75 protein-coding genes, 2 tRNA genes and 1 pseudogene (2 of these 78 running past the window's edge) are annotated in these 53,266 nt (G+C 58.0%); 19 read left to right on the top strand and 59 right to left on the bottom strand.

Going from position 1 to position 53,266, the window contains the following annotated elements:
- Both FF098_RS15080 and FF098_RS15075 read right to left on the bottom strand, forming a co-directional pair.
- Positions 1–732: pseudogene (locus tag FF098_RS15080) on the bottom strand (hypothetical protein) (its annotated part extends 2,837 nt beyond the left edge of the window); the annotation flags it as partial.
- 130 nt (positions 733–862) lie between these two features.
- Positions 863–938: transfer RNA gene (locus FF098_RS15075), tRNA-Phe, on the bottom strand.
- 202 nt (positions 939–1,140) lie between these two features.
- Between FF098_RS15075 and FF098_RS15070 the strand changes: the two genes are divergently transcribed.
- From FF098_RS15070 to fghA, 3 genes are all read left to right on the top strand, one after another.
- On the top strand, positions 1,141–2,244 hold the full coding sequence (locus tag FF098_RS15070) for a hypothetical protein (protein WP_155142055.1): 1,104 nt from the start codon (positions 1,141–1,143) through the stop codon (positions 2,242–2,244).
- A gap of 119 nt (positions 2,245–2,363) precedes the next feature.
- Positions 2,364–3,473 carry an S-(hydroxymethyl)glutathione dehydrogenase/class III alcohol dehydrogenase gene (locus FF098_RS15065; RefSeq protein WP_155142053.1) on the top strand — a complete coding sequence of 370 codons (1,110 nt, stop codon included), beginning with the start codon at positions 2,364–2,366 and terminating at the stop codon, positions 3,471–3,473.
- The gene (fghA, locus tag FF098_RS15060; RefSeq protein ID WP_155142050.1) at positions 3,473–4,315 is read left to right on the top strand and encodes an S-formylglutathione hydrolase; all 843 of its coding nucleotides are present in this window, start codon (positions 3,473–3,475) and stop codon (positions 4,313–4,315) included. Before FF098_RS15065 ends, fghA begins: the two co-directional genes overlap by 1 nt.
- Positions 4,316–4,338: 23 nt before the next feature.
- On the opposite strand, the gene FF098_RS15055 is transcribed toward fghA, so the two are convergent.
- The 13 genes from FF098_RS15055 to FF098_RS14995 form a co-directional block, all read right to left on the bottom strand.
- Entirely contained in the window at positions 4,339–5,475 is a 1,137-nt protein-coding gene (locus tag FF098_RS15055) for a response regulator (RefSeq protein ID WP_155142048.1), read from the bottom strand.
- A 106-nt stretch (positions 5,476–5,581) separates the two neighbouring features.
- Positions 5,582–6,553: a dipeptide epimerase gene (locus FF098_RS15050; RefSeq protein WP_155142046.1), complete on the bottom strand. Its 972-nt coding sequence runs from the start codon at positions 6,551–6,553 to the stop codon at positions 5,582–5,584.
- On the bottom strand, positions 6,550–6,732 hold the full coding sequence (locus FF098_RS15045) for a DNA gyrase inhibitor YacG (RefSeq protein ID WP_155142045.1): 183 nt from the start codon (positions 6,730–6,732) through the stop codon (positions 6,550–6,552). Before FF098_RS15045 ends, FF098_RS15050 begins: the two co-directional genes overlap by 4 nt.
- On the bottom strand, positions 6,722–7,843 hold the full coding sequence (locus tag FF098_RS15040; protein ID WP_155142043.1) for a ribonuclease E/G: 1,122 nt from the start codon (positions 7,841–7,843) through the stop codon (positions 6,722–6,724). The genes FF098_RS15045 and FF098_RS15040 overlap by 11 nt, the downstream gene beginning before the upstream one ends.
- Positions 7,840–8,427 (bottom strand): Maf family protein, encoded by a 588-nt coding sequence (locus FF098_RS15035; RefSeq protein ID WP_166426568.1) that lies wholly within the window; start codon positions 8,425–8,427, stop codon positions 7,840–7,842. Before FF098_RS15035 ends, FF098_RS15040 begins: the two co-directional genes overlap by 4 nt.
- Before the next feature lie 12 nt (positions 8,428–8,439).
- Complete coding sequence (infA, locus tag FF098_RS15030) at positions 8,440–8,658, bottom strand: translation initiation factor IF-1 (protein WP_031550659.1); 219 nt, start codon at positions 8,656–8,658, stop codon at positions 8,440–8,442.
- Positions 8,659–8,761: 103 nt separating this feature from the next.
- Entirely contained in the window at positions 8,762–9,217 is a 456-nt protein-coding gene (locus FF098_RS15025; protein WP_155142041.1) for an arsenate-mycothiol transferase ArsC, read from the bottom strand.
- A 2-nt stretch (positions 9,218–9,219) separates the two neighbouring features.
- Complete coding sequence (locus tag FF098_RS15020) at positions 9,220–9,726, bottom strand: UPF0262 family protein (RefSeq protein ID WP_155142039.1); 507 nt, start codon at positions 9,724–9,726, stop codon at positions 9,220–9,222.
- A gap of 94 nt (positions 9,727–9,820) precedes the next feature.
- Complete coding sequence (hisD, locus tag FF098_RS15015; protein ID WP_155142037.1) at positions 9,821–11,119, bottom strand: histidinol dehydrogenase; 1,299 nt, start codon at positions 11,117–11,119, stop codon at positions 9,821–9,823.
- Between the two features lie 5 nt (positions 11,120–11,124).
- Complete coding sequence (locus FF098_RS15010) at positions 11,125–11,577, bottom strand: DUF2948 family protein (protein WP_155142035.1); 453 nt, start codon at positions 11,575–11,577, stop codon at positions 11,125–11,127.
- A gap of 24 nt (positions 11,578–11,601) precedes the next feature.
- Positions 11,602–12,867 carry a UDP-N-acetylglucosamine 1-carboxyvinyltransferase gene (gene murA / locus FF098_RS15005; RefSeq protein WP_155142032.1) on the bottom strand — a complete coding sequence of 422 codons (1,266 nt, stop codon included), beginning with the start codon at positions 12,865–12,867 and terminating at the stop codon, positions 11,602–11,604.
- 3 nt (positions 12,868–12,870) lie between these two features.
- A complete protein-coding gene (locus tag FF098_RS15000) occupies positions 12,871–13,068 on the bottom strand; it encodes a hypothetical protein (protein WP_155142030.1) in 198 nt (65 codons plus the stop codon).
- A 38-nt stretch (positions 13,069–13,106) separates the two neighbouring features.
- Positions 13,107–13,181, bottom strand: a tRNA-Thr gene (locus FF098_RS14995).
- A gap of 274 nt (positions 13,182–13,455) precedes the next feature.
- Here FF098_RS14995 and FF098_RS14990 point away from each other — a divergent pair.
- The 12 genes from FF098_RS14990 (at position 13,456) to FF098_RS14935 (ending at position 18,101) form a co-directional block, all read left to right on the top strand.
- Entirely contained in the window at positions 13,456–13,677 is a 222-nt protein-coding gene (locus FF098_RS14990) for a hypothetical protein (RefSeq protein ID WP_155142028.1), read from the top strand.
- Positions 13,674–13,817 (top strand): hypothetical protein, encoded by a 144-nt coding sequence (locus FF098_RS14985; protein WP_155142026.1) that lies wholly within the window; start codon positions 13,674–13,676, stop codon positions 13,815–13,817. The genes FF098_RS14990 and FF098_RS14985 overlap by 4 nt, the downstream gene beginning before the upstream one ends.
- Positions 13,814–14,524, top strand: coding sequence for a hypothetical protein (locus FF098_RS14980; RefSeq protein WP_155142024.1), 711 nt, complete (start codon positions 13,814–13,816; stop codon positions 14,522–14,524). The genes FF098_RS14985 and FF098_RS14980 overlap by 4 nt, the downstream gene beginning before the upstream one ends.
- Positions 14,521–14,922, top strand: coding sequence for a hypothetical protein (locus FF098_RS14975; RefSeq protein ID WP_155142022.1), 402 nt, complete (start codon positions 14,521–14,523; stop codon positions 14,920–14,922). The genes FF098_RS14980 and FF098_RS14975 overlap by 4 nt, the downstream gene beginning before the upstream one ends.
- Positions 14,923–14,961: 39 nt before the next feature.
- Complete coding sequence (locus FF098_RS14970) at positions 14,962–15,330, top strand: hypothetical protein (RefSeq protein WP_155142020.1); 369 nt, start codon at positions 14,962–14,964, stop codon at positions 15,328–15,330.
- A 35-nt stretch (positions 15,331–15,365) separates the two neighbouring features.
- Positions 15,366–15,560 carry a hypothetical protein gene (locus FF098_RS14965; protein ID WP_155142018.1) on the top strand — a complete coding sequence of 65 codons (195 nt, stop codon included), beginning with the start codon at positions 15,366–15,368 and terminating at the stop codon, positions 15,558–15,560.
- A gap of 56 nt (positions 15,561–15,616) precedes the next feature.
- The gene (locus tag FF098_RS14960) at positions 15,617–16,126 is read left to right on the top strand and encodes a hypothetical protein (protein WP_155142016.1); all 510 of its coding nucleotides are present in this window, start codon (positions 15,617–15,619) and stop codon (positions 16,124–16,126) included.
- Between the two features lie 181 nt (positions 16,127–16,307).
- The gene (locus FF098_RS14955) at positions 16,308–16,673 is read left to right on the top strand and encodes a hypothetical protein (protein ID WP_155142014.1); all 366 of its coding nucleotides are present in this window, start codon (positions 16,308–16,310) and stop codon (positions 16,671–16,673) included.
- Positions 16,666–16,827: a hypothetical protein gene (locus FF098_RS14950; protein WP_155142013.1), complete on the top strand. Its 162-nt coding sequence runs from the start codon at positions 16,666–16,668 to the stop codon at positions 16,825–16,827. The genes FF098_RS14955 and FF098_RS14950 overlap by 8 nt, the downstream gene beginning before the upstream one ends.
- Complete coding sequence (locus FF098_RS14945) at positions 16,814–16,960, top strand: hypothetical protein (RefSeq protein ID WP_155142011.1); 147 nt, start codon at positions 16,814–16,816, stop codon at positions 16,958–16,960. The genes FF098_RS14950 and FF098_RS14945 overlap by 14 nt, the downstream gene beginning before the upstream one ends.
- Before the next feature lie 358 nt (positions 16,961–17,318).
- Complete coding sequence (locus FF098_RS14940) at positions 17,319–17,570, top strand: hypothetical protein (protein WP_155142009.1); 252 nt, start codon at positions 17,319–17,321, stop codon at positions 17,568–17,570.
- A gap of 6 nt (positions 17,571–17,576) precedes the next feature.
- Complete coding sequence (locus FF098_RS14935; RefSeq protein ID WP_188544127.1) at positions 17,577–18,101, top strand: ASCH domain-containing protein; 525 nt, start codon at positions 17,577–17,579, stop codon at positions 18,099–18,101.
- A gap of 97 nt (positions 18,102–18,198) precedes the next feature.
- Here FF098_RS14935 and FF098_RS14930 read toward each other — a convergent pair whose 3' ends face one another.
- The 20 genes from FF098_RS14930 to FF098_RS14830 form a co-directional block, all read right to left on the bottom strand.
- Positions 18,199–18,426: a hypothetical protein gene (locus FF098_RS14930; RefSeq protein WP_155142007.1), complete on the bottom strand. Its 228-nt coding sequence runs from the start codon at positions 18,424–18,426 to the stop codon at positions 18,199–18,201.
- Positions 18,427–18,594 carry a hypothetical protein gene (locus tag FF098_RS14925; RefSeq protein WP_155142004.1) on the bottom strand — a complete coding sequence of 56 codons (168 nt, stop codon included), beginning with the start codon at positions 18,592–18,594 and terminating at the stop codon, positions 18,427–18,429.
- A complete protein-coding gene (locus FF098_RS14920) occupies positions 18,591–19,631 on the bottom strand; it encodes a helix-turn-helix domain-containing protein (protein WP_155142002.1) in 1,041 nt (346 codons plus the stop codon). Before FF098_RS14920 ends, FF098_RS14925 begins: the two co-directional genes overlap by 4 nt.
- Before the next feature lie 18 nt (positions 19,632–19,649).
- A complete protein-coding gene (locus FF098_RS14915; protein WP_155141999.1) occupies positions 19,650–19,961 on the bottom strand; it encodes a hypothetical protein in 312 nt (103 codons plus the stop codon).
- Complete coding sequence (locus tag FF098_RS14910; RefSeq protein ID WP_155141997.1) at positions 19,951–20,247, bottom strand: hypothetical protein; 297 nt, start codon at positions 20,245–20,247, stop codon at positions 19,951–19,953. Before FF098_RS14910 ends, FF098_RS14915 begins: the two co-directional genes overlap by 11 nt.
- The gene (locus FF098_RS14905; RefSeq protein WP_155141995.1) at positions 20,244–20,408 is read right to left on the bottom strand and encodes a hypothetical protein; all 165 of its coding nucleotides are present in this window, start codon (positions 20,406–20,408) and stop codon (positions 20,244–20,246) included. The genes FF098_RS14910 and FF098_RS14905 overlap by 4 nt, the downstream gene beginning before the upstream one ends.
- Positions 20,409–20,430: 22 nt before the next feature.
- The gene (locus FF098_RS14900; protein ID WP_155141993.1) at positions 20,431–20,832 is read right to left on the bottom strand and encodes a hypothetical protein; all 402 of its coding nucleotides are present in this window, start codon (positions 20,830–20,832) and stop codon (positions 20,431–20,433) included.
- A gap of 911 nt (positions 20,833–21,743) precedes the next feature.
- Positions 21,744–22,265: a lysozyme gene (locus tag FF098_RS14890; RefSeq protein WP_155141991.1), complete on the bottom strand. Its 522-nt coding sequence runs from the start codon at positions 22,263–22,265 to the stop codon at positions 21,744–21,746.
- Positions 22,262–26,665 (bottom strand): hypothetical protein, encoded by a 4,404-nt coding sequence (locus FF098_RS14885; RefSeq protein WP_155141990.1) that lies wholly within the window; start codon positions 26,663–26,665, stop codon positions 22,262–22,264. The genes FF098_RS14890 and FF098_RS14885 overlap by 4 nt, the downstream gene beginning before the upstream one ends.
- A 76-nt stretch (positions 26,666–26,741) precedes the next feature.
- On the bottom strand, positions 26,742–27,419 hold the full coding sequence (locus FF098_RS14880) for a hypothetical protein (RefSeq protein ID WP_155141988.1): 678 nt from the start codon (positions 27,417–27,419) through the stop codon (positions 26,742–26,744).
- 8 nt (positions 27,420–27,427) lie between these two features.
- Positions 27,428–28,315, bottom strand: coding sequence for a hypothetical protein (locus tag FF098_RS14875; RefSeq protein ID WP_373291498.1), 888 nt, complete (start codon positions 28,313–28,315; stop codon positions 27,428–27,430).
- 38 nt (positions 28,316–28,353) lie between these two features.
- Positions 28,354–30,060 (bottom strand): phage tail protein, encoded by a 1,707-nt coding sequence (locus FF098_RS14870; protein ID WP_155141984.1) that lies wholly within the window; start codon positions 30,058–30,060, stop codon positions 28,354–28,356.
- Complete coding sequence (locus FF098_RS14865; protein ID WP_155141982.1) at positions 30,036–30,455, bottom strand: DUF6950 family protein; 420 nt, start codon at positions 30,453–30,455, stop codon at positions 30,036–30,038. The genes FF098_RS14870 and FF098_RS14865 overlap by 25 nt, the downstream gene beginning before the upstream one ends.
- Entirely contained in the window at positions 30,452–31,057 is a 606-nt protein-coding gene (locus FF098_RS14860) for a hypothetical protein (RefSeq protein ID WP_155141980.1), read from the bottom strand. Before FF098_RS14860 ends, FF098_RS14865 begins: the two co-directional genes overlap by 4 nt.
- Positions 31,054–33,075, bottom strand: coding sequence for a hypothetical protein (locus FF098_RS14855; protein WP_155141978.1), 2,022 nt, complete (start codon positions 33,073–33,075; stop codon positions 31,054–31,056). Before FF098_RS14855 ends, FF098_RS14860 begins: the two co-directional genes overlap by 4 nt.
- Positions 33,075–33,341 carry a phage tail assembly chaperone gene (locus tag FF098_RS14850; protein WP_155141975.1) on the bottom strand — a complete coding sequence of 89 codons (267 nt, stop codon included), beginning with the start codon at positions 33,339–33,341 and terminating at the stop codon, positions 33,075–33,077. Before FF098_RS14850 ends, FF098_RS14855 begins: the two co-directional genes overlap by 1 nt.
- Before the next feature lie 47 nt (positions 33,342–33,388).
- Positions 33,389–33,829: a hypothetical protein gene (locus tag FF098_RS14845; protein ID WP_155141973.1), complete on the bottom strand. Its 441-nt coding sequence runs from the start codon at positions 33,827–33,829 to the stop codon at positions 33,389–33,391.
- A complete protein-coding gene (locus FF098_RS14840) occupies positions 33,829–34,323 on the bottom strand; it encodes a hypothetical protein (RefSeq protein WP_155141971.1) in 495 nt (164 codons plus the stop codon). The genes FF098_RS14845 and FF098_RS14840 overlap by 1 nt, the downstream gene beginning before the upstream one ends.
- Before the next feature lie 2 nt (positions 34,324–34,325).
- Positions 34,326–34,748, bottom strand: coding sequence for a phage tail terminator-like protein (locus FF098_RS14835; protein WP_155141969.1), 423 nt, complete (start codon positions 34,746–34,748; stop codon positions 34,326–34,328).
- Between the two features lie 170 nt (positions 34,749–34,918).
- The gene (locus tag FF098_RS14830) at positions 34,919–35,356 is read right to left on the bottom strand and encodes an HK97 gp10 family phage protein (protein ID WP_155141967.1); all 438 of its coding nucleotides are present in this window, start codon (positions 35,354–35,356) and stop codon (positions 34,919–34,921) included.
- A 169-nt stretch (positions 35,357–35,525) separates the two neighbouring features.
- Between FF098_RS14830 and FF098_RS14825 the strand changes: the two genes are divergently transcribed.
- Positions 35,526–35,888: a helix-turn-helix transcriptional regulator gene (locus FF098_RS14825; protein ID WP_155141965.1), complete on the top strand. Its 363-nt coding sequence runs from the start codon at positions 35,526–35,528 to the stop codon at positions 35,886–35,888.
- Here FF098_RS14825 and FF098_RS14820 read toward each other — a convergent pair.
- The 24 genes from FF098_RS14820 to FF098_RS14705 all read right to left on the bottom strand — a co-directional run bounded on the left by FF098_RS14820 (position 35,885) and on the right by FF098_RS14705 (position 51,759).
- Positions 35,885–36,937, bottom strand: coding sequence for a phage minor head protein (locus FF098_RS14820; RefSeq protein WP_155141963.1), 1,053 nt, complete (start codon positions 36,935–36,937; stop codon positions 35,885–35,887). The genes FF098_RS14825 and FF098_RS14820 overlap by 4 nt on opposite strands.
- Positions 36,934–37,305 (bottom strand): hypothetical protein, encoded by a 372-nt coding sequence (locus FF098_RS14815; RefSeq protein ID WP_155141961.1) that lies wholly within the window; start codon positions 37,303–37,305, stop codon positions 36,934–36,936. Before FF098_RS14815 ends, FF098_RS14820 begins: the two co-directional genes overlap by 4 nt.
- Entirely contained in the window at positions 37,295–37,738 is a 444-nt protein-coding gene (locus FF098_RS14810) for a hypothetical protein (protein WP_155141959.1), read from the bottom strand. The genes FF098_RS14815 and FF098_RS14810 overlap by 11 nt, the downstream gene beginning before the upstream one ends.
- A complete protein-coding gene (locus FF098_RS14805; protein WP_155141957.1) occupies positions 37,739–38,086 on the bottom strand; it encodes a hypothetical protein in 348 nt (115 codons plus the stop codon).
- Between the two features lie 51 nt (positions 38,087–38,137).
- Entirely contained in the window at positions 38,138–39,190 is a 1,053-nt protein-coding gene (locus tag FF098_RS14800; RefSeq protein ID WP_155141955.1) for a major capsid protein, read from the bottom strand.
- Between the two features lie 12 nt (positions 39,191–39,202).
- Positions 39,203–39,664, bottom strand: coding sequence for a hypothetical protein (locus FF098_RS14795; protein ID WP_155141953.1), 462 nt, complete (start codon positions 39,662–39,664; stop codon positions 39,203–39,205).
- A gap of 3 nt (positions 39,665–39,667) precedes the next feature.
- Positions 39,668–40,819 carry a hypothetical protein gene (locus FF098_RS14790; RefSeq protein ID WP_155141951.1) on the bottom strand — a complete coding sequence of 384 codons (1,152 nt, stop codon included), beginning with the start codon at positions 40,817–40,819 and terminating at the stop codon, positions 39,668–39,670.
- Positions 40,809–42,161, bottom strand: a complete 1,353-nt coding sequence (locus FF098_RS14785) for an anti-CBASS protein Acb1 family protein (RefSeq protein ID WP_155141949.1) — start codon at positions 42,159–42,161, stop codon at positions 40,809–40,811. Before FF098_RS14785 ends, FF098_RS14790 begins: the two co-directional genes overlap by 11 nt.
- Complete coding sequence (locus FF098_RS14780) at positions 42,158–43,624, bottom strand: PBSX family phage terminase large subunit (protein WP_155141946.1); 1,467 nt, start codon at positions 43,622–43,624, stop codon at positions 42,158–42,160. Before FF098_RS14780 ends, FF098_RS14785 begins: the two co-directional genes overlap by 4 nt.
- Positions 43,554–44,012 carry a DUF2280 domain-containing protein gene (locus FF098_RS14775; protein WP_155141945.1) on the bottom strand — a complete coding sequence of 153 codons (459 nt, stop codon included), beginning with the start codon at positions 44,010–44,012 and terminating at the stop codon, positions 43,554–43,556. Before FF098_RS14775 ends, FF098_RS14780 begins: the two co-directional genes overlap by 71 nt.
- A 26-nt stretch (positions 44,013–44,038) precedes the next feature.
- The gene (locus FF098_RS14770; RefSeq protein ID WP_188544132.1) at positions 44,039–44,674 is read right to left on the bottom strand and encodes a putative metallopeptidase; all 636 of its coding nucleotides are present in this window, start codon (positions 44,672–44,674) and stop codon (positions 44,039–44,041) included.
- Between the two features lie 351 nt (positions 44,675–45,025).
- On the bottom strand, positions 45,026–46,102 hold the full coding sequence (locus FF098_RS17750; RefSeq protein WP_155141943.1) for an RNA-guided endonuclease InsQ/TnpB family protein: 1,077 nt from the start codon (positions 46,100–46,102) through the stop codon (positions 45,026–45,028).
- A gap of 29 nt (positions 46,103–46,131) precedes the next feature.
- Positions 46,132–46,329, bottom strand: coding sequence for a hypothetical protein (locus FF098_RS14760; RefSeq protein ID WP_155141939.1), 198 nt, complete (start codon positions 46,327–46,329; stop codon positions 46,132–46,134).
- Between the two features lie 444 nt (positions 46,330–46,773).
- Positions 46,774–47,313, bottom strand: coding sequence for a hypothetical protein (locus FF098_RS14755; protein ID WP_155141937.1), 540 nt, complete (start codon positions 47,311–47,313; stop codon positions 46,774–46,776).
- Positions 47,310–47,507 carry a hypothetical protein gene (locus tag FF098_RS14750; protein WP_155141935.1) on the bottom strand — a complete coding sequence of 66 codons (198 nt, stop codon included), beginning with the start codon at positions 47,505–47,507 and terminating at the stop codon, positions 47,310–47,312. Before FF098_RS14750 ends, FF098_RS14755 begins: the two co-directional genes overlap by 4 nt.
- A 3-nt stretch (positions 47,508–47,510) precedes the next feature.
- Positions 47,511–48,026, bottom strand: coding sequence for a hypothetical protein (locus FF098_RS14745; protein ID WP_155141933.1), 516 nt, complete (start codon positions 48,024–48,026; stop codon positions 47,511–47,513).
- A gap of 22 nt (positions 48,027–48,048) precedes the next feature.
- Complete coding sequence (locus tag FF098_RS14740) at positions 48,049–48,858, bottom strand: YdaU family protein (protein ID WP_155141930.1); 810 nt, start codon at positions 48,856–48,858, stop codon at positions 48,049–48,051.
- Positions 48,858–49,721, bottom strand: coding sequence for a DNA-methyltransferase (locus tag FF098_RS14735; RefSeq protein ID WP_166426567.1), 864 nt, complete (start codon positions 49,719–49,721; stop codon positions 48,858–48,860). Before FF098_RS14735 ends, FF098_RS14740 begins: the two co-directional genes overlap by 1 nt.
- Complete coding sequence (locus FF098_RS14730) at positions 49,718–49,951, bottom strand: helix-turn-helix domain-containing protein (protein ID WP_155141928.1); 234 nt, start codon at positions 49,949–49,951, stop codon at positions 49,718–49,720. Before FF098_RS14730 ends, FF098_RS14735 begins: the two co-directional genes overlap by 4 nt.
- Positions 49,948–50,433: a helix-turn-helix domain-containing protein gene (locus FF098_RS14725; protein WP_155141926.1), complete on the bottom strand. Its 486-nt coding sequence runs from the start codon at positions 50,431–50,433 to the stop codon at positions 49,948–49,950. The genes FF098_RS14730 and FF098_RS14725 overlap by 4 nt, the downstream gene beginning before the upstream one ends.
- Entirely contained in the window at positions 50,430–50,816 is a 387-nt protein-coding gene (locus FF098_RS14720) for a GcrA family cell cycle regulator (protein ID WP_166426566.1), read from the bottom strand. Before FF098_RS14720 ends, FF098_RS14725 begins: the two co-directional genes overlap by 4 nt.
- Entirely contained in the window at positions 50,813–51,136 is a 324-nt protein-coding gene (locus FF098_RS14715) for a hypothetical protein (protein ID WP_155141922.1), read from the bottom strand. Before FF098_RS14715 ends, FF098_RS14720 begins: the two co-directional genes overlap by 4 nt.
- Positions 51,137–51,367: 231 nt before the next feature.
- The gene (locus FF098_RS14710; RefSeq protein WP_155141920.1) at positions 51,368–51,514 is read right to left on the bottom strand and encodes a hypothetical protein; all 147 of its coding nucleotides are present in this window, start codon (positions 51,512–51,514) and stop codon (positions 51,368–51,370) included.
- Positions 51,515–51,531: 17 nt separating this feature from the next.
- Positions 51,532–51,759, bottom strand: a complete 228-nt coding sequence (locus tag FF098_RS14705; protein ID WP_155141917.1) for a hypothetical protein — start codon at positions 51,757–51,759, stop codon at positions 51,532–51,534.
- 91 nt (positions 51,760–51,850) lie between these two features.
- Between FF098_RS14705 and FF098_RS14700 the strand changes: the two genes are divergently transcribed.
- The 3 genes from FF098_RS14700 to FF098_RS14690 form a co-directional block, all read left to right on the top strand.
- Positions 51,851–52,330, top strand: coding sequence for a hypothetical protein (locus FF098_RS14700; protein WP_155141915.1), 480 nt, complete (start codon positions 51,851–51,853; stop codon positions 52,328–52,330).
- 220 nt (positions 52,331–52,550) lie between these two features.
- Positions 52,551–52,928 carry a hypothetical protein gene (locus tag FF098_RS14695; RefSeq protein WP_155141914.1) on the top strand — a complete coding sequence of 126 codons (378 nt, stop codon included), beginning with the start codon at positions 52,551–52,553 and terminating at the stop codon, positions 52,926–52,928.
- 39 nt (positions 52,929–52,967) lie between these two features.
- On the top strand, positions 52,968–53,266 hold the 5' portion of the coding sequence (locus FF098_RS14690; protein ID WP_155141912.1) for a hypothetical protein. The gene runs 280 nt beyond the window's last position; only the first 299 of its 579 coding nucleotides appear in the window; the start codon lies at positions 52,968–52,970; its stop codon lies off the right edge, out of view.

Raw genomic sequence — 53,266 nt, 5'->3', positions numbered from 1 at the left:
GCTTTCAACGAATGGAACGACATCATTATAGCTCATGACCGTCGTCTCGGTATCATCTATCGCCGGGTTCAGCGTGATGTCACCCTCAAACGGGTGCTTCAACCCGAGGGCATGGCCGATTTCGTGCAGCACGACAGTGTATTCGAATGTCCCGACACCAAAATTCGTGAACTGCCCACCGCTGATGTAAATGCCATATCCCGGTCCACGGTCGAGCGAGGGGTAATAAGCATAGCCCGCGACATCATCGGACCCGGAAATGCCGATAAAGTTCAGCATGCCTGCTTCCTCGACCTCGATGAACACGAGACCGGAGGCATCCGCGAACTCGGCAAGCGCAAGGCGCGTTGCTGCCTGTTGCGCTTCGGTGAACTGGAATGATGAGGTAGCGCCATTCTGCAGCGCTATATCGTAAGGCAGGTTGCCACCATCCCAGAAAGAATAGGTCACAAAAGTCACACCAGTCTGGGTGTCTTCGCCATTCCAGTTCCAGCGATAATAGTCATCGCCGAGCGGGGCCAGGAGCGACGTAAAGTCGTCCACAGCCACTGCGCTATGCTGGGGATCGATATCGGTCGCGGCCCGGTCCTGCGCTTCCTTGCAGCTGGCGCAACCACACGCATATTGATGCACAGGAACGATGAAGATGTCCTCGTTGGCAAATCCCCGGGAAATCAACCCCGCATTGTCCTCGAGAAAAAAGCCTGCCGCTACATCACGGATACCAACCATACCTATCTCCTGTGTACTGGCCACCGGAAGCAGGCAACCCAATACAATCATAGCTAGATTTTTCCATGACCGGAAGGGTTGGATTAATCAAAGAGCGACAATCGAGAGTGAAATTAGTCGCGGGAGTAAATGGTGCCCAGGGCCGGAATCGAACCAGCGACACGCGGATTTTCAATCCGCTGCTCTACCAACTGAGCTACCTGGGCAGGATTACCGTCATTACGGCTATCCAATGGCGGTTATTGCCGCCGGAGCGAGGTGTATAAGGCAAGATTTGCGGCCTTGTCCATGCCGTTTAACGATCAATAGGCGATTTTTTTGTCCTTTCCACCGCCTCTGTCCCCCGGACCGGGGATTGATCGGACCTTGCGCCGGTGCAAGCGTAGGCACAGGACATGGGAGAGACTAATGACATCACGCAGAGCCTCGGCCCTACGCAGCGTTGTTGGCGGCTTGTTCGGCGCCGTAACCGCCGCCGCCGCTCTGGTAGCACTGATTGCGACAGCTCCCCTTGCAATACCGCAGGGATTGGCCGCTCAAGAGCCTGCGCCGAATAGATGCGAGGAGTTCGTGCAACTCTACGGGCCAAACATAGATGGCTATCAGAAAGACAAAACGCCGGACAGGAGCTTTGCCAATGCCTATCAGGCGGCCTTCCGGCTATACATGATAGAGACAGCCTGCACTACAACACCGGCTGAGAACACCTATGCCGACCGGATTGCCGGCGGCACAACAACTCTGGAAACCGAGCTGACGTCCAACACAGCTGACAAATGCAAGGTGATCGGCAATGATCTGTACAGCCAGCTGAACAAGGCCAGCGCATGGCTGGAAAGTGCCCCTGACCGGCTGGTCATTTATCTGAATGCCCTGCGCCGGATAAACGCCCTGCTTGACCAAAATTGCCCGGCTGAGCTGAAGCCGGCGATCAAGCAGCTCAACGCGGACATAGACGGGTTTGAAACGGCAGCGAAGGCATGGCCAGCCTGCAACCCGGCCATGCAGGCTTTGGGTTCTGCCCTTGACGACGTGTCGGCAAACCTGACGGACGTGGGGAACGATCCACAAGCCCTATGGCATGAGAAGGTTGCCTCCGCTCTTGAGACATACCGCACTGCCTGCGCCCCGGCCAGCAACTGGACCAGGGACTTCGACCAAACGATCGAGGACACGCAGGCCGCCGTTGAAAAGCGCACGCAGGAAAGCCGCGCGGCATGCAACTCAGCGATCCAGCACGCCACTTCAATGAGCGTCGATATGCGCAATCGCAGCGAAGCCTACCGTCCGGGCTGTGACGACGCTTTCGATCTGGAACGCACCTTGAACCGGGAAAAGGTCGAGATAGAAAACAGTATCAACAATGCCTGTGCTCTCTATCCGGACAGTATCGCAGAAATACAGGGCAGACTTGCGCGAGAGAAACGGCTGGTAGACGAATTGAAGGCCGAGGACAGTGTGATGCGCTATCGGCTGGACAGCGGCGAGACTGATGCCGTGAGCTGTAATTGACGGCAAGAATGCCGAAGCGGCCCGCCTCCCCGGCCGTGATATTGTAGGTATCACTATCATTGCCTTCCGGGGCAACGCCTTACATTGTGCACAGGACAATCAAACCTGAGGGACAAGCCATGAAAACTCGTGCCGCCGTGGCATTCGAAGCCAAGAAGCCGTTGGAAATCGTCGAACTGGACCTGGAAGGCCCGAAAGAAGGCGAAGTACTGGTCGAGATCATGGCGACCGGCATCTGTCACACCGACGCCTACACGCTGGACGGTCTCGATTCCGAAGGCCTGTTTCCGTCGGTCCTCGGCCATGAGGGCGCCGGCATCGTGCGTGAGGTTGGCCCCGGTGTGACCAGCGTGAAGCCTGACGACCACGTTATTCCGCTTTACACGCCGGAATGCCGCCAGTGCAAAACCTGCCTGTCGCAGAAATCAAACCTTTGCACGTCGATCCGTGCAACGCAGGGCAAGGGCGTGATGCCGGACGGCACCTCTCGCTTCTCCTACAAGGGCGAGACGATCTATCACTATATGGGCTGCTCGACCTTTTCGAACTTCACCGTGCTACCGGAAATTGCGGTTGCGAAGATCCGCGATGACGCGCCCTTCGACAAGGCTTGTTATATCGGCTGCGGCGTGACGACCGGTGTCGGTGCGGTGACCAATACGGCGAAGGTCACCCCGGGATCGAACGTCATTGTCTTCGGGCTCGGTGGTATTGGCCTGAACGTGATCCAGGGCGCGAAGATGGTCGGTGCCGACAAGATCATTGGCGTCGATCTCAATGACGACAAGGAGGAATGGGGCCGCCGGTTCGGCATGACCCATTTCGTCAACCCGAAAAAGGTCGATGGCGACATCGTCCAGCATCTCGTTGCGCTGACCGATGGCGGCGGCGACTTCACCTTCGACTGCACCGGTAACACCACCGTCATGCGACAGGCGCTGGAAAGTGCCCATCGCGGCTGGGGCGAGTCGATCGTCATCGGCGTTGCCGAGGCCGGCAAGGAGATCGCGACGCGGCCGTTCCAGCTGGTCACGGGCCGGGTGTGGAAAGGCACGGCCTTTGGTGGCGCACGCGGGCGCACCGATGTGCCGAAGATCGTCGACTGGTACATGGACAAGAAGATCGAGATCGACCCGATGATCACCCACACCCTGTCGCTGGAAGAGATCAACAAGGGCTTCGACCTGATGCATGAGGGCAAGTCGATCCGCTCCGTGGTGGTGTACTGATGGCTTTGGAGACAGTTTCGACCAACACCGCCTTTGGCGGCACTCAGGGCGTCTACCGGCACAAGTCAAAAGAGACCCGCACGGACATGACCTTTGCGGTCTACCTGCCGCCGCAGGCAGGTAATGGCCACAAGCTGCCGGTGCTGTGGTATTTGTCCGGCCTGACCTGCACCCATGCCAATGTCATGGAAAAGGGCGAGTACCGCCGGGCCTGCGCCGAGCACGGAATCATCTTCGTAGCGCCTGACACCTCGCCGCGCGGCGAAGGCGTAGCCGACGACGAGGCCTATGACATGGGCCAGGGTGCAGGCTTTTATCTCGACGCGACAGAAGAGCCGTGGGCAGAGCATTTCCGCATGGAAAGCTATATCATGAAGGAGTTGCCCGGTATCATCGAGGAAAACTTCACCGCCGACATGACGCGCCAGTCCATTACCGGCCATTCAATGGGTGGCCACGGCGCCCTGACACTTGCCCTGAAAAATCCGGGGACGTTCAGGAGCGTTTCTGCCTTTGCGCCTATCGCCTCGCCACTGAGCTGCCAGTGGGGCCAGAAAGCGCTTGGCGGCTATCTCGGTGGCGATCAGTCAAGCTGGCGTCGTCATGACACCGTCGCGCTGATCGAGGATGGCGCGCATATGCGCGAGATCCTCGTCGACCAGGGCGATGCGGATGGATTCCTGAAGGATCAGCTAAAACCGGATTTGCTGAAAGTGGCTTGCGAGAAGGCGGATATCTCGCTGAACTTCCGCCTGCAGCCAGGCTATGACCATAGCTATTACTTTATCTCGACCTTCATGGCCGAGCATATCGACTGGCATGCGAACAAGCTGGGGATATAGGCCCGAGCCTGAAACCTGATCGCTCAGGCCTTGGCATCCCGCGGGTAATACTGCTCCCGCGCTGGAAAAAGAAGCCGGACAGGTCTTTCCCCGGACCTGCCTGAAACCGTCACTGGAATGCTGATACGGCACATGTCCTGCGATGGCAGGGTTATTGCCCCTTTCATCAGGCTGATCAGTTTATATGCCGACGCCAGCGAAAGCAGGGAAACATCGTGCCTGCCTGTTTTCGAATAAAAATGATTTGCAGACAGAATATCACACAGTATCGGGGCTTTTTCATCGGGACGAGGTGCCGCTGTCATGTTGAAAACCAGCTGTCCGTCCTCTTGCATGGCCTCGATCGACAACTTGCCTACAGAGTCGCTTGCGACGAGCCGCGAGGCAATAGCCTCGACAAGTTGGCCGAGTTTCTCACGATCCCCCTGCAGATTAATCTCATCGAGCCCTGCATGGCTGATCGTTACCGTCACGCCTTGTTGCCGGGCAAGAGATGTCAGGCGTTCGATCATGGCCTCGAATAATGATGAGCCACTGAAGGATTCCAGACCAAGACGCACATTCTCTTCATCAAGACTGGTATAACTTGACAGGGTTTTCAGGAAACTCAGCCCCTGCTCCGCCATTGCCCTTACCTGTTCGGCGTCGCCGGAAGCTTGCGAGATGGCTGTCAATGCCGGCTCGATCTGCTCGTTGACCAATGACAGTATATGCCGCTTCATCGTCGCCCGGGACTGCGCGTCCTCCAGGGCCACACGCAGATTGGCCATGACCTGATGGTTTTCAATGGCATAAAAGATCGTCCGTTGCAGCAATTGCTGTGTCAGAGCCGTTTTCTCGAGAAAATCGAACGCGTCTTTCTGAAGCGCCGCGTCTTCAAGCAGGCCGACATTGTGGCCCGTCAGTACGACGACCGGGAAATCACCTTCATGACCGCCAAACTTTTGCAGCAGATCGAATGTCTTTTCGCTGCCAATCGTATAATCGACCAGCGCGCAATGAAAGCTGACATCGCCGACGGCGGCCAATGCTGCTTCGGCGGAAATAGCGCGGGTGAGACGGAACTCGGCTTTGCCTGACCAGTTCAGGTGACGCTTGATAGCGAGAAAATCGATATCGTCATTTTCGACAATAAGGATATCCAGAATTTTCTTGTTCATAACCGGGTACTACCAACTGGCTGGACGATTAAATAAATCGATTACAATTAAAATTGAGTTTAATTCGGGCAATTGTCGGATAATTGCCCCGTTCAGCCGGCAAAACTCAGCCCCAGAGGCGCCGATGGGGTGGATTAACAATCCCTTTACGATATTCCATCGCATCCGGACGATCCTGCTTCAGCAGCAATGGACCATCGATATCGGCGTATGCGGCACCCTGCGCAACAACGAAGGCCGGCGCCATTGAAAGCGATGTAGCCGCCCAGCAGCCAATCATGACGCCGAGACCTGCATCCTCGACCTTGCCGATCAGCGACAGCGCATTGGTAAGCCCCCCGGCCTTTTCCAGCTTGATACTGGCGTAGCGATAGCGGCCGGAGACTTTCGCAATATCAGCCTCCGTATGGAAACTTTCATCAGCGCAAAGCGGTATCGGCGATGCATAGTCAGACAGGCCATCATCGGCACCAGCCGCCAGGGGTTGCTCGATCATCTCGATACCCAGTTTTTCGATCCTGGCGATGAGCGCTTTCAACTGATCCAGCGTGAAATCCTGGTTGCCGTCGACGATAAGCCGCGCATCTGGCCGCGCCTCGCGTACTGCGGTGATCTGGTCGAAAGCGCCATCGGCACTGACCTTGATTTTCAACAGCATCTCCGGCGCCGCTCCAGCCGCCTCATACATGCGGTGTGGTTCGTCTATGACGACGGTATAAGCCGTTGTGACGGGCGATGGCTTGATACCCGTCAGTGCCCAGATCGTTTGCGACTTGTCCTTGCATTCAATATCCCACAAGGCGCAATCGAGCGCGTTGCGGGCACCGCCTGGGGGCAGCAGGTCCTGCAATTCTTCGCGGGAGAGGCCGGTTTCTATCTTGTCCCGGAGTTGTTCGATCTGCCCCTGCACGGACTTGGCGGTCTCGCCGCGATAGTTGACGCCAACGGCCTCGCCCCTGCCCCTTGCGCCATCCTTCTCCAGCGTGACCATCATGGTTTCGACATGATCGAAACTGCGCCGGGACGTGCGGAAGGTGCGTTTCAGCTCCCATGTCTCCAGCGCCGTCGTCAGTTTCATGACCGGTCCTCATTATCATCATCACTCAGCGGCACCGGCTCGCCGGGAATGGCGTAGGAGCCGGACAGCCAGCGGTTCAGGTCCACATCAGCGCAGCGTTTCGAACAGAATGGTGTGTATTTCTCATCCACCGCGTCGCCGCAGATGGCGCAGCCCGGTTCAGCGTGTCTATCTGACATCGGCGCGATCCCTTTCTCTGCCTGCGTCTTCGATCAATGTAAGGCGATTGCCATAAGTGTCATAGAGGGGCTGCACCCAGCCTTTGTGCGCCTCGATATGAGCGTGGACAGCTGGCGGCAGCAAAAGCTCCAGCCGGGCCGCACGGTCAGCATCGAGAGAGCGCTCGGTAAGGCGCAGGGCCTTGGCGGCGAGATGGTCCAGCGTCCACTCTCTGCCAGGTACTGGCGCGTTGGCGGCAGGCTCGGTGACATAGTCGAGCAGGCTCCAGCCCTGCCGGGCGACAGTCAGGGCGACAAGGCCCGCGTCGCTGAGCGGATGACAGCGCCAGCCTTTGGTCTTGGCCGCTTCTTGTAGCGCGGCATGGATGGCCTTTCCGTCGCGACGCGTTACGGGGAAATCGATGACGACCTGCCCGCCGATACCGCGCAGAGAAATCTGGCGGGCGATGGCGGGGATCGCCGCCCGACAGGCTTTTGCAACGGCTCCGGCTTTTGACTGGCCGCCGGTAGCTGAGATGTCCATGTCGATCGCTGTCACGGCTTCGGCTTCATCAAATGCCAGCCGCGCCCCGCCAGGCAGGTCGACGACGCGTGACAGGGCCTGCTCGAAGGCTTCTTCGGCGCCTGCACCCTCAAAGAGATCGGGGCCTGCATGCGCGATTGATCCGCCCAAGGATGACTTCGCCTCGATGAATTTATCGACAGGGGCATGAAGCAGAATCTCCTCCGCACCCTCCCCGCCTAATTGCGTCATAGAATGGCTCAGCAGGCTTTGCCTTGCCTCGGGTTCTTTCTGGTCCGGCGACAGCCTGACGCTGGCGAGCTTGCCGCCACGCGCTGGTGTTCGGACCTCCACCACCAGTTCCTGCCCTTCCTGCAGGGCCTGCTTGCCGGGCAGCGGCAGGAAACCCTGTTCATCGCCGAGATCGACGAAGGCTGCGCCGAGTTTCTTGTCGATGGCCTCAACCCGCGCGGTAAAACGTTCGCCCGCCATTGCCGGTCGCGGCATGGCAAAACCGGGGCCGATCCATAGCCCCGTAATGACATCGTCTTCCTGCAGGGCGGCCCGTGTCTCGACCGGGCCGTAATCGATCAGCACACGGGCGCTCACGCGGCTTTCCACCCTGCCCCGCGCAACAGGTTCAGGGTCTCGTAAAGCGGCAGGCCAACGACAGAGGGGTGCGAGCCAATGATGGAGACGACATGTGCAGCAAAAGCGCCCTGGATGCCATAGCCGCCAGCCTTGCCGTCCCATTCACCGCTGGCGATATAGGCGTCGATGTCCTGCGCGGAGAGATTGCGGACCTTCACCCGCGTCTCGACCAGGCGCTCGGCCAGCCGACCCTCAGGGCCGGCAAGACACACGCCGGTATAGACGCGGTGCGACCGGCCTGAGATGAGTTCAAGACACTCCCGCGCCGTCGCCTCATCTTCAGCCTTCGGCAGGATGCGGCGGCCGACGGCGACGACCGTGTCGGAGCCGAGCACCAGCGCTTCAGGCGCGGTGACGGACACAGCCATGGCCTTGCCCCGCGCCAGCCTTGCGGCATGGGGGCCCGGCAGTTCGCCTTGCATGGGAGTTTCGTCGATATTGGCCGGCTCGATCGAGTCCGGCACGACCCCGATCATCGCCAGCAGGTCACGCCGTCTTGGCGACTGGCTGGCGAGAATGAGCCGCGGCGTGGCGGACGACACGTCCTGCCCCGCCTATTTGAAGCGATAGGTGATGCGACCCTTGGTCAGGTCATAGGGGGTCATTTCCACAAGGACCTTGTCGCCGGCCAGGACACGGATGCGGTTCTTGCGCATCTTGCCAGCCGTGTGGGCAATGATCTCATGGTCATTTTCCAGCTTTACACGAAAGGTCGCATTGGGAAGGAGTTCCTCCACCGTACCGGAAAATTCCAGAAGTTCTTCCTTTGCCATGCTAATCCTCGGTTACGACGGCGCCAAACCCGCCAGACAGGCACGCCGCGTTGGCATCACGCCCGCGACGGAGTGCGGAAAATGAGGGGTACCACCTGAAAAATCAAGGGACGAGTGCGTTAAAGCGGCTGATTATCCGCATTTTCAAGGCATCGCGGGCTGCGCGATAGGCCCCCATGAGCTGGTCGCGGCTGCCACGTTCGTCGGTCGGGTTGGGGATCGGCCAGAATTCGACGTTTGACGGCGGAAAAACCTCGCCTGCCCGGTCCACCGCTTCTGGTGTCAGCATGATCACGGTGCCGAATTTCGCAGGATCGATCTCCTCGAAGGTCTTCGCCTCATGCTCACCCAGCGTGATGCCGTCCTCGGCGAGGATCATCTCAACAAATGGATCAGGGCCGCCTTCATAAACGCCGACGGAATCGATCAGCACGTCCGGGCCCAGCAGGTGCCGGGCAATCGCCTCGGCCATGGGCGAGCGAATGGAATTCATGTTACAGGCAAAGAGAATGCCCGTCGCTGTTTCGTCCCTGTCAGGGCCCTTTTCCGGTGCGGGCATTGTTATTTTCTCATGTAAAAGCTGCACAGCAGCGTGAACAGCCGCCGGGCGGTGTTGAAGTCGACCGTCACCTTGTCTTCCAGGCGGCTGACGAGGAGTTCAGAGCCTTCATTGTGCATCGCGCGGCGGGCCATATCGATGGTCTCGATCTGTTGCGGCGCGGCGTTGCGAATGGCGTCGTAATAGCTTTCGCAAAGCAGGAAGTAGTCCTTGATGATCTTGCGAAGCGGCGCCATCGACAGATAGAGCTGGCCGACCGGCGTCTCGTCCGTCTGGCGAATGTCGAAGATCAGCCTGCCCTCGCTGGCCGACATGTAGAGCACATAGGGGCCGGAGCCCGGCTCCTGATTGTCGGCAACTGGCCGGAAGCTGTTTTCCTGCAGCAAGTCATAGACGGCGATCTTGCGCTCATGCTCGATATCGGCCGTCGCAGGGGCCAGCGAACGCTCGTCCAGTTCGATACGCTCAAGGCGATAGGCCTTTTTGCTGTTCTCGCCATCACTGCTCATGCGGAAATCCGGCCTCTCATGCTGGCTTTGGTCCCTTGATAAAAGAGCCAGCGGCAGCGGGCAAGCAGGCAATGCTGTGAGGGGCTGCTTGCGTTTACTGTTTCGGCTTCAGACGCAGCGCGACCGATTTTGCATGGGAGTGCAGCCCCTCGGCATTGGCAAGCGTCACGGCAGCAGGGCCGATCTGGCGCAGGGCGTCTTCCCCTGCCCCGATGATCGATGTGCGTTTCATGAAGTCGAGCACGGAGAGGCCCGAGGCATAGCGAGCCGCACGAGCCGTCGGCAGCACGTGATCCGGCCCCGCGAGATAATCGCCGATTGCTTCCGGCGCATAGCGGCCGAGGAAGATCGCCCCGGCATGGCGGATATGCGGGATCAGACGGTCCGGGTCGGCAATGGCGAGCTCCAGATGCTCCGGCGCAAGACGGTTCGACAGGGCACAGGCCTCGGTGAGGTCGTCGACGACGATGATGGCGGAATTGTTCTGCCATGCCTCGGAAGCAATTTCCTGGCGCGGACTGGAGCCGAGCTGCTTTTCGACCATAATCGCGACGGCGTCGGCAAATTCCTCATTGTCCGTGATCAGAACACTCTGGCTCGAGGTATCGTGCTCGGCCTGCGAGAGGAGATCGGCGGCGATCCAGTCCGGGTCATTGTCGGAATCAGCGATGACGAGAATTTCCGAGGGGCCGGCGATGGAATCGATACCGACTTGGCCGAAGACCTGTTTTTTGGCGGCGGCAACATAGGCGTTGCCCGGGCCTACAATCTTGTCGACCGGCGCGATGGAAGCCGTTCCATAGGCAAGCGCGGCAATCGCCTGCGCCCCGCCGATGCGGTAGATCTCGTCGATCCCGGCCAGCCGGGCTGCGGCCAGCACCAGCGGGTTGATCTTGTCGTCCGGCGTCGGCACGACCATGACGACGCGCTCCACCCCGGCAACACGGGCCGGAATGGCGTTCATCAGGACGCTCGACGGATAGCTCGCCGTGCCGCCCGGCACGTAGAGACCGGCTGCATCGACAGCCGTCCAGCGCCAGCCGAGTGTAACGCCCTGATCGTCCGTGTAGCGTACATCTTCGGGCTTCTGGCGTTCGTGATAGGCAGCAATACGCGAGGCAGCCAGCTCCAGCGCCTTGATGTCTTCCGGTGAACAGGCCTCGACAGCCGCATCGACTTCGTCCTTGCCGATAGTCAGATTATCCGTGGAGAGCTCAAACCGGTCGAATTTTTTCGTGTAAATGAACAGCGCTTCGTCGCCATCCTTGCGGACGTCGGAGATGATTTGCGCGACCTGATCGTTCACATCGACGGAGGATTCACGCTTGACCGTGAGCAGCTCGGCAAAGCGCTCCTCGAACGTCACATCCCCCTGATTGAGCCTGCGAGCCATGGCCATCAGTCTACCTTGTGGTCCGGCTTGTTCCGGGTGCGCCAAGGCTCGGAGATGTCTTTGAGGGTCGCGTTGATGCTCTCGACCTCAAGCAGGATCTGGCCGCCACCGGAAAACTCCAGCGTGATTTCACCGGCCCCGTCCTCGCCTGCATTGAACCGGGCTGCGAGAAAGGAGAGCACGGCCGACGGCGCATCCTGACGGATATTGCGGGCCTTCACGCCAATGACATCGTCAAAATGGATACCCGTGCGCACACGGATGAACGGGCCGCTCTCCTTCGTCGCCCCCTCTTCCCACACGAAGCGGTTGGCAACGAGGGCAAAGCGGCGCTCGGCCTTCACATAGGCCATGTCGCCGACTTTCAGGACGGCGTCCTGAAGCACGGCGGAGACGATCTCGATATCCTCGCCGTCAGCCGCCATCAGGCGCAGGGGTTTGTAGTTCTTCAATGTCATAAGGTCCTGTTCTCAGGGCATTATCTAGTCATTATCGGGCACGCGCTCAACCAGTGCGCCGACATTTTGCAGCTTTTCATCCAGCCGTTCGAACCCGCGGTCGAGGTGATAGAGCCGGGAAACCATGCTCTGCCCTTCCGCGCCGAGACCGGCCAGAACCAGTGACATAGACGCGCGCAGGTCCGTGGCCATGACAGGCGCGCCTTTCAGCTTCGCCTTGCCCTTCACCGTCGCCAGCTGGCCGTTGATATGGATATCGGCGCCCATGCGGCCGAGTTCCGGGACATGCATGAAACGGTTCTCGAAGATCGTCTCCTTGATGGTCGACGTGCCTTCCGCCGTCGCCATCAGCGCCATAAACTGGGCCTGCAGGTCGGTCGGGAAGCCCGGGAAAGGCTGGGTGATGACGTCTACCGCCTTCAGCCGGTTGCGGTTCATGGTCACGCGGATGCCATTGTCGAGGGCCGTCAGCTCCAGCCCGGCCTCGATCAGGCTGTCCGCTGCCGCACCGAGGAGTTCGATATTTGTCTCCGTCAGGGTCAGCTCGCCGCCGGTAACACCCACGGTCATGGCATAAGAGCCGGTCTCGATCCGGTCGGGCAGTACAGTGTGCTCGGTGCCAGACAGGGTCTCTACACCCTCGATGGTGATGGTTGACGTACCAGCACCGGAAATCTTCGCGCCCATGGCGTTGAGGCAATTGGCGAGGTCGGCGATTTCAGGCTCGCGGGCGGCGTTGTTGAGTGTTGTCGTGCCTTTTGCCAGCGTCGCGGCCAGCATGGCGTGCTCGGTCGCCCCTACGGAGACGAAGGGGAATGTAACCTTGGCGCCCTTCAGGCCACCCTTGGCCTTGGCGAGGACATAGCCCTCGTCGAGTTCGATCTCCGCGCCCATGGCCTCGAATGCCTTCAGGTGCAGGTCGACGGGCCGCGCGCCGATGGCGCACCCCCCGGGCAGCGAGACCTTCGCCTTGCCTTCGCGGGCGAGGATCGGCCCCAATACGTTGAAGCTTGCCCGCATCTTGCGCACCAGCTCATAGGGCGCGACGGTGGAGGTGATGTCCTTTGCATGCAGGTTCAGGTTCGCGCCTTCGCGCTGGATGCCGACGCCATGCTGTTCCAGCAGCGCCGTCAGCTGGCGGATATCGGCAAGGTCCGGCACGTTTTTCAGCCGCAGCGGCTCTGTGGTGAGCAGCGTCGCCACCATTACCTTCAGGGCCGAGTTCTTTGCCCCTGAAATAGGCAATTTCCCGTAGAGCGGCCGTCCGCCGATGATTGCCAGCTTGTCCATTGATCAGTCCTCGTTCCTGCGTCCGGCCTGTTTGCGCCGGCGCAAGTTTGCGCGCAGGGCTTCGGCCAGTCTTTCTTCCTTGGTCGGCTTTTTCCTGGATGGTGATTTGGGCGCTGGTTTGTCGCCTGACAGGTCATTTTCAGGCTTGCTGTCTTCTGGCTGGCTCGTATCGTCCGTGTTGTCGGACCGGTTCGCGCTCAAGTCAGGCTCCCATGATTACTGATGCCAGATCAGGGAGCTGGTGCCGCGAGAGAGAATTGAACTCTCGACCTCACCCTTACCAAGGGTGCGCTCTACCACTGAGCTACCGCGGCTAAACCCCGAAAAGTCCAGTTTCTCTAGGGATTTCCGATTCCGCGGTCAACCGGAAATTGGAAGTTTTGTAAGGAACGGAAAGAAAACATCAAAAATGGTTGGCACAATTCTGACACAGCCTGCCGAGACGCCTGTTCACCCGGCGTTCTGCATCAGCTTGGAAGGCTCACCATCCCCCAACAAAATCAAAGGCCCGACCTGTAAACGGTCCGGCTATCGACCGGTATGTTCCGATATTGTCCGGTCAATCTGTAAACGGGTTGGGGGTGCGCTGTGAGCATTGAAGACGGCTTCAGGATTAACCTTGAGGAAGGCGACCACATATCGCTGGCGACCCTTCCGGATAATGGCCCCGCATTTGCGCACCTATGCCTGTCGGGCCGTAGCGATATGGCCATGGCGTGCTTGACGATCTACGAGCTGATCGCCCTGCACGCAGCCTTGGGTGACTACATCGCCAAATGCCGCCCCTCCCCCAAAGGCGGTGAAGCATGAGCTATGCAGCGATCATCATTATCGGCAGCCTCATGTCTGGTTTTGGCGCAGGTGCGCGCGACATCGGCTGGCTAGTGCTCGGGTTTGTTCTCGCTGTCGCTGGCGTTTTAGGGCTGGCATATTCTGGCGGTGAAGCATGAGCGTCAAACCGATCATCTTTTCCGGGCCAATGGTAAGGGCCCTTCTCGACGGCAGGAAGACGCAGACGAGGCGGGTGCTGAACCCTCAGCCGCCGGAATGGTGCGCCAATGACACTTCGCCGGGCTATTCCGTTCTTTGCCCGAGGGGGCATATCGAGTTTCGGGGCCGCTATATTTGCGTAGAAACCGGCATAGATGCCGGCCCCAGCTCCAAGTTCATAAAGCTTCCATATCTGAAAGGCGACCTGCTCTATGTGTGGGAAGCTTGGAAGCCTCACTCGCTTTTCGCTCACCTGAAGCCACGCGAAATGCCAAAAAGCAAGGTCTTCTATGACGCCGACCGGCGTTATGCGCCCAGCAACACGCCATGGAAACCGTGCATCCACATGCCCCGCTGGGCTTCCCGCCTTAGCCTTAAAGTCACAGACGTAAGGGTGCAGCGGCTGCAGGATATCAGCCGAGAAGACGCCAAGGCCGAGGGGCTGAAGTTCCACAAGACTTATGGCCCAAACAATATCGAGGCATGGTGCCTAGAGCGCCCAGAGGATGGCGTCGGGCATCCGGAGGAGGTGTTCGCCCACCTCTGGCAATCCCTCCACACCAAGGCCCCAAAGCGCTGGGAAGACAACCCGTGGATCGTCGCCGTCACCTTCGAGGTGATCAAGCAGAACGTCGATGAGTATCTGGCAGAACGGGAGGCCGCATGACCTACACCAACCCGTTTCAAGAGGGAGAGACAGCCTTTGACGAAGGCAAGCCCGTCACCGCCAATCCCTACGATCCAGAGACCATGGACGGCAAGGACTGGATACTCGGCTGGCAGGCAGGAGAACGCACGTCAGAGGCCGTCAGGAACCCGATAGACGAGACTGCCCGTCAGGCCTGCCTTGCCCGTATCCGCACCAGGGGCGGCGCTACGGCCCTCCTGCGCAACGGCCAGACAGCCACCGTCAGGAAGGTCACCGGCATGACGTGGGACACTTACGACTACTGCATTGAAGGTGAGATCGATGGCGAGGCTCATCGCTGGGGTGGTTCCGGTGACTGGGCAGCCGAACCCGGATCACCGCCAAGCGACTACGACATTATCGGCGAGGCCGACTAACCCCGGCGGACTGCGACTCCGCCATGAGAGGATGAGAAGATGTTCGATTTAGAAAAGATCATTTCGGAAAGCGTGTCTATTGGCGTCAAGCAAGGCGTGGCAAAGGCATTCAAAAGCCCAGAAGTGAAGCAAATGCTCCACGAGAAGATCGACGAGGCGTTTCTGGAGCTGGCCCACAAAAACCGCCGCCTCGGCGATCAAGATCTCTGTCAGCACGTCTTTGGAAACATGCTCGCATTCGAGCTGATGCGCCACGGCTATACCGTCCGCGAAAGCTTCAAATCGGCCCGTCAAACCGTCACTGAGTTTCTGAAAGACTCCGGGATTGAGTATGGCGATGCCGGATACGGATGGTCGCAAGCCGACGCTGAAAATCTAGCGCATGAATATTTTTTGAGAGCTGCATAACCGGCGACTCCGCCATACCTGAAAGGAAAGAGAGAATGGAACGACTGGTTTCAAACGATGCCTGGACGCAGGGATGGATTGCCGGGATGAAAGCTGCCGCCGACGCTATTCGCGAAACAGCGGATGACGTCGACCCCGGGCCAGTGGCGAGGGCATATTTGGAGGCCACCGCGACGTCACTCGAAAAGGCGATTGACAGGATCAATGAGCAGATCGCTCGCAAGGCCTAACGGCTCCCCATCACTCCGCCGCAACACTAACCGAAACTCCAAGGGAGATTCCAACTATGAAGATTGAAGCCGAAGAAAACGTTACCTGGCTACCCACAGATTGGGAGGACGAGATGCCGCCAGAGCGGGCGGCAAGGCCTGATGACTTCCTTGTCATTGACGGGGATAGTTTTCATCTGCGAGCGCTGGAAATTCAGCGAGGCGAGGAGGACCTCAACGGCTATTGCAATACGCGCGTCGCGTTGGGCGAGGTTGTGACGTTCACCAAGTCCATAGACCTTGGCACGGTTCGGTGCCTGATCGCCAAAAATGGCGAGGTGCTTCACGCGCCTGAGCTGCCTGACGCACCAGACGGCATGCAGCGGTTATGTCGCGGCGGCTGGTACTACATTGACACCACCGTTGTGGGCGTGGCGAAAGAGATGAAAGAGCATGATGCCATAGAAGGCGATGAGGAATGGCTCGATATAGACGTATTCGCCTATCAATCCGATATTGAGGTTGCTCTCGGCATTGAGAACGATGAGGCCCACTTCCGGCTGACAGGCGGAGATTCCAACTCATGAACCTCCGACTTTTGAGCCAAACTTCCTGGCGAGATGGCGTGTGTCATCAGGTCTACCCAACGGGTCGCGTTGATCGGCGTGGCTTTCAGGTATGTCGCGCGTCAGCCAGACCCTCGATTAACTGGCTCGCTCGGCATCACCTCCGGCGTCGCATAGAAGAGACTGCGACAGGCGGTCAGTCATGAGCGAGATCGAAAAGCCGTTCATGGTGCGCACTGTCGAGCGCGTGAGGCGTGATGGCAAATATGTCGAGTTCTGGTTCCAAGAGGAAAACCACAAGGGCGAAGAGCGCCGTTTTGATGAGTGCTGCAAAGGCGGCGATTTGGGGGACGCTACCTATTTCAGTTGGGTGTCAAACGACATTTTCAACAACGGCTGGAAGGGCATCAAGATCATGTGGAGGCGCGGCGAGAGAGAGTGGTTCGTGTTCATGGTCCTCGGGCGCGAGTTCGAGATTGATGAATTTGATCTGAACGCCAGCGTCATCGATGTAAAGCCGCTGCCAGACGAAGCGTGGCTGACTGATCGGGAGCCGCGCGATGGATAAATCTCTACCTGATGACGTTATTCGCCTCGTCATCGCCGCTCGCAAGGTCGCCTACGATCCATCGCCTTGTCGCGCAGCGCTCAAACAGCTTGACAAGGCCGCAGAGGCCTTCGCCGACCGAGTGCCGTGGGAGGATGAAGATGTTCACGTTTGAGACCCCATTCGACCGTAAGCGCGAAGCGGAAAAGCTGGCTCAAAGCGGACTGCCTGAGGGCGACCAGAAGATCATATTGGACAGCATGGAAAGGCTGGCAAAACGGCTGGCCGAAAAGGATTCAACAAAATGATATTTGGAACAACGCAGCAGCGTATAGACAAGGTCATAGCCCGCGCCCGCGCCCGCATTGAATGCCTGTGCGAGAAGGCTTACGGCGGCTGGACCAAATGCCCATGGTGCCGCCAGATCATGCACGCATATGAGGGAACCACAGCCGACGATATCTCCGAGACACCATTTTCAATTCTGCGATGCGGGAATTGTAAAGGCACCAGCATTTGGCAGTGGGGACTGGGTTGGCATTTTGTGAGACCGGCGGACAGGCCAATACCTGACACACCGAACCCGTCCGATGTCAAGCAAACCTGACATTTTGCAAGACATTTGCCGCCCTATCGGCTGCATTGAACCAAGGAAAGGATGAGAGTATGAGCGAGAAGAATTTCTTATTTTGCCCGCCGAACTCGCTTCCCGATGAAGCGATTGAAACTCTGAAATCGCACGGGGTCGTCGTTATAGCGACCGAGCATTTTCGAGATATGCGCATTACATCAACTGAACCCTTGCTGCCTCACAGCACCGCGCTGGCAGCAGCCATGAAGGCGATACGGAAATCGGAAGCATCGACGAAACACTTCGGCGAGCTGATGGCTGAGTTGCTACAAACGACTGATGTTTAGAGCGCCATGACAAACGACCTTCCCCGCATCGCACTTGCCGTTCGCCAGCCATGGGCCTGGGCGATCATCCATGGCGGCAAGAATATCGAGAACCGCAACAAGCATGCGATAAATCTGGGCGGCATGAAGCCCGGACGCATCGCAATCCTCGCCAGCAAGGGCATGCAGCGGCGAGAATATGAACACGCCCGCGACTTTATGCAGAGCATCGGCGTCCAGTGTCCGCGTCCCGACGAGCTGGTGCGGGGCGGCGTCATCGGGTCAGTGACGGTGACGGATATTATCAACGAAAGCGACAGCCCGTGGTTTTTCGGACCGTGGGGGCTTGTTCTCTCCGATCCAGAGCCTGCAGCATTGCCGCTGCCCGCTTCCGGACAACTCGGATATTTCAAATGGGAAACCGATCTCGATCTTGATTTTGAAGACCCTTCACGATGGATGAAGGCATGGCCCGATGGCCATCGCCCGCACCGTGAGGGGCCAGTGCAAGGCCCGCCAGCACCGGCCAGTATGCCGCTATTCGGGAAGTAGACACGGCGGAGTTTAGATCAGCCATGCCCCTATCCACTCCAGAGATGATCCTTGTTCTTGTCTTGGCCGTTATACTGGTCTGGGCTTTTGGGGAGCGCTAGGGTTTTCCGCCCTTTATGGCTTTGAGCTTTGTGTTGTCCGTGCGGGAATTGCCTTGTCGGAGGAACTGCTCTATCTCTGAGGCCAGCTCTACCGGCTTGACTGATTGCGTCGTGGCGAAGGCCAGAGCGTAATCCATGGCTGTAAGCCGTCTCGCTTCGTCCGTCTCCGGAGTATAGTACAAGCTGCGCTGAATGGCAATGACTTGTTGTTCTTCGTCGTCCATTCAAGTCTCCATTGTCTGCTCAGGATCGTGCATATATCGGTGTTCCCAATAAGCCTTGTCCATGAAGTCGCGTAGCTCGTCCTTGTTCCATTTCATCTGGTTCACCGGCTTACCCTCTTCGTAATCGGTGACGATGAAATATGGCCCTGTGCAGGAATAGACCCTCATGCGGCGGCGCTGCGTTCGGCCCTCGCTGCATCAAGGCAGACAAGGGCGTCGTTAATGTCATGGAAGCTCTTGACCATGCTAGGGTCAGTGTCCGGCTTTGACGGATCAATCAGGCAGGCAACGGCGGGCGAGATGTGCGAATCGGTGAACCCGTTTTCATCTGCGTAGTCATCATATATCTTGAAGGCCGCAATCTGGTGACAATGGGAAAGCCTGCCTGTCTCCGGGCATTTGACGATGTTTGACCCGGAGATGTGATAGTCCCCACCAACGACGATATGGTCCCGGAAGGCCCGCGCACCCCGCATGACGCCATGGGCGTTGTTGTGTATGGACTTGCCGGTCCAGCGGTGCCGCGCACCGATGCGGATCGGGTCTGCCCTGCCCGGCGTGACCAGCTCAAGCAGCATGCCATATGACCGATGAAGAACGCCAAGGCTATCCATCTTGCGCCCGAGATATGCGGACCAGTCGTCATGGTTGCCGGATACCGAGCCAATCAGATTGGGAGCAAGCTTTTCAAGATAGCCGTCGAGAAGAACCCCGCCCTCCTCTTCAGTGACGGTCGTCTCGGCGTAAAGGAACTTAAGGAAGCGGACCCAGTTATCCAGCCAGTCGCCAAGGGCAAAGCCGTAGATGCCAGCCCCGGCGCAAAGCGGTTCGGTCCACTTGTCGAATAATTCCAGATCCGTTCCCGGATTATCAAGGTGCGGATCGCCGATAAATATGATAAGGAAAGGAAGATCGTTTTTTAGCGTCACACGGTTAGGGTTGCGCCATGTCCCGTGCATTTTGCGGCGTTTGAATTGCTCGATTTGAGCCGCCTTCGTCTCTGCAAAGGGCCGGTGCTTGGAGGGGTTAGGCTCCCTGTCCGGCATGTTGAGCAGGCCGCGCTCCTGTGCGGTGCGAAGCCGGTGTTGCATGGATGACCGGTCGATACCGATTTCCCGTGCTGCCGCTGACGTGTTCCATCCGTTGCGGATATAAACGTCAATTGATTCCTGAAGGGTTTCGTCGGTGATCGGCGGTGTTGGCATGCTGTCTCCTGCCGGTTGCTACTTTTTCGGGGGGAAAATGTGATCCAAGGCCCTTTGAACAAAGGCTCGATTGTTTTCCGGCTTTTGCATGAAAAGCACGATGCCCGGCCCCATGACCGTTCCGACCACAGTTGCGGCGATGCTCATTCCGGGTCCGAACATTTCCAGACCCACAAGCCCAAACACCGGCCCCAAGATCATCGCAGCAAGGGGGATCATCCGTGAACGTCGCCACTCCTTGACAAGCAGGACGGTTGCAAAGGTGACAAAGAGAGAAATGATGACCAGATCAGCCAGCTTGTTCCAAAGTTCCACCAGCTTATCCATCATTACCGTCCAGAATTTTTTTTATGTGCGTGAACATCATGCCCGCCGCGTTGATGATGTGAAAAAGGTTCCAGAGAAGCGCCCTCTCGGAATTGAAAGATTGATATTGCTCACTGGTGAGGTATCCGGGAAGCAGGTAGACAACCATGAAGCAGCTCGCCATTCCCAGATAATACCCGGCCCATAGCGTGCGAGAGTGAGCGACATGCTTCAGAGACCAGAAGCCGGTCACGATGCAGGCGGCATACAAAGCGAATGAGAGCCACCCCGTTACAACAACCAGGCTCATGCCTGCGCCCTCACCCACTCTTCTAGCTCAAGGCGCTGGGCTTCGAGGCAATCGGAATAGCCGACCAGCCCTTCCAGTACGGTGATGATCTGGCTGTCTGTCAGGAACAGCTCACAGCGTTGCTTTACCATGTCATAGGGAGGTGTAATGACGACCGGCACTTCTACCGGTATCTCGACATACTCAACCGAGGGTGACGTTTGGCAGGCGGTTAAGATACTCGGCAGGCAAATCAGTGCCAAGGCAGCGATCCAGCGCTTCATTGGAATTCTCCTTTAAGGCTTTGAGGCGGGCGTTCTTCTGTTCCAGTGATTTTGCCATGGCCTGTTCTCGGGCCGTGGCAGCCCTCACAAGGGCGTCTCTTTGCCGGGACATGGCAGCAGCCATTTCCTGAGCGCTGCGCTCCTGCGCCTCGCTGAGAGCGTCTGCGTTGATCTTGCGCCAGACCTTTTCCGTGCGGGCATCACCAGCGGTTAGACCACGCTCATAGGCGAGATCGAGCCGCCACCAGATAGCGGCCATAATCAGCACGCCAATTGCAGCGGCACCGCCTATTTTCCAAGGCAATGGTATCAGGTTAATCATTGAATTTCTGCCTGTGAGTCTGTATAATGATGGATGGTGCGGCGGCGCTGAAAGTAGAAGCGGTTTTAAAGGCAACCCAATGACATTCCCATCAAGAACCAAGACCATTCTTACCGTGTGCCAGCGCTGCGGCTTGGAGTTTTTAGCAATCCCCTATGAGGTGAGGCGCGGCGGCGGCAAGTTTTGCTCTCGACAGTGTCAAAGGTCCCATCAGGCGAGAATGAACTCTGAGGCGATGAGGGATGGACTCACGCAGGCTGAGCGCACCGCAAAGTGGAGGCGGTCTGTCCCAATAAAAGTCAGGCAGGCCCACCACGCCGTTGAAGAGGCGATAAAAAGAGGCCGTCTATCGAGACAACCGTGCGAGGTTTGTGGCGCAGAGCGCGTTGACGCCCATCATGACGACTACGACAAACCGCTAGTTGTCCGATGGCTATGTCGCGGACATCATTTGGAGCTCCATCGGTCGGATGCATAACGCCCGGCCCGCACCAATTAACCGGAGAGAAATATGGCTAAGGCCCCGAAGAGCACTCCCGAGACCGGCGACCGCGTTGTCCTTCGTGGTAGGGGCAATACCGGCACCCTTTCGTCAGTTAACGCGAACCTGTGGGCACGGGTTGATTGGGATGATGATGGCCCCAAGTTTTGCCACCTGCACGAGCTGGCCAAGGCCGACTGACTGGAGAGAGATATGGAACTTTATATCTGGCTTGGAGTAGCGCTGGCGCTAAGTGTTGCTGCGTGGGTTTGTTGGGACTTTCCGACGATCCCCATTGTTACAATGGCGGAGGACACAACCTTTCAGCAAAAGCCTATCTCTCGGCAGACATACAATTATCTGTACGGTCTGCGCCCGACCGGCCCCGCCCTTGAAGAGCTAAAGCGGCGGAAGGCAAAACGAAAACTGCTTAAGGCCGTCGCCTCTCCGTCCACCGGCAGACATTATCCGGCAACCTGATAGGCTGAACCTTGGGCTTGCTGTTAAAGAACAGGTCCGCCTCTGCCTTACGCCGTCTGGTCAGACCATCAACCTCTACCTTTTCCCCGTTCACCGTCGCCTTGTTCCACCAGGTCAGGGCCTCGGCGGCTCCGTCCCGGTCGCCAGCGTTCAACCGTTTCAGGCAGGTCGATGACCGGAACGCGCCCTCGCCGATGTTGAACACCAGCGAGACCAGCGCGTCGAACTCGCCCTGCGACAGTGGCACGGTCACGGCGTCCTTCACCACGGCCTCGAACCGTTTGAGATCCCGCGTCAGCAGCCGGTCGGCATCGGCCCGGGTGATGACCATGCCGAGGCGCACATCGTCGCCGGTATGGCCGACGCCGACCGTGGGGATGCCCGCCGGGCACGGCGCGGCGACCAGCACCAACCCTTCGAAGTGCCGGATCAGTTGCCGCCCGGCGCGGGATGTCGTCAGGTGCTCGTTCATGCTTTCAGGCCCTTCGCCTCGACCGTCATGTGAGCCACCGCCTGACTGGTCTCGTTATAGACCCGCAGGTAGTTGTCTTTCAGCGTGACGTTGACTTTCAGATTGTCCGTGATTGACGCGGCGACGGTGTCGTCATTGGCAAAGCCGTTCAGAGGCCCGGCGAGGAAGCCATCACCCTGCTCAAATTCCGATGATGTGTCCGTCCACGAATAGAAATGCATCGTGCCGCCGAAGTTCTGGCCGTTGGCGAGAACGCCGTTGATCTTCACCTGCACACCATAATTGTCGGTATCTGCATACGGCAGGAAGCCCTGCACATTCGCCCCGTCAGCAAGGCCGTTGATCGGCCAGTAGGCGTAAGGCACGTTGCCCAGCTCATCGATGTCATATAGCAGCGGCACGGTGATCGAGCTGGCGTTATCGCCGGTCAGGATGATGCGCCCGCCTTTGGCGAGCCTCAACCGACCGGCATTAAGCATCGCATCCGGCAGCAGTTTCGTCACGTCCCCACCACAATTGACGATCACGTCGCCAGCCACGCGGATCAGCGAGTTCGTGTGCGGACCGAAGATCGGGATGGCCGTGCCATCATTGTCGGCATTGGCTGCGTCAATTCTCAACGTCGTACCGGCATGCACCTCGATACCCTGTTGCCAGTCGACGCCATAGGTCTTGACATAGGCGTCAGAGCCCGGCGCCACGCCCACCGATGACAGGATCGCGGGCGACGAGAAGAAGGCGCTCTCGTCATAGAACGGCAGCTTGCCGGTGATCCGGAAATTGTGCTCACCCCCGGCAAAGACGATGCGGCCGTTATTGGTCGAGACCAGCATCGGGCTGTGTTGCTCGCTGTCCGACCCGCCGGTGATCTGCATCTCGGCAGCTTGGCACTGGAAGACGCGGCGCAGGATATTCTCCGCTGTCGGTGCGATCAGAATGGATGTGGTGTGGTTCCTGCGCCCCTTGCCGTTGAGGCCCGGCACATCGACGCCGCCATTATTCTGGAAGTCGGACAGGGCATAGAAAGCAGTAACGCAGCTTTCCGCCTTGGGGTTGAAACGCACGACGCCATTGCCCCTGAGCGCGTGACCGTTGCCGCCGATCTGGCTGGCGAGGACGCAGGAGGCGCTATCGAGGCTCGACCCATGGTGTGAGTCGTGACCCGAGGATGCCTGCCCCACCACCGCGCCGCCGCGCGTGTTCATGCCGGTTGACCGAAAACCCGCGATCAGCCGGTCAACATCCGTCTCGTCGAAATCATTGGTGTTTTCAGCCGTGGTGACGAGGTGACGGCTGTCCGTGCCCATCGGTGGGTCGATCTCGACGCCCTTACAGCCAGCCGTGGCGATGATATAAGGCAGGCCAGACACGCCCGGGTCATCCGCCACCGCCGGATCGTCCATATCCTCGAATGCGCCTGCAGGGATTTTCACGCCCATGCAGCCCGCGAAGAACAGGCAGGTGCCATAGGAGCGACCAATCCCGCCCACGCTGTCGATGATAACGCCTGGCCAGCCGCGAATGGTTGCCGCCGTCGCGCTCCACGGCTCTGCATCGCCGGAATAGTGCCCGTCCTCGTACTCGATCCATGGCAGCGAGACGTTGCGCAGGATTTTCGCTTTCGGGATCAGGATTTTCGCCTTGTTGGCTTGGGTATACCCATCCAGTTCATCGCGGATGTAAGGCCAGTTGCCAAAGTCAGCGAGATAGTTCGGCGCTTCTGAATCCTCATCCTGATAGATGGTCGGGTCCAGTTGCTCGTAATGGCCGTTCAGCGGTCCCCACAGCGTCAGGGTGTTGGTTGCAATGGACCGGACCCGGGCGAGGTCGCCGCCATAATAAGCATTATCCGTCTCGCCATTGTTGCGGCTGCGCGGGTCGAGCGCGAAGTGTCGCGCGATGATCATCGTGTTTTCGGCGATATAATCCGTGAGCGTATCGCCGTCAGGATTGATGACGATGTCATTGCCACCATCATAATCGGCGTTGAACAGGTATGGCCCCCACATGCCGGCAAAAAGGTCGACACCCGTCACGTTCTCGGTGACGTTCAGGCGACAATCCCGCAGGTCGAACTTGGCAATGTCCTGCCCGTCGAGATAGAGCTTTTCAGCTGTCTCGTGCTCGCCCTTGATGGTCAACTTCAGGCCGCCGGGGCGCGGTGTCAGGCCGCGCAGGTACTCGAACGCATCCGCAAGCGTCAACCCGCCTTTCAGCTCGTTGGCGCTGCCGATATACAGGTCATCGTCGAAACGAACGCTAGTCGGCTTCCAGCCCGTGTTCAATTTGGTGTCGCGGCCCCAGCCGATCAGTTCCATGGGGGACCCGCTATCCCCGCCCACGGGCTGGCCTACGGGTGGGGCAATGTCCCCTCCCGTCCAGTTAAACAGGCACAAGGTCACCTCATTGGTGCCGCTCGCCGCGTTACCGAAAACAATGCGATAGGAGATGAGGATTTTCTGCGCCTCGTCATCCACCACCACAGAGGCGCGGATGTCTTCCTCGCCAGCGCCCGACGTGATCAGGCCGGAAACGCTGGTTTGGGCAAGGTCCACAAATTGCGGCGCACCGGATGTAGCCACGGTCTGCGGGGCTGGGGCGTCGTCGGGAATGTTCGACGTGATGGTAGAGACGGTCCCGGCCCAGTTGGCGCCATAAATGGCCCGCACCGCTGCTCCATGACCGGCAAGGCGCTTGGCCCGTTCGAACAGGTCCGGGTCATCATCCTTGTCGATATACTGGTACAGGGCAGCAGGGCCATAGGTCGCGCCCGAGGCGCAGGAAAACTTGATGCCCGGGCCGTACTTCGTGTCGACAACTTCACTATTAACCACCGCCGTGGCACGGGTCACACCCCAGAACTCGGTCAGCTCGGTCTGCTGGCCGACGGCGGCAGAGCCTCTCGGGAATTTGTCCAGAAACGGATCGCGGATCAGCGGGGCGAGCGCACCAGCGGCTTGGGCAGTCTGGCGGGCGTCCTTGGCGGAGAAGGATTTCGGGTTGTCGTCCGTGCCTGCCAGCTTTTGCGCCGCGGTGGGGCGGGTCTCGGTCAGAAGCGCTCCTACCGGCGCGTCGAGGCTCTGAAAGCTGGAGCCGTTCCACTGCCGGTCGACATTGTCGCTGGTGCGGAAATACCGCGCGCCGATATCCGGGTCGGGGAACGCGGCAAGGGCATTCACGTCACTGGCATAGGCACCGATGAACTTCTCGTTGACCTCGTTGCGATAGGCGAAGGTCTGGTCATGCAGGGTCTGGACCGTCGCCTTGTCTGCTGCAACCGCTGCCGCGCTGTCGCTGTCTGCTGCACGGGTGGTGTTATCGAACCAGGTGAAGCCCCGAACACAGGTCTTCGTCGCAGCGCCATAGGTCTGGACATAGACTTCGTAGCGGGCCGTTGAAGCGTTCAGTGTGTGATCGATGACGACGCCCGAAACTGCGCTGTCGGAGACGTTGAACGAGACCTGCTTGATATCGCCATCGTCCGCCGCTTCGGAGAACAGCGGCACCTTGCGGGCAATTCGGGTGGTGTTCAGCACACTGCCATTACCGGAATACTCACGCAGATACACATCGACCGCGTCGCCATTCGGCTCTGAATCGACCAGCCTGATAAGCTCGATGAAATGCTGGTCAACCCGGCCCTTGCGAACCACGTTCGGCTTCTTGCGGGTCAGCTTCTGCTCACCCTCGATCTGCAGCACCTTGCCCCACTTGGCGCTGGTCACAACGGTGAAGGCAGAGGGCAGGTTCGCTTCCAGACCATAGGCGGCATTCAGGTCGCTGGTCAGGTGGCGCACGTCATAGCCAGCATCGCCGGTCCATGGCGTGAAGCCCTCCTGCATCGCGTCAACGCGGGTGTCGATACGGTCGAACTCGACCTGCTGTAGCACAGAGACAGGCTTGGCATCGTCGGACGTGTTGTCCGCATTGGCGAGACCCACAATGTCCTTGGTGACGGTGCCAGCAGCGACCTGCGCCGCGATACCCACAGCTTCGATCCGGCTGAGTTCGGTTTTCAGGGTCGGGCTATTGCCCGCAGCCAAGGCAATCGCGCTGGCACTGGAATTGGCGGTCGTCTTTACGGTCGTGACCTCGCCGGTAAGGGCCGTTACAGCGGTCTGCGTCGTGGCAAGGCCGGTGGATGCGGCGTTGGCTGTGGTCTTGATCGCAGAGACTTCATCAGCAAGCGTATCGCTTGAGCCTTTGGCCGCATTGATCGCGCTGGATGCGGCATTGGCCGTAGACTTGATGGCGGAAACCTCATCGCCGAGCGTGTCAGATGAGCCGCGAGCCGTCTCCACTTCCGAAGCAGTTGCATTCGCCTTGGTCTCTGTGTTTTCAAGCGCGGTTTGAGTATTAGCTGCGTTCTTGGCGTCAAGAGCGTCACCGATTGCGGTCATTCTATCCTCACAGACAATAGGAAGCCGTCCGGACACAGAGGTCCGTTACGGCAGGGGCAGGAATGGTGGAGAAGGATCAGGCCCTTACGGCGCGGATATCCTCGACAAGAGAGAAGTCACGGCGGTAGTAGCCGCGACTGACGAATTGCGGGCGGGAGACCTCTTTAATCTTCCACAGGCCCTTTGCGGCGCTGGCAATAATCGCAGCGCCGGATGTTGTGTCTTTGCGAAGCGGGGGATAAATCTCCAGATCGCCTGTCCCGTCCGCATCAAGCTCGGCATCGCTGGTCAGGTAGTGCAGCCCATTTCCAATCTGGACACGATGGCCGGTAAGCAGTTTCACCCGCGACTGGTTGGCGTTTACCGCTATGGTCGTTTCGCCCCTGTCATGATCACCCAGCATCAGGATCGCCAATGGTGAGCCATCCTCAAAGTCTGTGATGAAGAAAAGCTCATCAAAGAATGGAATAAGCTCCGGTTGCGGGGAGATTGTCGCCTCCTCAGCCGAATAGAAAAAGTCCGGCGCACGGCAGGTGTTGACCATACCGTCCATGTTGGCGAGAAAGGCCTTCATCGCCCTTTCCTTCGCGCCCCATGTGATGACCGAGAATTCCTGCTTCCAGAGAACAGGCCCGCGCCGTGTGACCGGTAGCCCGCCGCCGCGCGTTGCCTTGAACACATCGTCATTGGTCGTTGTATCGCAAAAGCCCTGTCGCAGGATTGGAATGCCGGACGGGAAATCGTAAGTCGTCATCGGTTCCCCTACGAATTGTCGAGCAGTGCTCGCAGCTCTTCTATTTTTGCTGCCAGACTGGCAATATTGTCATTGATCGCGGTGTCCGCGCCGGAGCCGGAAACAGCAGAAATCGTATCGGTCGCAGTGCCGCCGGAGGAATCCGTCAGCGCCGTGACTGCACCCTTCACCGCCAGAGCATCGCCATTGTACTCGAACAGGCCGTTGCCAAGCTCCAACACCGTGGCCCATGTGATCGGATTGCCAGCGCCGGGTTGCCCGCCATATTCGAGCACCAGCAGGCTGTCGGTCGGGTCTGACGGTGTCGAGCGCAGGCGGAAGCAGTGATCTCCGGTAATCGCCGTCTCGCTTGTGCCGCGCGTGGCGTTCCACTTGATCACCCACCGTCCGGTTCCGTCCTCGATGGCCAGCAGCAACCGTCCGTTCGTGCCGTCCAGCCAGATCGAGGCGGGTTTGGTGAACCGCAAGTCGCCGGTCATCGTGCCACCGGCAAGCGCCAGCGCATTGGTGATGCCATACCCCGCAAGGGTTGTTGGCTTGCCCGTGATCAGCGACCACGCCAGGGCGATGATTGCCAGCTCGTCGCTTTCGTTGACCTCGAATTGTGTATCGTCAAAGGCTAGCGATACCGTGTCGTCGGTGATGGAAAGCGGGGCCGTCGCCTCACGAATAGCCAATTCGCCGGTCGTGACGCTGCCGTTGATCCAGTCCGAGAACTGGCCGTTGCCATCATTTCGGAACCGGACGAAGAAGTAGTACGTCGTGTTTGGATCGGCAGCGAAGGCCATGCTATGGCCCCGCAACTCATTGACCTTGGTTGCCGTGGTCGGAATATCGGTTGTCGGGGTAATGTCGGCGCTGTGCCGATAGACTTCATACGCCCCAAGCGCAGGCATCTTTGCCACGGGCCATCTGATGATGAGCGGAACTTTGCTCATACCGCTTCATCCAACGTCAGGGTGCCACCGCCATCCGGCGTGTCGCGATAGTCAGGATTGCCCGGACGGGGAAGAACGGGACGGACTGGTGCGGTGCTCTCCCGGATTGTCGGCCCGGCGTAGATCGCGGAGTTTGTCTCGCTCAGGGTGACTATCGTGCTTTGGTCTTCATGGCGGACAAGATCCACACGCATTGGTAAATCCTCGATAGAGTAACGAATATCCGTAAGCCTCACATTTTGCCCGGCGGGGACAACGAGACCGATACCGCCAAGCTCGCCCTTCCACTGTTTTTGGTAATAGGCTTCCATGCCCCGGATATGGGCCACGCGCTGGGCTTGGTCCGGAGACTGGATAAAGGTGAAGTCCAATGACAGGGACAGATCGCGATAGCTCTCCGCCTGCGTCCTGATTTGTGACTGCGTCGCGGAGGGGTTGGCCGCGAGCCAATCGGCAAAACCCTTATGCTCCCTTGCGAGAGCCTGCGTGATCAGAACGTCGGGATAGCCATTCGCCTTGTATGACGCGGCAGGGTCCTGGAATGACCCGAATATCCTCGTGTAACGGTTCCTTGCACCCCGGCTTGCCGGTGAGTAATCGCCCGACCCGATGTCGTGAACGTCATCATCACCCGTGATATCCATGACCGGAGACATGTAGGCCCCGGAGAAGAACTGCCATTTGCCGGTCGGCTTCGGCTCTACATACCAGCCGCCACAGGCATTGGTCAGCTCTGCGAGAGCGGAATTGCGATCATCGCTTTCCTTGAGCAGTCCGCCACAGCGATAGCGCTTTTCATAGGTGACGCCGTTCTGCTTCAGAACCAACTCATCGTCAATGTTGGCCGCAGCGGTTACAGTGTCGTAATCCACTTCCTCCGCATAGGCCGCAAAGGTCCATGGCTGGCGCACATACCATGCCCGGATCAGGGCTGTGTTGTCCGACCATTCCCACGTCGAGGCGTCGTCTTCGTCGTGGGAGACTTCACGCGGGTCATAGACCTTCTCGCCCTTGAGCTTTACGGTAATCTTCGGCATCCGGCCTTCAAACTTCTCGAAGTTTACCCGGAAATTGATGTAGGCGAAGGGCTGGTGCCGAGAGTTGGCGTCACCGTTACCCCATTCAAGCAGCATCGGATCGACCGGCTCAGACGTGCCGCCTAGGCCGACCGTAAAAAATATGGCCTCGGACAGGTCTTTCGGCAGGCCATTGGCCTTGAGCGTGGCCTCGCTCAGCTCGCTTGGCGCAAAGCCATCTTCAGAATTCGTCATTGAGCTGAAAGTCAGAGCGTAGTCATTGATCCTGATCTCAACGATTTCCTCGATAGGCCCCATGCATAACGCACGGCTCTCGAAGAACCATTCGTTGTCGTCACCGCTTGAATGACGATGGACCGCGTGACCGGGAACAATCGTCTCTCCGATAACATGTCCGATAGGCTCGTCCGCACCAACAGACGGGACAGTCTGGCCCTGTTGTCCGATAGCGGGCCGGGTAATCATCATGGTGAGGGCAAGACCCCCGACCACTGCGCCAACGGTCAATGCCCCAATCCATGCCGCTGTTGCCCCTGAGGCCGCGCCAAAGGTTACAGCAGAGCCAACCGCGATAAAGAATGTGCTTACCGGCTCGGCATGCGCCTGCGTTGTCCCGCCCCAGAACAAGGCGAAGCAGGCCGCTAGGATGCGAAGGGTACGTGCCACGCAACAGCGCCTTTCGGTAGAGGCAGGAACGCAAGGCCGTGCGGCTCAGGGGCAATACAGCCCGTGCCGTAGACAACGGCGAGCCTGGCATCCAATCCCTGCTGTTCCAGGTGAACGATATCGCCGCGATGCGCCTTCAGGGATGATACCTGATGCGCCCATGGCATGCGGGCAGACACCATATCGGCAATCCCGCCCTCTTGATTGATCAATTCCAGCGCTTGCCGCGCTGTTTCATACGTGCCGCGAATATCCGCCATCGGATCGGTGCCGGTCAGGGCCGCGACGCAGTCAGCGGGGAAGGTGCAGCAATCATGCGCACTCCAGACAAAATCCTTTCGCCTCGCCCCATCGATGACGGCGGCAAGCCTTTCTTCCCAGCCAACCAGCCTCACGCAGACTTGCCCCAGTTGATATCCTGCGCATCAAGAACAGCGGTCTGTTTCATCCACGTTGAGCCGGGGTTCATGCGCTGGTGATCGGCGAGGCAATACTTGCGAGGCGTGACCAGCGTTTCCAGATAGGCCCGGTCTTCAACGGAGATGCGCAACGAGGGAGCGCCCATCTCGTTGTCAGGCGCATCGATCACATCCATGATGCCCGTTACGCTCTGGTACGGATCATAGAGAACCTGAGTGCCCTCAAGATCGGTCACGGCCATGAAGACAGTAACCTTGCGTCCTTGGAGCGCCGTGCCGGTAAGTGTCTTCGTCAGGGCCGTTTGCAGCCCGTCCGTCAGCTCGCCGCCATCGTCACCGACGAAGGTGCCTGACAGGAGCATGGTGAAGGCACCGGACATTTCGGAAATCTTGGTCTCGTTGAACTCTACCGTCCCGAGAGAGCCTGTCCCGACATAGGTGTTTTCGTCATAATCAATGGTGCCGTCGCCATCCCAGAGATAGACCGTGCCTTCATCGATGTAGAACTGCGCGAAGGTGTGCCTGCGACCGCCATCGGCCCGCATGGCTGCCTGTACAGCAGAGGACGGGGCCGTCATGCCGACTTCCTTCGCTGGCTGCGCATGGCATAACCCATCTCCTTGACGGCGGACTGTGTCTGGCGTTGGGAGTTGTTGATCTCCACTACCGCCGATTCTGTCTCAACGACGCGCCCTCGCAGGTCTTCCGACAAGTCAAGCTGAATGCTGATCTTCTCGCTCCGGCCATTGCCCATCATTGACCCGCCACGGTTGAGGCGGTCGATATTATCCTTGCCAAGGCGGCTTGTTGCGCCAGCATTGAGTACAGACTCGGTGCCGCGCTCGTTGACACGGATGATTTGTTCACCACCGGGGATAACGCCGCCTGTCGCATAACCTTGGATGCCGCTGCCGCCCTTCATTGTCATGGCTGCAGCTTGAATGGAAGCAATGATACTTGCGCCTTGTGCCGCTGCCGCCGCAATGAAAGGTATGTTCTGCGGGAAACCTATCTTCGAGGCTTGGGCCATGTTTTGCCCCATGGCGACACTAGCCTGAGCGATTGCATAAGCCTGATCAATGGCGAACAGAGCTTTATAAAGGCCAGACTTAGCACCGCCAAATTGCTGCATGATGCCAAGCATCGTAGAAAAACTCTGCCGTGTACTGCTTACCATAGACATGTTCGCGGCCACTTGAGCTTCATGGAACGCCTGATTAATCCGGCGCTCTTGCTCTCGGTATTCCGTCAGATTAACAATGTCCTGAGCGCGGGCCTGCTCCAGAACCGCCATTCGCTCGGCCCATTCTCGACGCGCCCGCTCGGCTGGTGTCTCGAACTGGCTGCGCTGCGCTAAATATGCTCTTTCAGCCTCAAGTGCCGCATTCAATTCCTGCGTAAGCTGATAGGCGATGCCGGACTCGCCCTTGATCGGGCCGTTGTCATTCGCCGCCACTTCCTCGGCATCCCGACGGGCCTTGGCAATGGCCTGCGCACGGGCGGAAATGTCCCGATAGATCGCGCCTGCATAGTCGGTGTTTTCGATACGTTGGACCGCTTCATTGAAGTCCACCCCAACGCCCATCAGCTCCTTGGCGATGGTTTCGCGGAGATTGCCCAGCGTCGCACCATCCGTCGTTGTCAGCTCGATAGGATTGACACGGATATTCAGTGGGGCGCGGCCATAGGCTTGGTTCACCACGTCGAGAGCGGCAAGAAGGGCATTGATACCCTTGGCCGTTCCGTCGATCAGGCCTTGGATTGGCTCGGCAAAGCTGTTCGTGATAGCCTCTACCGTAGACCCGACAACCACAGCACCGGCCTTGAAGGCTGTCTTGGCAGTCTCCACCATGTAAAGGAACTGGCGGACGCTCATATTCACAGCCATGCCCGTTGCGCGAACGACCAAGTCCCATGCCTGCTGCACCCATGGTGCAATTGCGGAAATCCCCGGCTCCAGGTATTGATAGATGGCAGAGCCAGCGCTTTGCATCGTGGCTTGGAACACATCGCCCATGCCGACCGTCTCTTTCGAGGTGCGGTTGATCTCATGCGTCAGTCCAGCGAATACCGCCGCCACAGCGCCGCCCACAGCGACCATAGGCCCCATGCGCGTGACGAAGCCACCGACCTGACGGGAGGCGTCCTTGATCGCCTGATTGAACCCGCCCTGCCCCATATAGAGCTGACCGATTTGGGCAGTCTGAAAGCCGAAGTTCTGCATCGCGTACAGAGGGCTTTGAAAGGCAAGCGGGATAGCCTGCCCGATATCGATCAACTGGTAGGAAAGCTGGCGCTGCATCTGTGATGCGCGGCGGGCAGAGGCGACATTCGCCATCATCGCCCGGCTGTTGGCGTCGGTTGCAGCGGTGCTCACATCGAACGCCGTGGCCATCTGTCGAGCCGACTTGTTGACAGACATGTTCGCCGCAGCACTGGCCTGTGCCTTGGCTGTGGCCCCGGTAAAGGACCGCTCCAATCCATCCGTGGACACCTCGGCTTTCTTCGCCGACGCACTGAGCTTGTCCAGATCCTTTGCGCCCTTAAGCGCGCCGGAACTGTCAATGCCGATGCCAAGTGTTGCCAGATCAGCCATTACTTTCCTTGCAGATACTCTCTGCGCTTCTCATTGGTCCGCATGACGCGGGCAAAGGTGTTGCGGAACACGCCATCCATTATCTGGATGATCTCGATTTCACGGGGGGACAGGGGCCGGGCATAAAGCTCGGTCCATGCCTTGATTTCCAGAAGGCTCAGGGGTTGAGGATCGCCTTGGTCGTATCGCCTTGCCTCAGATAGGGCGAGGAAGGCGTTCCAGAGATATTCAGCGCCGCGTGGCGGGGTCGGCTCGCTAACAGCCATCCCCGCCTCACGCATTCGATCACGCTCGGTCTTGCCGGTGTGATCGGCTATTCTGTAGGCTGTGTGTCTTTTGATTTCTCGGCAGAGCCAGTGTTCTGCCCTTGAAAAAAAAGCGCCTCCTTGGAGCAAGCCTGCATGACTTGGCGGTAAAGCCAGTCCCGGGTCAGCATGTCCTTGGCCGTGGCGTGGGAGTAGTCAGGCGTCTTGCCGTTCCACGAGGCAGGCTTGCCATCGGCACCCTTACCCCATTTGAACTCCTTGATCCGGGCAGCAAACTTGCTCCGGGTCATGTCCTCGATCTCGTCTTCCTTGACCTCGACGCCATCACGGGCGGCTGAGGTAAAGACCTTGTTATGAGCGGACTCGACCGCTTCATAATCAGGGTCCGTTGGATCGCAGATCAGCAGGGACAGGCCGATAGGCTTGCCTGTTGCCGGGTTCTTCACCTCGTACCAGTACGGGCTAGGTTCAATCGCTGAAAGGTCCATTACGCGGCGTCATCCGTCTTGATCGGATACTGAACGAAGGCGAGTTGCGTGGTGATGATGGCAGCGCCACCGGCCTCGCTCTGGCCCTCCATGGCCTTCCGGACAAGTGCGCGGGAATATTTCACTGTGTTGTTCCCGCCCGTCGCCGCATCGCGATAGACCAGCTTGAACGGGTAATACAGGTCAGTATCGCCAGCAGCCTGCACAGCGATTTGCCCGGCATCGGCCTTGCGGCGGATGAAGGACAATTCCCGGCCTGTCATGGACTCGACACCCTTGAACGGGACGGCAAGACCAGTGACCGGCTCGAATTGCTCCATGGCCTGCTCCACGTCGAAGGACGGGACCGGCGCGGCGTGCTTGATCTCGACCCAGTCAAGGGCCTCGAATTCGCTTTCATTCAGATCATCAGCAGCCTCGTCAGGGGTAGACCCGCCAGAGCTGGTGACAGCGATATAAATCCTACGGCCTTGAGTGCCGCCATCTTGAGACATGTCTACTCTCCTTCTTCAATGAGTGACTGATATGGAATGGAAACCGGAATTCGGATTTCGTCCCTCTCCACCAGGGGGGCGGTCGGAGAAGATTGGCTGTTGAAACGGACGCAGATGTCGCCAGACTGGAGAAGCGTACCGCTAGGGCAATGGTCACAGACCTGAGAGACCAGCTCCATTGCCTTCACGATGCCCCTGTTGCGCTTCACAGCCACAGTGACCTGCAATATGCCCCGCGCACGCCTGACACCGGCCAGAGCCGGAACCTCGCTGCGCACGGGCAGGATTGCGACCTCAAGATAATCCTTGGTGCCGCGCTTATGATCGACATTGCCCCACGCCTTGTCCGTCGCCGGGGTTGTTGTCAGGCCGTCCATATGCTCAAGTAGTAGATCGGCAATCACTGCCTCGGGGCCTGTCGCCATGTCTGATCCCTTGAATAAGCGAGAAGCGTTTGAGCGCCTGATAAAAGCCCGCTCTGCGCTGGGCGATGAACCCGCGCTGTCAACAGGCGCTGATACGTCTTTGAAACTGGCACGGTCCTATCTGACGACGCTTATCGCAGCCTACGGACTGACCAAGGAGGGCAGCGAGATTACAGGCCCGCCGCCCGAACTTCCCTCACGGCCTCATTCACATAGTCCTGCCACTGAAGAACCTCAGTCCGGACAAAAGCATCAGGAGGCTGACCGTTCGCGCCATACTCCCGATAGCGGGCGTAATTCGCGGTGAAGACACCGTAGATCGTATCTCCAAGCTCGAACCCGGCGAGGGAGAGCGTGATCTCGCCCGGATCGAAGGTGAACCGGTCAACATCCTCAGGCTTGTACCTGACAGCATCGACCGGCACGTTGAGCGTCACCTCGAAAGAGGACCTCAGAAAGCCGGTATCGACCCTCATGCGACCGCCCTGAGCAACTGGCGTGGTCACTCCGGCAAACACCTTGTCGGCAGCAACCTTTGTCACCGTCTCGGCCCGGAGTCTTGTCTCTTTGACCCACTCGTCTATCTGGGCTGTGAATGATTGGGCCATATTTTTCCACACTCTTTCCAAACCTAGCGGTGTAAATTGCCACCTAAGTTGCTGTTTTACCTACTTTTGGCGGTCTTTGTTAGGCTCTATGGCAACACTTAAGCTGTTGTTTTTGTTATTGTTTTTTCACCCCGCGCATGGCATGTTATCGCAATGAAGGGAGATCAATATGAAACTGCTTAGCTACGAAGATTTGATTGCGCGGGGTATACCATATTCCAGAGTGCATCTTTGGCGCCTTTCTCAACAGGGCAAGTTCCCCATGCCTGTAAAAATCAGCACAAATCGTAACGCTTGGGTCGAATCTGAAATTAATCAGTTTATTGAAGACAAGATTCTCGACAGAGACGGAATTTTACCAACCGCCGCAAAACAGTCCCCCACTAAAAAACAGATTGAGGCATACGGATTGTACCGTACCGGGATGCCCTTTTCCGCAGTAGCCGAAACCCTCGGCATCGGCGAGGCGGCAGCCAAGGCGCGAGTATACAACTACATGAAGGCAATGCGCAAAATGAGAAAATCCGCTTAGCCCCCTCTCGCCTTCTTCCATTTCGCCACCGCTATCCAGTCAACTCGAACATCACCACGGCAGCGGCAGTTGATCAGATCCTTGCCGGTCGCGCCCAACTCTGCATCGCCGGGATAGCGAAGCCTGTTGCCATGGATCGTCTGGAATGCCTCGCCGAAGCGAACCCGGTCCCGATGCAGGTAGATATGGCTGTCCCTGACCCTTGCGTCTGGCGTGGCATTCCACTCCATCTCGACCGCAAAGGCTGGCAGGGTGCCGCTCTGTATAGCCTGTCTCGTTGCCTCGTACCGTGAGGCCGTCATGGCGCTCAGGCTCTCCGTGCGGGCTATCGTGTCGCCACGGTGCTTGAGCAGCCGGTCAGCATACCGACCGATGATAACGTCTATCTGCGCACCGGTGAGCGGCTTTCCGTCTCGAATAGCCTTAAGCACTGTGCGATCATACCTGCCATCCCGCAGCTTGCGCCTGAGATAGGCTTTCATCATCGCAGGATCGCCGCTGGAGAGCTGCGAGCGGGCCTGAGACACATAGCCCATCTGGTGAGCCGTAAGCCCCAGCTTGCCGCCTGAGCGGATATTCTGGCCCTTCTGCACCCTACCCACGATATCCAGCGCAGTAGAGCGTGGATTGACGCCCCGGCGCATGCCATCCGCCAGAGCCTCCCTTACACCTTGGCGCTGGTCTTCAACGATGGCCTGTATCAGCCGGGAAGACTTCTCCAAGAGCCAGCGCTCAGCAGCCGGGTTGCGCACATCGAACAGGATGGTGGCGGAAAAGCCCGCCCGCGTACCGGACAGGACCGAGGCACCGAAGCGACCGCCGTCGATATAGGCCTGCCTTACCGCCTCAGCGATCAGATCGAAGCTGGCGCTATCTAACAGCAACGCATCGAGTGCAGCCTCGATATTCCCGCGCTCCAGTGCCTCGACAACGCGGGCCAACGTGACCCTGTTGCTGGTCTCGGCAATGGCCTGCAGGAAAGCCTCACGAATGCGCCGGTCATGAATATCAAGCAGCTCTGCAAGGCGCTCGCGTTCGGATGGTGTCATTTCCTACACTGCAATTCCCAAAGCACCGCCGTCCCGGATGGCCGGATCGGCTTGGGGTTGATGATGTTGTATTGTTCCGTATCTGAAATATATATCTTGTCGCCTATCTCAGGCACGGGACCGGTCGCATCCATGAGGATGCGGGTGTCGGTTTCCAAGATACTAGACCCGTCAATACGCTTGTCTGAGAACTTGCTAAACACGATGACAATATCGTCACCATCACTATAGGTCACGGTCGGATTATAGCCGCTACCGGTGACTTGCTTTTTTTTCAGCAGAGGTGTGGCCCCCGGCTCAGGCGGAACTCCCGCCTCTAGCAAACCCGCCCTGACATCTGCCGATATGGCCGCAACATCAAGAGTCACGGCGACCGCCAATGCGCTTGATATAAGGCGCGGTCACATTGTCATTCGGCAGGTAATTGCCCAGCATCGCCTCGATAAGGCTGTGCGTCGGCATCATCAGCGTGCCGGTGCGGGCCGTTGACCCACGCTCGACAACGGTCCACCGGATGCTGTCAACGCCCGTTAAAACCTTGCGCTCGCCTTCTGTGTAGGTCTTCGAGAAGAACCCAGGTGTTGCCAGTTCAACACCAGCCGCAACATAGGTCGCCTCCTCGACATTGTCCGACGCTTCCGTATAGGGCGAAACGAACCGGGAGACGTAGTAATAGCGGATATAGTCCGTTGCGCGTTGCAAGGCCGCTGTAGCGTCCGCATCATCCGCATCAGCGGGGGCGCTGTCGCCCCGCGCCGTGGCCCATGTGCGCCAGTCTGCGATCGTGCCGATCAGGCTCACCTATTCGGCCTCATCTTGCATCTTGGACCAGACCGCATCGCGCTCCTTGGCCGTGACCGTGGCAGAGCTCTCCGGCATCAGCGTGTTGATCGCATCAACCTCGGGCTTACCCTGTGCGGTGAAGTCGTCTTCTGACAGGCCCATGATCGCATCACGGATTGCCTTTTCGCGGCCACCGTCAGTGGCCGGATTGACGACCATGGTGTCGCCGCCTTTGCCGATGATGCGATAGCGACCCTTCCATTGCACCGGCTCTTTCGAGACGGTCATGACAGTGCCGACAGGGATTTCCTCAGAGCCTTCTTTCGTCGCGCGGTAGATACCGCCTGCGGTAATTTCGATCTGCATATCGTCTCCTGAATAGAAGCGGCCCCGCCGGTTAAAGCGGGGCCTCATGGATTACTCGTCAATATCGGTCGTGTAGAACACGCCGGTTTTGCCGTTGTAATCAGCGCGAATTTCCAAGCCCATCGCCGCCATCACCAGGAACTGGTAATTATCGGTCGGGTTGAGACGGGTCATCGCGGTCGTGTTGGTCGCCATACCGATCAGCGGGCGGATATACTCGGCACTCGGCACGAAGCCGAACATCTCGTTACCCGTCAGCTCATAGGAAACCGCGATCTTGTTGATGCGGCGGTTGCTTTCCAGATACTCCCACAGCTTGCCTTCCTTGTTACCGGCAGAACCGGAATAGGAGCGGTCGAAGTTGCGGCCAATCTCCGGCGAGACATAGACGTTCACCGCGCCGGTGATGTGGTTGGCATCAAGCATCGCACCAAGAGTATTGGTGAAGAATGCATCGATGGCGTCCGACGTTGTGGCTGTGGCCGTCAGGTCGATATTGGCACCAGAGTTCGCAGTGCCAAGGTTGATGACCTTGGACAGGGCGTTGGTGCGGATACCGGCAGCGGCATAGCCCTGGAAGTTGAGCGATGAATCGCCGTCAAGCGCATACTGCGCCATGTCGCGACGAATCTTCGCCGTGATCGCTTCCTGATCGTCGGCAAGGGCGTCGAAGTTCTCAGACGAAAGCGTGTTCCACTCGCGCCATTCACGGCCATAGCCGCTGGAGAAGATCGGAACCGGCGTCCCGCGATAGGTGTACTCGACCTTATCGAGGGTGTTCGGAACCTGACCAGACATGGAGCGCTGCACCGAACCGGCATCCGAAGACACGCGGTTGAGGTGAACCAGCTTGCCGATGTTCACAGCCTTTGCCAGAGGCATCAGGTCCTGCATGTACGCCTGACCTTCGTCATTGCGCATTACGCGGCGGGTGATACCGTCCAGATCCAGCCAGGCATCGCGCGGCAAGACAGAGGCAGCGTTAGCCACCGTTGCCATGTCGTCTTCCTTCTGGTGGAACCATTCGCGGTTCGCCGTTACTTCGCCCCACCAAGCCGCGTGAGGACGCGAATTGGCGACAAGTTGTTCGTCAAAATATCGCATGTGAATTCCTCCTTATGCGGCTGCGCTCAGATAGGATTGGCTGCCTGCAGGACGGACCTTGAGCAGTTGTTCGCTACCGGAGTTGTTGTTGTAGACCTCTTCAGAGTAGGCAACGATGAGGTCTTCTGTGGATGCAATGGCGAGCGTGCCGTTAGCACCCGGCGTGAGGGCGGTACCAATGGCGGTGATGTTGACGCCATTGGCGATGCGAGCTGCATAGAGCTGGTCATCCTGCATCTCGATGCCGATGGCGGTCGTGTCCTGCGTCCAGTCATCATCAACGCCCTTCATAGCGAGATAATTGTCCTGTACGAGCCAGACCTTGCCAACGGTCGTTGCGGCAGCAAGCGCCCATTCGCCGGAACTGATCACAACCAGCCGACCCGGTTTCAGGGCGACGGAAGCATTCAGCTCACGGACTTGCGGCTTGGTCTCTTCGACCGGGCCAAGGAAAATCTTGTTGTAACGTGCCATGTGTTAAGCCTCCTTTTCGGCTTTCGGCAGCACGAAGGCCGGGCCGTCATTCGGGCGCTGGAAAGCACCATTCACGGCAGCGGCTTTCTGCGGCTTGATGGTTTCGGCAAGAGCGCGGGCCGCATTGAGCGTCAGCTCCTTGGCAGCGTCTTCCTTCATCAGATTGGCCTTGACGATCTTGTCCTGAAGCTCTTTCAGTTCGGCATCGTCTTTCGCCTTTTGTGCGTTCTCGACAGCTTCCAGCTTGTCGGTGATCGGCTTGAGCGCGTTGCCGATGGCCTCGCCAAGTTTTTCAGGGGTGAGGCTTTCCGAGAGGGTATCCACCTTATCGGAAAGGGTCTTGAACTGTTCTTCTGTAACAGCCATTTCAGCTTCCTTTCTGTTTGCTGAGGTTTCCCGCTCGGTGCCGCTGAATGCGGACAGGATGGCGGACTTCATTCGCTCCAGCATCGGAGCACGGTCGCGCTTTTCAAGCGCTCGGGCCAGGCTATCAATAGCCCAGTCCATTTCGTCGTCTGCCCGGTCAAAAGCAGAGTTGATAACCTTCGTTTCTTCGCTTTCGCCTTTGGAATTGACGAAAATACCAACCCCCTGTTCCGGCGTGGCGGCCCCATCCTCATTCAAGAGGATGGCGTCATGGTCGAACAGGATATCCGTTGCGGTGTACTCGTGATCGTCGCCATCGGGTCCAGTCAGGTTGCACAGCAGGCCGGTTGATGTGTGGATCGGCTGCTTTTGCTCGATGGCGTTCAAGACCTGCTGGCCCTCAGGCGATTGCTTGGCCTTCTGTACGTCAATGATCTTGTCGAGGAACACGCGGCCATTCTCGCGTCGCACGTTCTCGTTCCAGGCACCGATCCAAGAAACATTAAGGCCCTCAGGGTCCTTAGCCGACACAAACAGGCCGTTGACCTTCGGATGACCAAATGGCGCGGGCGTCTTGTCGAGGGTGCGATAAGACTTCTCGATCTCGGCAGCGGGATACTTGATTCCGTTCATGATCACGTCATCCGGAAGCGTAGCGCTGGGCACGATGATTACATCGCGGCCATTGCGTTTTTCTTGCCGGATGGAGGCAAGGTTTACTTTCGTCGTGATATTGACCCGCACCGGGGCGCTGGCCTCGTTGCAGATGAATTGGCGTTTATTGATCATCGTCTTCCTCGCTGTCTGGCGGGCCTGTGTCGGTGTCGTCTTCAATGTCGTCCACACCCTCAACCGGCTCATAGCCCGCCGCTTCGCGAACCTCATTGCCGTCAAAGACCGGGGCTGCGCCACCTGCGTTCATGTGCTTGACGTTGATGTCTGCCATCTTGTCGGCGCGGGCGATTTTCTCTGCGGGGCTGGCTTCCCCAAGCTCCGGCCAATCAATCGACCAGTCTTCCTCAGGCAGGACACGGAACTGAACGAGCCTGTTGACCAGCTCCATAATGTTGGGGACCGTCTCGCGGTCTCTCCGGGAACTGATTGTCTTTTCCCAGTCTTCCTGATCTTCGCTGGAAGCGCGCTCCCCGCTCTGCATGCCCGTCAGGATCTTGGTTGGCATCGAAACGGAAGCGGCAAAGGACTGCACCGGTGCCAGAATGAAGTGCTCCGGGCTTGGCAGCGTTATTTGCTGGTTCTTCGCAGTCATGCCTTGCATCAACAGGTAAGCGTCAATACCTGTCTGGAAGTCATTAACCTGATCATCCATGGCCTCAGCAAGCTCGCCCGGGCTTACCTGCATGGCCTTCGCCATGGCCTCGATATTGGCTTCCTTGTCGATCTCCAGGAACAGGCCAGCCTTGGCGTTCTTCCAGAAACCCTCACCGCCAGCGCCAATGATCTTCTCTATGCTGATAAGGTCATTGAACCCTGCCGACAGAAAGTTGTCAGCATGCACGGTGCCGTCGTTTGACCAGACGATCACCCTGTCCGGGTGTACGTTGAAATTGCGGACCTTCTGCTTGTTGTCGGAGCCGACGCCCTGTTCATTGAACTGGAACATCTTTGGCTTGCCGTAGTTTTCGTCATTGATGTCGCTATACCAGTCAGAGATGGTAAGCTGACCCTCCCAAGCCGGGATAATCTCGATAAGGCCGTCCAGACCGTTCACCCGCCCGACGGGCTTGTCCATGCCCTGACCATCCGCCAGCCTCAGGATGATGGCGCTGTACTTGCCAACCAGCGAGCGGCGGTCGGCCTCTACGATCTTCGGCCATGCTCTCAGATCACGGAACCGGTCAAACAGGGCCTGCTCAACCTTGTTCATCTCCCGCGTTTTTTCGTCAGTCTGAAGACTGGGCAGGTCCTCCCACGTCTTGCCGACATAGCGTTCAACGGCGGCCTTGCCGTACCCCGTGCGCTGGTACATCTGCCAGAACATGTCGAAGCTGATCGCCTCGGGGTAGCCAAAGTCGGCGTAATGGTTCCGCTTGGTCGTGCCAGAGAAATAGCCGGGGAACATTGTGCCCAATGACCGCTGCACGGCATTAGCAATCATCGATACTTTACTCATGCGCGGTGTTTCTTCCTGAGGAACATGGCGGCGGCGACACCTTCAGCGCGTTTCGCATAGGCAGCGATAAACGCATCAGCTTTGTTCGGAGACGCAATGTCGCGCTTCTCAAGGTCTTTCTTGCTTTCCACTTTCACCTTGCCCCTGTTGTCGAAATCGCGGCGCGGTGTCGCCAGCTCGTCTATGAGCTGGTCAATATGGTCGCAATCGCTCGATATACTGATTAATTCGTCTTCCGGGAAGCTCTGCCCCTTCTCGACGGCGTTAAATGTGTTTCGAAACCGGGCCGCAACCTCCCACCAAGCCTGCGCCTTGCGGTTCGCGTAATAATCCCCGTTGATCGGTGACTTCGGATCGTCCGGGTTTACCGGCCTTTCTTTGTCGATTACCTCGCCAGCCGCATTGAATTTGTGATAGGCGACTTTCGTGCCTGGCCGCTCGTTTAAAGAGGCAAAGTGAGAGCCGGCGAAAGCCCCGACGCCGATGCAGTCGTAATCAATCTCGGCACCATGCTCGACAGCCAAGCTGTGAACCCTCGTGGCAGATTTGAGCAACTCATCTTCTTTGCCCTTCCACTCATCAACCTGCAGCGCAACAATACCGTGCGTGCGGACGATAGCGTTCTTGTCCACGCCGCTATCGGCTATATCGAAGCCGATCCGCTTTCGGCCGCTAGGCTGAATGCCGAGCTTGATATGCGCATCGATAGCCGCCTTGATATGCGAACGCTTGACGATGACCGCATCATCATCTTCGACAGGTTCACCAAGGTATATGTGGCTATAGTCCTCCTCGTCCTCTTCCTTCTTGCGGGCGATGACCCTGAGGATTGTGCGAGACAAGAACGGATTCTCGTCGTAATTGATCTTGCGGCGGATGGTCCCGCCAACCTCGCCCGTTATCTTGCCCCTGATCTTGCCCTGCGGCCCGCCAGTCACGAACTTGCGGTAGACGAAATCGGTTACCAGTTTCGGGTTGAATATGATCCAGAATTGGCTGGCCTCGCTTCTAAGCGTCGGCTCCAGAATGTCCCATTGCTCTTTCGTGAGGTTGTGCGCCTCTTCGATCCAGCAAACATCCACACCCTCCGTAGACTTGATCTCTGTGATATGTCTCCACAGGCCGTAGAAGATAAATTCGCTGCCGGTCCTCTTGTGAACGATTTTGTTCTTCAGGATGGCAAATTCGCGATCAAGCCCAAAGCGCTCAATCTGGATCTTCAAAAGCGTGTAGACGCTCTCTTCGATCCGATTCTGAAACTGCCTTACGCAGAGAAACTTAACCCGGTAATTCGAAGCCAGAAATATGGCAAAGCCAGCCGCATCCCATGACTTTGACGATGAACGCCCACCGTACAGGACGCGCTCCCGCGCGGGTAACTCCCAGAACTCCCTAAGAACCGGATTTAGGGTCGCGTCCTGCGTAGAAGTCCGCGAGGCCGCGATGCTCGATGCTGCCGCCATGATCTATCTTTTGCCGGTTCGTGTACGCATCGCCACATTCCTTCGCCGCTTGCTCGTGCAGCTGGGCCGTCAGCGCCATGTTGCCCATCTTTTCGGCCTTGCGGGCCATCCGTTCGAGGGTGGAGAGGCGGTAGGACTTGTTGGCGATGGGAATGGCCGACACATCCTCGCGGAACCGCTTACGCTCTTCCTCGAACAACTTGCGCCATTTCTGGGCCAATTCCTTGCCAGCCGCTTTTGTCGGGTCGTGGGAGTTGACAGATTGCAAAGATATTTCGATGCCGAAAGTATCTTTCACTTGCGTCGCCACCTCTGTCGGCGTGTCAAACCGCGCCAAGGCCGCGACGATAAAGGCCTTAACTTCTCCTGATAGCCGTCTGTTCGCCATTTGCCTAACTACAAGGCCCTAAAAGGCTAAGCCGCCCTCGCGAGACATGTGCCGCATGACTGGGCAATGTTCGCCGGCGCTATGGTCGGGCCTTCCTTTGCTGCTTGAATGAGTTCTTGAATGTGGGTTGCCTCGGCTCCGTATCTGCGGACCACTCCGATGAATTCCTCGATGTCGTGCCCCCTCATACCGAAGACAGGCAGCCCGGTTTGCTGATTGAACCTCGGAGCGCCGAATTCATCCTTCTCCTGAGCGCAGTGATAAAGCTCATGCTCTACGAGAGCGCAGAACTCAGCATCGCTGCACTGGCTGGCGTAATTGGCATCCAGCGTGATGATGAAATCAGGTACTTCCCCGAACCACTGCGTGACCTGGTATTCCTGTCTGGCCTTGCCCCACTTGCCGCCCATGCCCATGGGCTTTCCGGGTTCCGCCTGCCCGACAATGCGCCTGCCCTTCTTGGCGTTGGCGACGTTAGTCCAGAGGAAGCCTATCGAAGCGTGCTGCAGGTGCTCGTGGTCTTCGTTTTCCAGCGTGCCGCCGGGTTCGATAAACGTCTCACGCGCCCAATCGGCAAGCTCTCGACAAGGCTCGAAATGGTCCTCATGCTGCAGGATCACGCCAGTCGGCCTCGGCCTACCGCCTTTGGACTTATCGGTCATGGCGATATCGTGCTGCTTGCCCTGCGAGCATCTGAGCGCCCGCGTCGCGGTAAGCCATGCCCAGCCCTATGAACGCCTCAAGCATGGTCAAGCCTCGCTGCGGCGTTGGCATGGGCTTAATGTCATCCCGGGATACCGGCGCTTCTTGCTTACCGGTCATGGCTAGAAGTAAAACTCACGGATCATGGCTCATAGCCTCCTGAATGATGTACCCCGTCAGCGGGCGAGCGCTTTGCGGTAGGTGAGAGAGGAACCTGTGGCGACGCCTCACACTGACGGGGGATTGGAATTGAGGATCTCATAACAACCGGAGCATAAAACCCCGGCTCTGTTTTAATGCCTTCCAAGCCGCTATGCGGCGAGGATTTCCTCAGCAGGAGGCTGGCACTCCAGCCCGGCGCGAAGGATGTTCTTGGCGGCGTTTACGTCACGATCATGTGACGCACCACACTCACAACAATCCCAGCGCCTCATTCCAAGTGCGCCCATACCTTTCGGACTACTGTCGGGAACAACCCCACAGCCCGAGCACATTTGGGAAGTATACCGCTCATCGACATCAACATATACGGCCCGCCTTCTGGCAGCCTTATACCGCAACATATCCCGAAACAGCGCCCATCCCGCATCCATTATGGACTTAGCCATCCTGGTTCTTGCGAGCTGTGCAGCCTTAACGTCGCCGACAGCAATAAAAGAATAGTTATCCGCTAAGCGGGTAGATTCTTTGTGTAGGTAATCTCGCCGGGCATTCGCGATTTTAGCATGAATAGCCCTCGCCCGCCTCTTGTTCCCGGCCCGTTGCGCGTCGCCAAGCTTGCGCTCATAGCGACGGAACAGCCTCGGGGCCGATATCTTTTCCGCGTCGCTTGTTATTGCTAAGTTCCTTAGACCAAGGTCAATGCCGACGCAGCCGTCTTTTCTGGCCAATCCGTCCTCAACTTTACAGACAAGAGACACATACCATCTGCCTCTCGCGTCCTGGGTAAAAGAGCCCGCTTTAAACTCACCGGAAATGTCTCGGGAACGCCAAAGTTTAAACCTTCGCTTCAGATAAACGACCTCATCGCCGCAAATTTTCAGGGCTCTTTTGGTGATTGGGACCCAACCCAAAGACCGGCGAGGCCCAAAGCTTTTGCGGAACTGCGGCGAACGCTCCTGCGTGTCTCGGTTCTGCTCAAACCGTCTGCACAATGCGCTCACGGTGTCGGAATGCAGACCGAGCATTTTACCACTGCCAGCAGTAAGGTTGATCAGGTCAAAAGCAGACGGCCAAAAGTGGCCCCTGTCTCCGTACCGCCTAAGCTCGGCTTGTCTTTGTGTGTTGCAACAAAAGTTCCACACTTGATTGCAGGCTGTTGCATGGCGATCAAGCCACTTGCCCGATGTCGCGTCCTTAATTCGATACTTGTAGGTTATGTAAGACATACCAGCTTCGAACTCTGTAATGCAGGTGGCTATGCCAGAGCTGCGGACTCGACAGTCATCTTTTCATCAGCGCCAATGCGGGTGATCCTGATGTCGATCAAAGCATCCCAATGCGGGCCGCGCTCGATGATGTCTTGCAGGTCTTCAAGCTCTTCGAGGTGATGAATAACACCGTTGATCGGGCCGTTGTCTGACCGGTAGGTGATTTCTGCTTGCCAGCGGCTCATCTCAGCCCTCCATGGCTGGTGTTGGTATTGGCTCCGGCTTTTAGCTTATAGACGGCTCCCCGGACGCCCCGTCTCGTCTTTCATTGCCCGGAAAGCATCGGGTAACTGGCGGGCCGGGCTGCATTTCCCGTTTAATCCCCTTGCGGAAAGGGGCACCCGCCAATTCTGGTCGGGCCATCTCAGGACTTGCACCTGTTCCGGTCGGACCGGAACCTGAATGGAAAGGCTAGTTTTGGGACTCTCACCCGCATCACTCGCTAATGCGATCCCAGCCATAATCTCCATCAGCCATTGATCTTATAACACGCTGGCTGGGGGCGGGCATAGGTCAGGTCTATACTGACAACCGCTGCTTACTCCCGCGCGGGCCGGGTACTTTGCGGCGCTGCAAGGCTAGCCCGCAGCGTACAATCCTTATACCCCGTTTCCGTTAGCTATGTCACCCTAGGCCGCAATCTTTTTTGCTAACATCATCCGGCGCAAACGCTGGGCTATTTCGGTAAGCGCACGATCTTTCATGTTCTTCACGCCCGCCCTCGATCCGTACCCGCACATGTCTGCAACCCTCTGCAGAGTGCACCCGTTTGCAAGCGCAAGCATGGCCTTGCGGGAGCGGCGCTCGTTCCGGCCTGTGTGGATGTAGGTGAACCAGGTCATCACCTCCATGTAGCGATCTAGAGCCTGCTTTGAGGCAACCCGGATGATCTGGGGCGGGTACTGGATGTTGTCGGCAGACATTTCCACCTCAGTGCCAAATATCTCGGCAGGCGAGTGAAAGTAATCGACGCCGTGCTTGTTCTGGTATCGAGGGCCGACGCCCCGGATTGCCCGTTGCGTCTCTGCTGCTTCCTGCAACAGCCGCCAGACAATCTCTTCGTCAGACGGCGTGTCGTGATCCTCGGCCAAGAGCATTGCTCGGCCTTGGTGGAGCATTTCAGCAATGAGGATTGCCTTCTGCCCTTCCCTGCCCGGTTGGTTGGTCATTCGGGGGTGTCCTCCTTGGCGATTTTGCGAAGTTTTTTGTCCACAGCGATATCGATCGGATCGCCAAACAGAATTGCCTTTACCAACCCCTTGCAGGCCATGGCGAAAAGAAGCGCGAACATCAGCCCGAACGTGAACGACGCAAGGCCCCATCCGCTCCATGCAAGCGCTCTCATGAATTCAACGTAGTCCATATCTCACTCTCCAATCATTGGGTTGAACTGTTCTCGGATAAGAGCATTTGCTCCCTGCTCGGATAATTCGGGGCAGCACTTTGCAATGCGCCTGCGAAGCTCTGCAGGGGTCTGGCACGCGCCGGGATGCCTACCCTTGATCTCGACCGTCATTGGTGGGGTCCATCCCTTCTCGTCAGGGCGTTGGCGTCCAAACTTCTTGCGCAGGTCGGCGGCGATCTGTCTGCGCTCCTCCGGGCTTTCCCTGCGCATGCCGATGAGTTTCTGATCCTGCCTCCGATCCTCTGCGGCACGATCGTAAAGCCGTGCGGTCTTGGTCGGATCATTGGCTTTCCAGCGGTCAATCCACGCAGCGATGCCTTGTGGCGAAACCGGATAACCGCTGCCGGGCGATTGCAGGAATCGCTCAGTGCACCACTTGACGGCGTCGGGTGAATAGCCCGCGAAAATCTCCATCAGGCTTGCGTGATAGCTCTCCAGCGTGAAGCCATCAGCGATGGTGCACCGGGCAAAGATCATATCCACCGCCACCGTCACAGCCTTAGCCGTGGCCGGTGAGGTATGGCCTTGTGAGTTCTGCGAGTTGCGCCCGTCGCTCGTCTGCGTCGCGGGGATGGCCTGCGGGTTTACGGTTAGCTTGTCCATTGTGCTGCCTTGCTTGGTCGAGGTCTATCGGTGTTTCCCAACGCTTGCCGTTGAGCCATGTGGTCATCATTGGGATGTACTGCGGATCGCCGCCGCGATGGTATTCGATTAGGCTGCGGATAGCCTCTTCGACGGCTGGCCGGTCGCGTTTGGGGATTTTACCCAACTTCGCCACCGCCTGTTTTTTTGATCCGGGATTTGGCCGTGCGGGATAGGTCTTCCACATTCGGTCCGGCCAATCGTCGGCAGGCGCGTCAGGCTCGGCCTGACAAGATATTCCTTTAGGAATATCTATATCTGGCTTCTGGTTAGCATTGCGTTCGCTTTCCATACGCATTGCGTTTGCATTGCTGCTATCATTGTTTTTATTGACCTTTCCACCCCAACGCGCCTGTGCTGCACTCCTTCCCACTTCTGATTTTTCTTCGCGAATTCCGATCTCTTTTGCGGCTCTTTCGTTCCATAGCCCTGTATCCACGCGGATGATCTTGCCTTCATCGATCAGGATATTAAGCGTTTTCACAAAGGCTGCTTTCGTGGCACCACAGAGCCGCGCAAGCCGGGCATGGTCTTCCGGCACCGGCTCGCAGCGCTCGTACATGGTGGCTACAAGCGTTATGTAGATGCCAGTTTCAGACGCACTCATGCCGCGCGTACCGGCAAGCCAGTCTGATGGGAAAAAACGAAACCAAGGCATTTCAGCCATTACAGAAAGCCCTCCTGCACGGCCTTAGGAGCTGGCTTAACAAACATGTCTGGCTGGCGGTATGCCTCACGGATGCGCTCGCAGGCGATCTCGAAATAATCCGGGTCCAGTTCTATGCCGGTGAACTTGCGTCCCATCTTGACGCAAGCAACACCGGTTGTGCCGCTACCCATGAAGGGGTCCAGGATCGTCTGGCCGGGATTGGTGAAGTCCCTCAGCAGTTCTGCCATAAGGGAGACAGGCTTTTCGGTCGGGTGTGCTCCGTGCCGCTTAGGACCGTTGACGCAATGGGTATAAACACCGCGCTTTCCGCCCGCATTCCAGCGGGCATGACCCGATCCAGCCCATGCCGTGACGATGCACTCTGCCCCCTGTGCAGGCCCCTGCCCGTTAAGCTGAGGGGTGGAGTCTGGTTTAATCCAGATGCAGGCACGTTTGTATTTTAGACGGGAAGGATTTATAACATCCGCCCACCGAGCAACGCCCTCAACGGTGCAGAAGAACATTGCCCAGCCTTGGCATGTCTCGGCAACTAGCCGCACTACTGTCCCGCGAGTATCGTCAATGGGAGCGAAGTTCAGCCCCTTCAGATCGGGGCCTTTGTCTGTCCGGACCCGTCCGGACAGAGAGTTCTTACTGGCATGCAGGCTCGCTTCATAAGGCGGATCTGAAATCACGTGGTCCACCAGATCTAGCACCGGCATGATCTCCAGACAGTCGCCAAGATAAAGCGTACAATCGCCGATCACTTCCTTGCGTTTCCATGGCGTGATAGTGCCGTTGGCAATGCCCTCTTGGCGAAGCGCTGATATGGCCACGTCATAGCATTTCTTGGAATCGTCGGCTGGGTCGTAATCGCTCATACCGCCCCCACATACTTGCCCGGCTTCAGGCGCTTACCTGGTTGTCGTGCCAGCCGCTCGTCACCGGCCTCGACCAGCTCACGAATGACCCGGCGGACGGTGTACTTGTTCAGGCCAAGATTGCTGGCGGCACGGTCATAGCCATAGCCATTGTTCCATTCACGGATGATACGGTCCTCAAGGGTATTACGGGCAGCGCATGAAGCGCATGTGCAGTGTCGGCAGGTCATGTGCGCACCTCGTACATGCCTTCGTATGGCTTCCTGACGATCCGGGGGTCTCCGGCAATCTGAAGCCGCATGTTTTTGATTGTGTTGCTTGACAGCCCAAACCGACGGGATATTGCCGCGTCGGTGTCTCTAGCGTTCCAACGATCTGCAACCACATCCACAGTAATGCGACAGCCGTCTTGCCTGATGCCAAAGCAGCGTAAAAGAGCTTCGCGAGTGAATGCGCCGCGCTGGCCCATGTCACGGGCTGCGCCCTCGGCCTCATCAATCAGGTTTATGACGCTCGTATGGTCTCTGTTGAGGTAGTGCCCTATCTGATGAAGCGTATATTTCTCAGGGTGCGCACGAAGAGCCAGCGCCGCACAGCGCCGGGCGGCGACCAAACGAGAGGCTCTTCCCCTACCCCGCAACTGGCGCACTGTGATTCCGCACAGATGAGCCGTCAGGGCAACGATATAGGCGGCTTTCTGGTGTCTGTTCATGACTTCTCGCTCCGCTGGTAATCGTTCATGATTGCCGCCAGCCGGGCCGACGCGTTGCGCATACCTGTCTGCTGTTCGATCTCGTGATATTTGTACGGCATGTCCGGGTAGGTCTGTTTCCGGCACTGCATGAGGTAGAGGTCGTTTTGGTCTTGCCTCTTTTGTGCCTCTACGGTCTTCGGACCGGACGGTGCGCCATGGCCCCTCCCTGCCCCACCAATGGGCCGTATGATACGCTCATCATCAGCCGCATACAGGCGCACCAACTTGCCGATGACGGCATTGCGGCTTTTACCCTTGAGCTTCATGGCGATCTGGCCAGCACTCTCGCCAGCGTTCCATAGCCTGCAAATCTCGTCCGTTTCCTCTTGACCCCAGCTCACGCCGCACCCTCCACCGCCTGCCGCACCTCGACGAGACACCCGCAGACAGGGCCGGTTTCGACCTTCAGGGAGCGGATGGACTTGACGCTGTCGATAAGGCCCAAATCCTCCAGCAACAGTCCCACCGCATCACCCCTGCCTGCCGTGCTGCCATTAGCCTCGTTCAGTGTGACGACGATATCCACCGCGCCGGGCGTGTACTGACATTGCCGGGCGGTCGGCTGGCAGGCTCGCTCCCACGTCATATAACGCTCTGTGAGGACACCACCGCGCCGCAGGCTTTCATCTTTCGGAGGATAGGGAAGCGTCATTACTGGCATTGTGTGCGCCTTTCCTGCGGTTGTATTAACCATCTTTTGTGCACCGCAAAAATGTGTTGATAATTATTTGCAGCGTGCTACATTTTTACTGTTGACGGAGAGTGCAAATCATGGTCACGGCCACCGCCCTGTTATTCGAAAGAGCCACCGGAGCCGGGGGGATTAGCTCCGGTGGCAAGCTGGCAGGGCCTTGGTACAACCTATGGAGGGCCGGCCCTGTCAGGGAGGAAACTATCCGGGAAGCATCGCCGGAACGACTGTCACAAACAGGTCAAAGGCTTTCGCCAGCACGGCAAATGAGAAGGCACCAACCAGAAGGCCGGTCAGGAATGCTGCCGCCTCCTCGCTGCCTTCCTTGGTCTGATCTTCGTAAGTCATGGCTCTCTCCCTTTCTGTTATGCTGCGTCGGAGACTTGCTCCGAGGGCTGATAGTCTTCTGGAATAATTGCTTCGAGCATCCGCAGCGTGTTCGCTGTCGGACTCCACTCAGGCTTGTTGAAGTTGCGCAGGGAGGTTTCTCCGCCAAGGCCAGCCTGCTTTGCAAAGGCGTCAAGGCTGATGCCGGTCTCGCGCTTGTAGGCGCGAATGCGCTCGATAACATTTTCCACGGTGCTCATAGCCATGGATATTAACCGCAATTATTTGCGGTCGTCAATATCTTCCGCAGAAAATTGCCGTTGTAGCGCGGACAGATTCCGTATTGCTCATGAGTTTATGAGCATTACCGTGGCATTTCAGGAATGGTTGAGATCCCGAAAGGATGCTGGCGAGTCCGACAAATCAATAGCCGCCGGTGTGGTTTCCGAATCCAGCATTCGCTCGCTCAGAGGCAGATCGTCAGGCGGGCCTAATCTCCGAACGGTTGAACTGCTGTGTCAGGCGCATGGTATCGATGCTGCTGAGATGCTTGGCCTGTCTCAGTCCGCCGCCGGTACGGCAACGCACGAACAGCTGGCAGCCGCATTGGCAATAACAATTCGCCTGGTTGCCGCCGACGCTCAAAAGCGTGGCTCACTTGAGGACCTTGCCGCCCTACCCCTCGCCAACAACGAATGGCTCACCGAGGTAACGCGCCGTTTCCGGCTCATTGTTCGTCTGATTGTGGAGGAGAATGTTGATCCGGAAGACATCCCGGCCTATCTACGCGCGGGAAAGGCTTATCTTGAAGAGTATCGAGAGACATCAGGTGGATGAGCAGCTGTATCTTTTCCTCGCTCAACGCCTGACCAAGACGGGTCTTCCCCAAGGCCACTTTTCGGCCCATGGTCAACCATCTTGGAAGATAGATGATGTTGTTCTCGTTCCCCATCCTGATCACAGGATAATCACGCATTCCGTGCGCTGGCAAGAGACGTTAACCCACAGTTAAAGGATTGCTCCCTAGGCTTCCCTGTCAACAACAGGGAGCAGAGATATGCAATCCAGAGAACTGACCACCGCCGATGTAGACCGCCTTCACGAGGCCGAAGCATCGATCATCAAAGCCTGTCGTCATATGCGCAAGCCATCGCGGGTCAAAACCACCGCCGCCGCGATCATGGCCAGTTGCGCTGGTCTTGCCGGTGCCGCCCGCGCCGGGGGCCTTGAGGCCGAACACACCGACCTGATGCAGCGTGCGCAGGCTGTCATGGGCACCGACCCCCAAGCGGCTTATGCCTCACTGGTAACACACCTGTTCGATCTTCACGCCGCCCTCGCCGCGCGGTTCCCGGAACTGGCTCTGCGAGGCAATGACACGGATACTCCACCGGATGCCCTGCAAAGGGTGCTTGCTGTTATCGGGCTTGCATAAATTAACCTTTGGTGCCACCGTTTAATCGGCGGTGGCACTTTGGGAACCATTACAACCATATTTCTCGGCCTCTATGTCGGCCTAATCTTGGCAGCGTCCCTGTCGGGCGACTGGCGTTTACGCTTCGGCACACTGGCCGTTGTTCTGGCGTGGGCTGGTGGCATGTTTGCAGGCAATCCACCGCCGGTCTGGTTTGACCTCGTTATTTCCTTCATCCTGATCAACGTCTTTGGCTACATGCTTGACCAGAGAGACGGCGAGAAAACTGCTTACTGGTGGCCATGGATATGCATGGGCATAGAGGCCCTGCTGTTCATCTCTCATGCAATCCAGTTGTT

It is taken from the genome of Aquisalinus luteolus (assembly GCF_009712425.2).
GTDB lineage: Bacteria > Pseudomonadota > Alphaproteobacteria > Caulobacterales > Parvularculaceae > Aquisalinus > Aquisalinus luteolus.
The sequence above is the reverse complement of the archived record's forward strand: the minus strand, read 5'-3'. Positions and strand labels throughout refer to the sequence as shown.

Coding starts and splice junctions, on each gene's coding strand:
- FF098_RS14925 (WP_155142004.1), bottom strand. CDS start 18,594: ATGAGGGTCTATTCCTGCACAGGGCCATATTTCATCGTCACCGATTAC.
- FF098_RS14915 (WP_155141999.1), bottom strand. CDS start 19,961: ATGATGGATAAGCTGGTGGAACTTTGGAACAAGCTGGCTGATCTGGTC.
- FF098_RS14825 (WP_155141965.1), top strand. CDS start 35,526: ATGAAACTGCTTAGCTACGAAGATTTGATTGCGCGGGGTATACCATAT.
- FF098_RS14935 (WP_188544127.1), top strand. CDS start 17,577: ATGACAAACGACCTTCCCCGCATCGCACTTGCCGTTCGCCAGCCATGG.
- FF098_RS14800 (WP_155141955.1), bottom strand. CDS start 39,190: ATGCGATATTTTGACGAACAACTTGTCGCCAATTCGCGTCCTCACGCG.
- infA (WP_031550659.1), bottom strand. CDS start 8,658: ATGGCAAAGGAAGAACTTCTGGAATTTTCCGGTACGGTGGAGGAACTC.
- FF098_RS14705 (WP_155141917.1), bottom strand. CDS start 51,759: ATGGCTATGAGCACCGTGGAAAATGTTATCGAGCGCATTCGCGCCTAC.
- FF098_RS14695 (WP_155141914.1), top strand. CDS start 52,551: ATGCAATCCAGAGAACTGACCACCGCCGATGTAGACCGCCTTCACGAG.
- FF098_RS15045 (WP_155142045.1), bottom strand. CDS start 6,732: ATGTCAGATAGACACGCTGAACCGGGCTGCGCCATCTGCGGCGACGCG.
- FF098_RS14780 (WP_155141946.1), bottom strand. CDS start 43,624: ATGGCGGCAGCATCGAGCATCGCGGCCTCGCGGACTTCTACGCAGGAC.
- FF098_RS14855 (WP_155141978.1), bottom strand. CDS start 33,075: ATGGCTGATCTGGCAACACTTGGCATCGGCATTGACAGTTCCGGCGCG.
- FF098_RS14715 (WP_155141922.1), bottom strand. CDS start 51,136: ATGCCAGTAATGACGCTTCCCTATCCTCCGAAAGATGAAAGCCTGCGG.
- FF098_RS14920 (WP_155142002.1), bottom strand. CDS start 19,631: ATGCCAACACCGCCGATCACCGACGAAACCCTTCAGGAATCAATTGAC.
- FF098_RS14885 (WP_155141990.1), bottom strand. CDS start 26,665: ATGACCGCAATCGGTGACGCTCTTGACGCCAAGAACGCAGCTAATACT.
- FF098_RS14790 (WP_155141951.1), bottom strand. CDS start 40,819: ATGATCAATAAACGCCAATTCATCTGCAACGAGGCCAGCGCCCCGGTG.
- fghA (WP_155142050.1), top strand. CDS start 3,473: ATGGCTTTGGAGACAGTTTCGACCAACACCGCCTTTGGCGGCACTCAG.
- FF098_RS17750 (WP_155141943.1), bottom strand. CDS start 46,102: ATGTCTTACATAACCTACAAGTATCGAATTAAGGACGCGACATCGGGC.
- FF098_RS14795 (WP_155141953.1), bottom strand. CDS start 39,664: ATGGCACGTTACAACAAGATTTTCCTTGGCCCGGTCGAAGAGACCAAG.
- FF098_RS14805 (WP_155141957.1), bottom strand. CDS start 38,086: ATGCAGATCGAAATTACCGCAGGCGGTATCTACCGCGCGACGAAAGAA.
- FF098_RS14960 (WP_155142016.1), top strand. CDS start 15,617: ATGAAGATTGAAGCCGAAGAAAACGTTACCTGGCTACCCACAGATTGG.
- FF098_RS15025 (WP_155142041.1), bottom strand. CDS start 9,217: ATGCCCGCACCGGAAAAGGGCCCTGACAGGGACGAAACAGCGACGGGC.
- FF098_RS14985 (WP_155142026.1), top strand. CDS start 13,674: ATGAGCTATGCAGCGATCATCATTATCGGCAGCCTCATGTCTGGTTTT.
- FF098_RS14950 (WP_155142013.1), top strand. CDS start 16,666: ATGGATAAATCTCTACCTGATGACGTTATTCGCCTCGTCATCGCCGCT.
- FF098_RS14940 (WP_155142009.1), top strand. CDS start 17,319: ATGAGCGAGAAGAATTTCTTATTTTGCCCGCCGAACTCGCTTCCCGAT.
- hisD (WP_155142037.1), bottom strand. CDS start 11,119: ATGGCTCGCAGGCTCAATCAGGGGGATGTGACGTTCGAGGAGCGCTTT.
- FF098_RS15020 (WP_155142039.1), bottom strand. CDS start 9,726: ATGAGCAGTGATGGCGAGAACAGCAAAAAGGCCTATCGCCTTGAGCGT.
- FF098_RS14845 (WP_155141973.1), bottom strand. CDS start 33,829: ATGGACCTTTCAGCGATTGAACCTAGCCCGTACTGGTACGAGGTGAAG.
- FF098_RS14980 (WP_155142024.1), top strand. CDS start 13,814: ATGAGCGTCAAACCGATCATCTTTTCCGGGCCAATGGTAAGGGCCCTT.
- FF098_RS14820 (WP_155141963.1), bottom strand. CDS start 36,937: ATGACACCATCCGAACGCGAGCGCCTTGCAGAGCTGCTTGATATTCAT.
- FF098_RS14785 (WP_155141949.1), bottom strand. CDS start 42,161: ATGAGTAAAGTATCGATGATTGCTAATGCCGTGCAGCGGTCATTGGGC.
- FF098_RS15065 (WP_155142053.1), top strand. CDS start 2,364: ATGAAAACTCGTGCCGCCGTGGCATTCGAAGCCAAGAAGCCGTTGGAA.
- FF098_RS14700 (WP_155141915.1), top strand. CDS start 51,851: ATGAGCATTACCGTGGCATTTCAGGAATGGTTGAGATCCCGAAAGGAT.
- FF098_RS14955 (WP_155142014.1), top strand. CDS start 16,308: ATGAGCGAGATCGAAAAGCCGTTCATGGTGCGCACTGTCGAGCGCGTG.
- FF098_RS14735 (WP_166426567.1), bottom strand. CDS start 49,721: ATGAGCGATTACGACCCAGCCGACGATTCCAAGAAATGCTATGACGTG.
- FF098_RS15010 (WP_155142035.1), bottom strand. CDS start 11,577: ATGACATTGAAGAACTACAAACCCCTGCGCCTGATGGCGGCTGACGGC.
- murA (WP_155142032.1), bottom strand. CDS start 12,867: ATGGACAAGCTGGCAATCATCGGCGGACGGCCGCTCTACGGGAAATTG.
- FF098_RS14875 (WP_373291498.1), bottom strand. CDS start 28,315: ATGCCTGCGCTTGGGGCGTATGAAGTCTATCGGCACAGCGCCGACATT.
- FF098_RS14910 (WP_155141997.1), bottom strand. CDS start 20,247: ATGAGCCTGGTTGTTGTAACGGGGTGGCTCTCATTCGCTTTGTATGCC.
- FF098_RS14975 (WP_155142022.1), top strand. CDS start 14,521: ATGACCTACACCAACCCGTTTCAAGAGGGAGAGACAGCCTTTGACGAA.
- FF098_RS14760 (WP_155141939.1), bottom strand. CDS start 46,329: ATGAGCCGCTGGCAAGCAGAAATCACCTACCGGTCAGACAACGGCCCG.
- FF098_RS15050 (WP_155142046.1), bottom strand. CDS start 6,553: ATGAAACTGACGACGGCGCTGGAGACATGGGAGCTGAAACGCACCTTC.
- FF098_RS15070 (WP_155142055.1), top strand. CDS start 1,141: ATGACATCACGCAGAGCCTCGGCCCTACGCAGCGTTGTTGGCGGCTTG.
- FF098_RS14880 (WP_155141988.1), bottom strand. CDS start 27,419: ATGACGACTTACGATTTCCCGTCCGGCATTCCAATCCTGCGACAGGGC.
- FF098_RS14965 (WP_155142018.1), top strand. CDS start 15,366: ATGGAACGACTGGTTTCAAACGATGCCTGGACGCAGGGATGGATTGCC.
- FF098_RS14750 (WP_155141935.1), bottom strand. CDS start 47,507: ATGGACTACGTTGAATTCATGAGAGCGCTTGCATGGAGCGGATGGGGC.
- FF098_RS14730 (WP_155141928.1), bottom strand. CDS start 49,951: ATGACCTGCCGACACTGCACATGCGCTTCATGCGCTGCCCGTAATACC.
- FF098_RS14755 (WP_155141937.1), bottom strand. CDS start 47,313: ATGACCAACCAACCGGGCAGGGAAGGGCAGAAGGCAATCCTCATTGCT.
- FF098_RS14840 (WP_155141971.1), bottom strand. CDS start 34,323: ATGTCTCAAGATGGCGGCACTCAAGGCCGTAGGATTTATATCGCTGTC.
- FF098_RS14830 (WP_155141967.1), bottom strand. CDS start 35,356: ATGGCCCAATCATTCACAGCCCAGATAGACGAGTGGGTCAAAGAGACA.
- FF098_RS14770 (WP_188544132.1), bottom strand. CDS start 44,674: ATGACCGATAAGTCCAAAGGCGGTAGGCCGAGGCCGACTGGCGTGATC.
- FF098_RS14945 (WP_155142011.1), top strand. CDS start 16,814: ATGTTCACGTTTGAGACCCCATTCGACCGTAAGCGCGAAGCGGAAAAG.
- FF098_RS14900 (WP_155141993.1), bottom strand. CDS start 20,832: ATGATTAACCTGATACCATTGCCTTGGAAAATAGGCGGTGCCGCTGCA.
- FF098_RS14710 (WP_155141920.1), bottom strand. CDS start 51,514: ATGACTTACGAAGATCAGACCAAGGAAGGCAGCGAGGAGGCGGCAGCA.
- FF098_RS14970 (WP_155142020.1), top strand. CDS start 14,962: ATGTTCGATTTAGAAAAGATCATTTCGGAAAGCGTGTCTATTGGCGTC.
- FF098_RS14775 (WP_155141945.1), bottom strand. CDS start 44,012: ATGGCGAACAGACGGCTATCAGGAGAAGTTAAGGCCTTTATCGTCGCG.
- FF098_RS14930 (WP_155142007.1), bottom strand. CDS start 18,426: ATGGACGACGAAGAACAACAAGTCATTGCCATTCAGCGCAGCTTGTAC.
- FF098_RS14745 (WP_155141933.1), bottom strand. CDS start 48,026: ATGATCTTTGCCCGGTGCACCATCGCTGATGGCTTCACGCTGGAGAGC.
- FF098_RS15055 (WP_155142048.1), bottom strand. CDS start 5,475: ATGAACAAGAAAATTCTGGATATCCTTATTGTCGAAAATGACGATATC.
- FF098_RS14850 (WP_155141975.1), bottom strand. CDS start 33,341: ATGGCTGTTAGCGAGCCGACCCCGCCACGCGGCGCTGAATATCTCTGG.
- FF098_RS14890 (WP_155141991.1), bottom strand. CDS start 22,265: ATGAACGAGCACCTGACGACATCCCGCGCCGGGCGGCAACTGATCCGG.
- FF098_RS14860 (WP_155141980.1), bottom strand. CDS start 31,057: ATGACGGCCCCGTCCTCTGCTGTACAGGCAGCCATGCGGGCCGATGGC.
- FF098_RS14835 (WP_155141969.1), bottom strand. CDS start 34,748: ATGGCGACAGGCCCCGAGGCAGTGATTGCCGATCTACTACTTGAGCAT.
- FF098_RS14725 (WP_155141926.1), bottom strand. CDS start 50,433: ATGAACAGACACCAGAAAGCCGCCTATATCGTTGCCCTGACGGCTCAT.
- FF098_RS14740 (WP_155141930.1), bottom strand. CDS start 48,858: ATGGCTGAAATGCCTTGGTTTCGTTTTTTCCCATCAGACTGGCTTGCC.